General features: G+C 41.8%; 31 protein-coding genes (1 of these 31 cut by a window edge). 8 read left to right on the top strand and 23 right to left on the bottom strand.

What is annotated here, in order from left to right; all coding sequences use genetic code 11:
* Positions 1-21: 21 nt before the first annotated feature.
* Together UABAM_RS33250 and UABAM_RS33245 are read right to left on the bottom strand one after the other, a co-directional pair.
* Positions 22-372 carry an FG-GAP repeat domain-containing protein gene (locus UABAM_RS33250; protein WP_152021931.1) on the bottom strand — a complete coding sequence of 117 codons (351 nt, stop codon included), beginning with the start codon at positions 370-372 and terminating at the stop codon, positions 22-24.
* Positions 373-398: 26 nt separating this feature from the next.
* On the bottom strand, positions 399-998 hold the full coding sequence (locus tag UABAM_RS33245; protein WP_152021930.1) for a hypothetical protein: 600 nt from the start codon (positions 996-998) through the stop codon (positions 399-401).
* Between the two features lie 360 nt (positions 999-1,358).
* On the opposite strand from UABAM_RS33245, the gene UABAM_RS33240 reads away from it, so the two are divergent.
* Positions 1,359-3,563: a CRTAC1 family protein gene (locus UABAM_RS33240; protein ID WP_173013716.1), complete on the top strand. Its 2,205-nt coding sequence runs from the start codon at positions 1,359-1,361 to the stop codon at positions 3,561-3,563.
* A 60-nt stretch (positions 3,564-3,623) separates the two neighbouring features.
* Here the strand turns inward: UABAM_RS33240 and UABAM_RS33235 are convergent, their stop codons facing one another.
* The 8 genes from UABAM_RS33235 to UABAM_RS33200 form a co-directional block, all read right to left on the bottom strand.
* Positions 3,624-5,726, bottom strand: a complete 2,103-nt coding sequence (locus tag UABAM_RS33235; RefSeq protein WP_152021928.1) for a serine/threonine-protein kinase — start codon at positions 5,724-5,726, stop codon at positions 3,624-3,626.
* Between the two features lie 190 nt (positions 5,727-5,916).
* Entirely contained in the window at positions 5,917-7,437 is a 1,521-nt protein-coding gene (locus UABAM_RS33230; RefSeq protein WP_152021927.1) for a PfaD family polyunsaturated fatty acid/polyketide biosynthesis protein, read from the bottom strand.
* Positions 7,438-7,448: 11 nt separating this feature from the next.
* Complete coding sequence (locus UABAM_RS33225) at positions 7,449-8,438, bottom strand: NAD-dependent epimerase/dehydratase family protein (protein ID WP_152021926.1); 990 nt, start codon at positions 8,436-8,438, stop codon at positions 7,449-7,451.
* Complete coding sequence (locus UABAM_RS33220) at positions 8,435-10,060, bottom strand: fatty acid CoA ligase family protein (protein ID WP_173013715.1); 1,626 nt, start codon at positions 10,058-10,060, stop codon at positions 8,435-8,437. Before UABAM_RS33220 ends, UABAM_RS33225 begins: the two co-directional genes overlap by 4 nt.
* A gap of 1 nt (position 10,061) precedes the next feature.
* Positions 10,062-10,934: an alpha/beta fold hydrolase gene (locus tag UABAM_RS33215; protein WP_152021924.1), complete on the bottom strand. Its 873-nt coding sequence runs from the start codon at positions 10,932-10,934 to the stop codon at positions 10,062-10,064.
* On the bottom strand, positions 10,928-11,965 hold the full coding sequence (locus UABAM_RS33210; RefSeq protein ID WP_152021923.1) for a 3-oxoacyl-ACP synthase III: 1,038 nt from the start codon (positions 11,963-11,965) through the stop codon (positions 10,928-10,930). Before UABAM_RS33210 ends, UABAM_RS33215 begins: the two co-directional genes overlap by 7 nt.
* Positions 11,962-18,762 (bottom strand): beta-ketoacyl synthase N-terminal-like domain-containing protein, encoded by a 6,801-nt coding sequence (locus UABAM_RS33205; protein WP_152021922.1) that lies wholly within the window; start codon positions 18,760-18,762, stop codon positions 11,962-11,964. Before UABAM_RS33205 ends, UABAM_RS33210 begins: the two co-directional genes overlap by 4 nt.
* A gap of 12 nt (positions 18,763-18,774) precedes the next feature.
* Positions 18,775-26,154 carry a type I polyketide synthase gene (locus tag UABAM_RS33200; protein ID WP_152021921.1) on the bottom strand — a complete coding sequence of 2,460 codons (7,380 nt, stop codon included), beginning with the start codon at positions 26,152-26,154 and terminating at the stop codon, positions 18,775-18,777.
* 672 nt (positions 26,155-26,826) lie between these two features.
* Here UABAM_RS33200 and UABAM_RS33195 point away from each other — a divergent pair.
* Together UABAM_RS33195 and UABAM_RS33190 are read left to right on the top strand one after the other, a co-directional pair.
* Complete coding sequence (locus tag UABAM_RS33195; protein ID WP_152021920.1) at positions 26,827-27,519, top strand: TetR/AcrR family transcriptional regulator; 693 nt, start codon at positions 26,827-26,829, stop codon at positions 27,517-27,519.
* Between the two features lie 11 nt (positions 27,520-27,530).
* Complete coding sequence (locus UABAM_RS33190) at positions 27,531-28,823, top strand: flavin-containing monooxygenase (protein ID WP_152021919.1); 1,293 nt, start codon at positions 27,531-27,533, stop codon at positions 28,821-28,823.
* Between the two features lie 79 nt (positions 28,824-28,902).
* On the opposite strand, the gene UABAM_RS33185 is transcribed toward UABAM_RS33190, so the two are convergent.
* Positions 28,903-30,264 (bottom strand): hypothetical protein, encoded by a 1,362-nt coding sequence (locus UABAM_RS33185; RefSeq protein ID WP_152021918.1) that lies wholly within the window; start codon positions 30,262-30,264, stop codon positions 28,903-28,905.
* A gap of 169 nt (positions 30,265-30,433) precedes the next feature.
* On the opposite strand from UABAM_RS33185, the gene UABAM_RS33180 reads away from it, so the two are divergent.
* Positions 30,434-31,294 carry a helix-turn-helix domain-containing protein gene (locus tag UABAM_RS33180; RefSeq protein WP_152021917.1) on the top strand — a complete coding sequence of 287 codons (861 nt, stop codon included), beginning with the start codon at positions 30,434-30,436 and terminating at the stop codon, positions 31,292-31,294.
* Between the two features lie 125 nt (positions 31,295-31,419).
* Here the strand turns inward: UABAM_RS33180 and UABAM_RS33175 are convergent, their stop codons facing one another.
* The 5 genes from UABAM_RS33175 to UABAM_RS33155 all read right to left on the bottom strand — a co-directional run bounded on the left by UABAM_RS33175 (position 31,420) and on the right by UABAM_RS33155 (position 39,466).
* Positions 31,420-32,223, bottom strand: a complete 804-nt coding sequence (locus UABAM_RS33175) for a TIM barrel protein (RefSeq protein WP_152021916.1) — start codon at positions 32,221-32,223, stop codon at positions 31,420-31,422.
* A gap of 16 nt (positions 32,224-32,239) precedes the next feature.
* The gene (locus UABAM_RS33170; protein ID WP_152021915.1) at positions 32,240-33,616 is read right to left on the bottom strand and encodes an STAS domain-containing protein; all 1,377 of its coding nucleotides are present in this window, start codon (positions 33,614-33,616) and stop codon (positions 32,240-32,242) included.
* A 9-nt stretch (positions 33,617-33,625) separates the two neighbouring features.
* Positions 33,626-35,611: a DEAD/DEAH box helicase gene (locus tag UABAM_RS33165; protein WP_173013714.1), complete on the bottom strand. Its 1,986-nt coding sequence runs from the start codon at positions 35,609-35,611 to the stop codon at positions 33,626-33,628.
* A gap of 178 nt (positions 35,612-35,789) precedes the next feature.
* Positions 35,790-38,003, bottom strand: coding sequence for a hypothetical protein (locus UABAM_RS33160; protein ID WP_152021913.1), 2,214 nt, complete (start codon positions 38,001-38,003; stop codon positions 35,790-35,792).
* Positions 38,004-38,479: 476 nt separating this feature from the next.
* On the bottom strand, positions 38,480-39,466 hold the full coding sequence (locus UABAM_RS33155; protein ID WP_152021912.1) for a nuclear transport factor 2 family protein: 987 nt from the start codon (positions 39,464-39,466) through the stop codon (positions 38,480-38,482).
* Positions 39,467-39,579: 113 nt separating this feature from the next.
* Here UABAM_RS33155 and UABAM_RS33150 point away from each other — a divergent pair, with 113 nt between their 5' ends.
* Positions 39,580-40,032 (top strand): hypothetical protein, encoded by a 453-nt coding sequence (locus tag UABAM_RS33150; RefSeq protein WP_152021911.1) that lies wholly within the window; start codon positions 39,580-39,582, stop codon positions 40,030-40,032.
* A 311-nt stretch (positions 40,033-40,343) separates the two neighbouring features.
* On the opposite strand, the gene ggt is transcribed toward UABAM_RS33150, so the two are convergent.
* The 7 genes from ggt to UABAM_RS33115 all read right to left on the bottom strand — a co-directional run bounded on the left by ggt (position 40,344) and on the right by UABAM_RS33115 (position 52,830).
* Positions 40,344-42,029 carry a gamma-glutamyltransferase gene (gene ggt, locus UABAM_RS33145; RefSeq protein ID WP_152021910.1) on the bottom strand — a complete coding sequence of 562 codons (1,686 nt, stop codon included), beginning with the start codon at positions 42,027-42,029 and terminating at the stop codon, positions 40,344-40,346.
* Between the two features lie 150 nt (positions 42,030-42,179).
* Positions 42,180-42,566, bottom strand: coding sequence for a hypothetical protein (locus tag UABAM_RS33140; RefSeq protein WP_152021909.1), 387 nt, complete (start codon positions 42,564-42,566; stop codon positions 42,180-42,182).
* Positions 42,567-42,704: 138 nt separating this feature from the next.
* Positions 42,705-43,631: a pseudouridine-5'-phosphate glycosidase gene (locus UABAM_RS33135; protein WP_152021908.1), complete on the bottom strand. Its 927-nt coding sequence runs from the start codon at positions 43,629-43,631 to the stop codon at positions 42,705-42,707.
* A 2-nt stretch (positions 43,632-43,633) separates the two neighbouring features.
* The gene (locus UABAM_RS33130; protein ID WP_152021907.1) at positions 43,634-48,019 is read right to left on the bottom strand and encodes a serine/threonine-protein kinase; all 4,386 of its coding nucleotides are present in this window, start codon (positions 48,017-48,019) and stop codon (positions 43,634-43,636) included.
* A gap of 14 nt (positions 48,020-48,033) precedes the next feature.
* Positions 48,034-48,492: a hypothetical protein gene (locus tag UABAM_RS33125; protein WP_152021906.1), complete on the bottom strand. Its 459-nt coding sequence runs from the start codon at positions 48,490-48,492 to the stop codon at positions 48,034-48,036.
* 7 nt (positions 48,493-48,499) lie between these two features.
* On the bottom strand, positions 48,500-50,227 hold the full coding sequence (locus tag UABAM_RS33120) for a hypothetical protein (protein ID WP_152021905.1): 1,728 nt from the start codon (positions 50,225-50,227) through the stop codon (positions 48,500-48,502).
* A 149-nt stretch (positions 50,228-50,376) separates the two neighbouring features.
* Positions 50,377-52,830, bottom strand: coding sequence for a YncE family protein (locus UABAM_RS33115; protein WP_152021904.1), 2,454 nt, complete (start codon positions 52,828-52,830; stop codon positions 50,377-50,379).
* Positions 52,831-53,198: 368 nt separating this feature from the next.
* On the opposite strand from UABAM_RS33115, the gene UABAM_RS33110 reads away from it, so the two are divergent.
* The 3 genes from UABAM_RS33110 to UABAM_RS33100 all read left to right on the top strand — a co-directional run.
* Positions 53,199-54,638, top strand: a complete 1,440-nt coding sequence (locus tag UABAM_RS33110; protein ID WP_152021903.1) for a CehA/McbA family metallohydrolase — start codon at positions 53,199-53,201, stop codon at positions 54,636-54,638.
* 73 nt (positions 54,639-54,711) lie between these two features.
* Positions 54,712-55,932 (top strand): BaiN/RdsA family NAD(P)/FAD-dependent oxidoreductase, encoded by a 1,221-nt coding sequence (locus tag UABAM_RS33105; RefSeq protein ID WP_152021902.1) that lies wholly within the window; start codon positions 54,712-54,714, stop codon positions 55,930-55,932.
* Between the two features lie 13 nt (positions 55,933-55,945).
* Positions 55,946-57,671: the 5' portion of a protein kinase domain-containing protein gene (locus tag UABAM_RS33100; RefSeq protein ID WP_152021901.1), read on the top strand. The gene runs 3,500 nt beyond the window's last position; the window shows 1,726 of its 5,226 coding nt (coding positions 1-1,726); the start codon lies at positions 55,946-55,948; its stop codon lies off the right edge, out of view.

Raw genomic sequence — 57,671 nt, 5'->3', positions numbered from 1 at the left:
ACAAGTAGAACATTATTATTGTTATCCGGAAATATAGACATCCAACAATCCATCATTGTTGTAATCTACCACTGAGAAAGAAGTGATAAAAAAAGGAAATGCACAATCAATATTTGAATTACTTTCTACATATACCCCTTCTTTATTGACAAAATATGCTCCTCTTTTGCGAAATTTACCGACAAACACGTCTTGGTCACCATCATTGTCAAAATCAGCAAAAATACCAGCAGAGGTATCTTCAGTATCGAGACCTTTGAGTGGATGTTCTTCAAAAACTCCGCGATTGTTTTTCAAGAATATATTTCTATCCACAGACGGAAAAATGTACAAATCGTCCCAACCATCTCCATCGATGTCAACTACCCCCATTGAAGGTTTCCCAAGAGCTGGTAGTTTTACATTTTTGGATTTCTGTATTTTTTTAAGTACAAAGCAAATAAACTTTCTCTTTTGCTACCGTTAGCGAGATCAACCAAATCTGGTGTTGTCAATATTTGTTCCGTAACATCTTCAAATAACAGGTGATCTCTATGCTGCATAGTAATTTTTTTATTTTTCCATTCACTTATTTTTACTTTAGATACATCCAAGAAATTTTCTAAAGTTATTGAAAATTTAACTTGTAATGACAAAAATTTATTTTTACGACTTCGAGCCAAAGCATCGAATTTGAGATCCACAATAAACTTATCTGATAAAACCCCTTTTACGACAACAAGCTGTACATGTTCAAAATACTTAATTTTATCAAATAAAGTTTTCCAAATAGGTCTACCATCGCATTTTTCGGGCTTTTGTTTTATGCTAATCTTAAACTTTTGGATACTCAGGTTATCTTTATTTGCTTCCACAATTTTTTTTATGGGGTAAATAAGCATGTTTCGTTTAAAAAACTTTTTACTATAAAGACCCGGCAAACTCAAATTTTCAATATCTCTTGACAGAGATCGCCACACCAAGTTTAGATCGTCAATCAGAGCTTCCTGCTTTTCCACTTTGTGGATGGCACGCTTTATCATATTTTTTTGAAAATACTTATATCCAAAAAAACACAATAGGCAAAAAGTAAAAACATAAATAATTTTGTAGTATTTCATTCACAAATCTCTCAGCAAAGTAACTTTAATAAAGGGTTTTATGGTAGCATAAGGGTTTTGCCTTTGCAAGCCCGAACCTCTACGAGTTAAATCGTTTGCAAAAGTATTGCTAAAAATTTTGTTTTGATTAAATACGATCTCATCATTTACGTTGAACTCCTACGGTAAATTTGCTACGCTTAAAATTTAGACAATACATTTTATGGTAATCTACGATAAGGTATTGGTAATGGTATGCTTAATTTAAGGAGTCGTGTGATGAAACGAACGTTTTTCTGTATTCTGATTATGAGCGTTGTACTATGGTTATTTGTCATATACACAGAAAACCTTGCCCCTGGTACCAAAGCCATGGTAGACAAACTCGCTCAGCTACAAAATAAAAACACACGATTTTCCTTTAAACATTCTGCTATTTCTCCCTTACAACAAAAGATATCCACTAGCTCTGGTGTAAAGAAAACCTTATACAAAGTACACTTAGCACGTTTATACCTCGCCCTCGGAGAGATGAAAAAATCCAATATTTTGCTAGAAAAGATTCAGGCTCTGTTACCTCAAACTCCCAGTCTAAAAAAGAGACGTTTTATACAAAAATTGGATTATACCTTAATCGGTAACTATCTACGCTTGGGAGAATTTGACAACTGTTTATGTAACAATACCCAGCAATCCTGCATTTTCCCAATTCGAGGTGCAGGTATTCATCAACAAAAAAAGGGATCGACAAAAGCAATTGAACTTTTAGAAAAGATGCTCACCAAAAATGAAAACGACCTTGCGGCACTATGGTTGTTAAATCTTGCCCACATGACATTGGGACAATATCCTGACTCTGTCCCAAAAAAATGGCGAATCTCTCCTAATCTTTTTGCAGGTAGCTCTTTTCCTACGAAATTCACCAATGTGGCAAAACAAAAAAAAGTAGATGTGCTTTCCAAAGCGGGAGGAGTCATTCTCGATGATTTCGACAACGATGGTAATATTGACATCATCACTTCAGGATGGGGATTTGGTGAACAAATCCGCTTCTTTGTCAATGATGGCGCTGGTACTTTTGTTGAACGCACGAACCAAGCAAACTTAACGGGAATTACTGGTGGGCTTAATATTGTCCAAACAGATTACAACAACGATGGTTTTCTCGATATTTTTATTCCACGGGGAGCCTGGTACCAAGAAAATCATTATCCCAACTCATTGCTCAAAAATAATGGAGATGGTACCTTTGAGGATGTCACAGTAGAAGCAAATTTATTAGATTATTCCCCTACACAAACCGCCGCATGGGGAGATTACAACAATGATGGCTGGATCGATTTGTTTGTGGGTAACGAAGCACGGCCATCCAGGAAACGTTTTAAGGCCACGCATTACCAAAGTCGTTTGTACCAAAATAACGGTGATGGCACATTTTCCGATGTGTCAAAACACGTTGGGCTAGACATTGTTGCTTTTGTCAAAGGTGCTTCATGGGGTGATGTCAACAACGACGGATTACTAGATCTATATGTATCCTGCATGGACGAAGACAACTATTTGTTTATTAATCACCAGCAAAATAATCGCTTCTCTTTTACAAATATGGCGCAAGAAAAAAACGTTACCAAACCAAAGAGTGGTTTTGCAACGTGGTTGTGGGATTACAACAACGATGGCTGGCTAGACATCTTTGCAGCCTCGTTTAATGGTGGATTTCTACAAGCAAATACCATAAAACCAATCGTTCACGACATTGCCGCAAACTATTTGGGTAAAGAACATTCATTAGAGGATATCTGTGTCTATAAAAACAATGGCAATGGTAGTTTTAGCGAAGTCGCACAAAAATTGAAAATCAACAAAGCATTCTTAACCATGGGAGCAAATTTCGGAGATATTGATAACGATGGTTTTTTAGATGTGTACTGTGGAACAGGAAACCCACGTTATTACACTCTAGTACCGAACAAAATGATGCGTAACAAAAAAGGTAAACTTTTTGAAGACGTAACAACAACAAGCGGTTTCGGCCATTTACAAAAAGGGCATGGCATTGCCTTTGCTGATATTGATAACGACGGTGACCAAGACGTTTACGCACAGCTAGGCGGTGCTTACGAAGGCGACAAGTTTTATAATGCACTATTTGAAAACCCTGGCAATCATAATAACTGGATCACGCTACGTCTACATGGAGTAAAATCAAATCGTGCAGCAATTGGAGCACGCATTTGCATTGAAGCTGCTAATCAACAAGGAGAAAAAGCGCATTTTTATCGCGTTGTTGGTAGCGGAGGAAGTTTTGGCTCTTCTAGTTTGCAACAGGAAATCGGACTTGGCAAATTCACAAAAATAGAACGAATCACTATTGATTGGCCTATTCCTAAAGTACAACAGGTATTGAAAAATGTACAAGTTAATAAACGCTATTCACTCATTGAGGGAAAAGAATTAACTCCAGTGGACAGTACACCAAAATAAACGCAGTCATTCTCAAATACAGATGTATAAAAATAATCATTCCGTGATCACGCGGGATGATTATTTTTTCCTTTTCCTTTCATACAATCTCTGATACAAACTTGCCTTCGAACTATTACCCAGCGCTGTATAAGAACGACTTATGTATGCATAGACAAAATAGTTTTCGGGAGATAACTTGACAACTTGTTGGTAATCCTTGATTGCTTTTTTATATTGCTTATCGCCATCGTAACTCAAAGCGCGTCCTAAATACAACGAATATGATAAGGGTCGCAATGCGATTCCTTTAGAGTAGTCCTCTATCGAAGATTTATACTTCTCTAGGCGAAAATAAAGGTAACCTCTTCTTTTGTAAAGATCAACTGTCGGAGCAACTTGCAAAAGGTAGGCGTAATCCTCCAACAATACTTCGGTATTGTCTAATTTTTCCGCCGCTTCCATTCTAATTTCGCGTAAAATAGTACTATCTTTATCTAACTCGATAGCTTTCGTTATATAGGATAGCGCTTTACTATACTGCTTTAAGCTATTGTAAGTAGCGGCGCAGTTGCGATATCCTAGAACATCGTTTTCTCGTAACGCAATCGCTTTTAAGTAGGCCTCTAATGCTTGTGTATCTTTATCAAGCCTTGAAAGATAAAAACCACGATTTATCCAAAAATGAAAATTTTTCGGGAATACCTCTATCCCTTTTGTGCATATATCGACCGCTTCTTGATATTTTTTTTTCTCTTCAAATATAAAACCTAGTGCATAGTATGCCCCGACATTGCGTTTGTCGAGGTTGATCGCTTGGCGAAAATCATCGATTGCTTTTTCATATTGCGCCATTTTTCGATACGTGCTGCCTCGTTGGAACAAAACTTCACTAGTTTTTTTTATCGCGATGGATTTGGAAAAGTATGAGAGTGCGCTTTTATAATCTTGGCATTCAAAGTATGCCTTGCCTTTTCCAAGGTAGGCAATCGCATTTTGCGGGTCTTGCTGTAGTGCCAGTGAATAAAAACGTATCGCTTTATGATACTTCTTCGCCGACAACGCTGCTTGCCCCATCCGAAAATAATCCTTTGGTTCTGATTTTACGTAATGATCACTGACAAAATACGCCAAAATCAATATAACGACGATATATCCGATGCGAATGTAGGTTTGTGGCGTGTGAAAACGGCTGCGAATCTTAAGTAAAAGTGAGTTTATGTTTGATGACTTTTGCTGTTTTCCCGTGTGTCTTTTTTTGGCAACATCTAACCGACGCGAACGAGAGGTAACTTTACTGCGATTTACTCTATTCGTTTTAGGATTTTGTTTTGGTGCGCTAGTTTTGACTTCTCGACCTAGTAGTGCGGCGAAACAACGGTGCATTTCGCGTACACTAAGCCGCTTGTCAATATCGTGGAGTAGAGCCTTATCCAAAATTTCGGAAATGGAAGCGTGAAGTGCATGAGGGTTTTTGGTCTGTAACGCAAGAGGTGGTAGCTGCATGTTGTTTATTTTTTCCAGAGCTTCGTTAATATTTGTTGCATGATAGGGAGATTTCGGCAGCCACAAAAAAAACTGATAAAACATAACACCCAAAGAAAAAGTATCGCTCTTACTACTTGCCTCAGCGTTGAACTGTTCTGGGCTCATGTAGGCGAATGTACCAATCACGTATCCAGGTCGCGTCAGCATCGTCATGGACTTTTGCACATCCTTTGCAATGCCAAGATCGAGCACTTTTGGTATACCGCGATATTTGCATACAATGATATTGGCGGGCTTCAGGTCGCGATGAACCACACCTTTTTCGTTGAGTGTCGCAATAGCATCGCAAATTTGCATGGCGATTTCGAGCTGTTGTTCTACCGTCAAGCTATAGGGCTTTTCCTGAACCACAGACTCTAAAGAGTGACCATCCACATACTCCATCACAATGTAGTGAGTATTTTGGTATTCAAAAAAATCAATGGCCCGAACAATATTTGGATGTTGAATATTCTTTAAAAATTGATACTCCCTTTGCAAACGCTTTAGTTTGCGCTGTTCTCCTTCCGAAGGAAGGATAATGGTTTCCTTCACCGCAACGAGAGTGTTCGTATCTATGTCAAAAGCTCGGTATACGGTCCCCATTCCTCCGCGGCCAAGTTCTTGTTCAATTTTGTACTTGTTGTTAATCAGCATAAAGACTCACTTTTTTACAATTTACGATTTGTTATGTAAATCAATATAACTCATTCCATACTTAATCGCAAACAAATGTAAATATCCATGAAAATACGCTGCACAACGTAAAAGAAAATCACATGAAAATAAAAAGCCATTTATCCAAAAGGATAAATGGCTTTTGTAAAACTATTTTCCTTCGAATGAACTACAAACAAATATCCACATCCGCAGGAATGGCGTATGCGTCAACAGGAACTTCCACTCCTTGAGAACGCAATATATTAATACGATTCAAAATCACCGCTCCGCGCAGTAAATTTTTTGCCACAATCGCCACCTGTCTGTTGTCAATAGCATCTAGTGAAGTGCCTTTCACCCATTCGTTGAAACTCCCCATCGCTTGCCCACACCATATTTGGTAATCGATTTTGCGATCTTGCTCACCGGTCTTTGCCCAAATGCTGGAGCGTCCTAGGTACGAACGAAATACAAGAGCCATCTTGTGGTGCGGATTTTTTGCCGCTTTGTCGATTTGTACGGGATCGCGCTTGGTGAAAAACGTTTTGGTGTCTTCCCATACTTCAGAAAGTGGTTGGCGAAAAATCGTTTTTTCCAAAATCATACGTTCTTTGTCAGGGATTTCTTCGATGGAGTTGTATGTCTTGTACACAGAGTATAATTTCTCTGCGCGCATGGCAAACATCGTACCTTGTTTTAGAACTTGTAACTTCACTCCCATTTCAAACATATCTGCGGCGGGAGCCATTTTCACGTCATGCGATTCGGCCTTGCACAGCATTTCTTTGGCCATTTGTGAGGTATCTGCCTCCACACAGCACTGATTGACACTACCGGTCACCACGTAATCCGCTCCCATAGAGAATGCCGAAATCATCGACTGCGGTGTGGAGATTCCTCCGGCAGCACCTACGCGTATCGGGCGCTTATAGTCAAATTTGCGCATGTACTCATTGCGAATCTCACAAATCGTAGGCAATAAAGTAACCAAAGGACGCTGATCGGTGTGCCCTCCGGAATCGGCTTCGGCGGTAATATCTTCGGCCAAGGGAAGTTGTGCCGCGAGATCGGCTTCTTCACGTGTAAGTTTTCCCGCAGCCACCAAGTCTTGTAGAATCTTCTCCGGCGGAGGCGACATAAACGCTTTGGCCAATTCGCTACGTGAAATTTTCGCAAAAACATGGTTTTGTGGAATAATATCGTCTCCCTGACGTATCATGCCTTTCGCACGATAATACACAATATGTGGTGTAATTTTCAGATACGCCGACGCCGACACACGGGTAATTCCATGCGCAATATACAAATCTACCGTATCCTGCTCTAATTGCGTTTCAAAAGGGCTATGTAGTAGGTTAAATCCATAGCTCTCACCATTACTCAGCGCTTCCTGTATTTTTGCGATATTTTTCTTTATATTTGGCAGAGATAACCCACCGGCACCAAAAAAGCCCAGCATACCTTCTTTGGCCATCGCAATCACCATATCCGCAGAACCAATTCCGTTGGCCATCGCTCCGGCAATATACGGAAATTTAACATCATGTGTGGTTTGAAAACTCTGAGCGCCCAGATGTTGTGGATTTATGGCAGGTACAAACGTACCATTGTCAACGTTAGCAAATCCATCGTGAACAGTAAAATCTTGGTCTTTTGTTTCTACGGTAATTGCACGTTTATAGTCGTGCAAAGCCTCTATCATCTTCATGTGATCAGTTCCTAATTTTTGGCAAAATCTTGTTTGAGAAGTTGTAAACCTTCGGCAATAGAAATACGTGGATTGTATCCAAAATCGTTGCGCGCGGCGCTTATATCAAACCAGTGCGAAGTAGAGAGTTGCTTGGCGACAAATCGCGTCATGCGTGGCTCACTTTTGATGCGTAGAGCGCCGTAGATCATCTCCATTAACCACCCCGCGGCATAAGCCACTTTGGGGGATATGGTACGCGTTACCGGGGGAACATCCGCCGCTTCGAGAATCTTATTTATGAGTTCCCACACGCACATCGGTTCGCCATTGGAAATGAAGTATGCTTTGCCCGCCACAGGTGAATCGTATTCGAGTTTTTGTTCTGCGAGAATATGTGCGTCTGCGGCATTGTCTATGTACACAGAATCCACAAGACACTCCTCTGTGCCAATACGTCGCAATTGTCCGGCCTTTCCGCGCGCGACAATCCGTGGTACTAGATGATTATCCCCTGGTCCCCAAATCAAATGAGGACGTAAGGCAACGGTGGCCAAGTCTTCGCAGTTACTTTCTAAAACCAACTTCTCTGCCATGGCCTTTGTTTTTGGATAATGTGTTAGGTAATGTGTGGCGTAGGGAGCGCTTTCGTCAATCGCTTCAATGTTGTCTCCGCTATGCACAACACTGGGGGTACTTGTGTACACCAATTTTTTTACCCCAAATTCGCGGCAGGCGTTTACGATGTTAAGTGTTCCCACGAAGTTTGTGTTGTAGTATTCGAGGTAATCTCCCCATACACCTGGCTTTGCCGCTACATGGAATACCACATCACATCCTGAGACAGCAGAGTTGACCGCTTCGCTGTCGTCCAGGTTTCCAGCAATTTGCTCTACACCAAGCTCGTGTAGCTTTTCATGGTTACTACGTGAGAAGCTACTCACTTCGTCACCGCGTTCGACAAGCTGTTTTACAATTGCGTGGCCGAGAAAGCCGCCGCCGCCGGTTACGAGTATTTTCATCCTACCTCCCCTGCGGCCCACACCGCTAATTTTTCACGGAAAATTTTCGAATTGTGGCGAATGTCCACCGGAAAAGACGGATGATAGAGAAATGTTCCGATATCTTTGGTATGTTCTTTTTTACGCCCCAGTTCACGCAATTCTTCTGTTAATTGCGGTGAAGAACTTTGGCCTTTTTCCAGTTCCACACACAATACTGCGGTCATCTTGCCGTTTTGCTCTACACCAACAAGTGCGGTGCGGTATACCTTGGAATGGGTATTAAATACCGCTTCACACTGAATGGTAAATAGCGTTTTTTCTTCCATGACGACGCGATGAGCTTTGCGTCCACAAAACCAAATGCGTCCTTTTTCATCAAAGTATCCGAGGTCTCCCATGCGGTGGAAAAAACCATCGTCTGTTGTTATTTTCGACAATTCATTGGAGCCAGAGCGATTGAAATATCCGGTGGTTACCTGGGGACCTTTTACAATAATTTCCCCTATTTCTCCGCGCGACACTTGCAAATCCTCGCTCCACGTGGCGATCGGTTCATCGCTTATTTTGATGATATGCGCTTCTATTTCATCCACAGGTTTTCCCACGCAAACGCCCGCACCTTCGTCGGTCAACTGTTGTGTTTCACGCAATACTTCTTTGCTACCAATGGAACACACCGGTAGAGACTCTGTCGCCCCATAAGGCGTAAAGATTTGAGTGTCCTCGTTTAACATGCTCGAAAAGCGTTGCAGTACATGCCCAGGAACAGGCGCTCCGGCGGAAATAACGCGCTTTAACGACGGGAGTTTTACATTGTGTTTTTCTCCATAGCGCGCCACGGTATTGATAAGTGCCGGAGAGCCAAACATATTGGTAATGGAAAATTCCACAACAGGATCGATAATGTTGCGTGGTTCTACAGAAGCGGGACGCGTCGCATCCATTTGTGGTGACACAACCGCCATCCCCAGCGCTGGTCCAAAAAGGGCAAAAAGTGGAAATGTCGCCAAATCTACTTCTCCAGGGCGTATGTCATAAACGCGCTTTAAAATGTCGACTTGTGCACAAAAATTACCGTGGTGGTAAATGGCACCCTTGGGAACACCGGTACTACCACTGGTAAATAGTATTGCCGCCATATCCTCCGCGGCGGTTTCTTGTATTTGGTAGGGTAGATTTTTACGTCCCACCTCTTGCACTTGACTCAGAGTGTACCCACCCCAGAATAAGCGTTTTCCGACAGTGACATACAACTGCAAACTGTCCTTAGCCCAACCAAACAAAATACGCGCAATGTGTGCCTTGGGAATACCAATAAATGCCTTAGGTTGCGCCTCTTTTAAGCATATCGCAAGGTTCTTGATGCCAATTCCCGGGTCAATTAACACCGGCACAGCACCCACTTTAAATAGCGCAAATGTAAGGGAAAAAAATTCACGGCTGGGTTTTACCATAAGAGCGGTGCGCATTCCGCGGGTAATTCCTATTTTTTCTAGACCTGCTGCAATTTCATTTGAGGCATCGTCTAGTTCGCGAAAAGTATACGAAGTGTGCTTATTCTTACCAGTTACAATAATAACCGCTTTGCTATCTGGCTGCAAATTCGCCATTTTTGGCAAATGTTCCACAATGTTTGCCATGTTACTCTCCGTCACGAATAAATTTTTGAATGAGGGGAATAATTTCCTCTCCCGAGTCTTCCAATATGTAGTGCCCAGATTTCGGGAAACGATGGACCTGCGCTTGCGGAAAATATTTGATCCACTCTTCTAAAAAGTGATAGTCGAACACAAAATCTTTTTTCCCCCAACATATCAACATTGGAGTATCGGCAAAAAGTTTGAGTTTCTCTTGTACCTCGCTAATTAAGTCGTAGCCTGGATCTTTTTTCACGAGCGGAATATCCTGAACGAAACGCAGTACCGCAACGCGATTTTCCCAAGAGTCGTACGGAGAGACGTACATTTCGCGCACCTCTTTGGGCAAAGGTTTTTGCTTTACACACACCCGTGCAGCAATGCGCACAAAGGCATTGAAATGCCTTACTAGAAACGCCCCGAACCTTGTATTGCGGCAAATCCACAGCGGCCATGGAAACATTTTACTTTTTGGTAGGTGAAAAGCGGCGGTATTTAAAACCACAATGCGCTTGATCTTTTCAGGAAAGCGCGTTGCAAACAGCATACCAATCATCCCTCCCCAATCGTGCACAATCAACGTAATGTCTTTTTCGATTTGTAAATGTTCAATGAGCGTCGCCACATCTTGCGCACGTTGATCAAATGTGTAATTGTAGTCCTGAGGTTTATCCGACAATCCACAACCAATATGATCAGGAGCAATGGTGCGATAGTTGTCACGCAGTGCAAGAATCACATTGCGATAATAAAACGACCACGTAGGGTTACCGTGCAACATCAGTACAGGATCTCCCTGGCCTTCGTCCACATAGTGATAGCGACAACCATTTACCTCTAAGTAATTATTTTTAAACGGATATAGATTTTTCACCATTCCCATCCTAACATCATACAGTTCAGTCCACTTCCTATTCCCAGAAAACCCACTAAGTCGCCTTTTTGCAAGAACTCGCGTTCTTCAGCAACTGCCGCAGTAATGGGTAACGACACCGTTCCAATGTTACCCAAATACGGATAGGTACAAAAATCTTTCTCTTCGTCAATATCTAATGCTTTCAATATCGAACTCTGATGCTCCGAGCCAATTTGATGACAAATGACCTTATCGATGCTCTGGGGCTGCCAGTTTAACTCTTTGGTAAACGCTTGCCACGTTTTTTCCGCGAGTTTTATTCCATTTTTTAAAACGGCCACTGAGTCGGTAAACATCACCGGGGCGTAATGATCTTCGACCAACTCCATTCCCCACTTACACAATTGATGATGTTGTGGGGCTGCTTGGGCAACACCACCTAGTAAACGTCGGCAATTACTAGACCGCGCGCGATTTGTTAACAATACCGCAATAGATCCCGAGCCTCCGGTTAACGTTGCTAGAGAGTATTTAAACGCTTCGATATTGGTTTCGCGTAGCATACGCTCGATCATCACTTCATTGATTTCGCGCGCTGTTTCCGAAGAAACGACCATTCCCGCTTCAATTTGTCCCAACTCAATGCGATTGGCCACATCGATAATACCGTTCATTACCCCCAAGCAAGCATTGCTAATGTCATACACAAAAGCATTGTCAGCAAGCCCGAGCTGTGCGGCAATTTTACATGCCGTTGCTGGTTCAAAATTCTCGCGACACACACCGGTATAAACCAATACTTCGATATCTCGGGGAGAGAAACTCGTCGTTTCGAGAACTTTTTGCGCCGCAGCAACGGCGCCATCGGACAATGCGTAATCCTTTTCCCACCATCTTCTCTCACTGATGCCGGTCAAAGTTTCCAATTGTCCAAGGGGGATGCGCAACGCCTTATACATGGGCTGTAATTGCGCTTCCAATTCGGAAGAAGTCACCACCACGGGTGGTAACTCATAGCCTAAGCCTTCCATAAAAACATTTTGGTATCTCATGATAAATTTTTCTTTACCTTCAGAGAAAAGTCTTTCATTTCGTATATAATACGTCCATCCACGCCCAAGTAGCCATCGGCTTTTAACAGTTTGTTTTCATCATCAATAAAAGTGATGGTGGCTTGTATCGTAACAAGATCATCTTGAGGAATAATTTGCCCACGGTAAATCCATTGATGTTTTTCTCCGAGAGCAATGGTTTCAAAAATATCGTCTTCCGCCATTCCCCAACGGTCGTGCGCAAAAACTTTTAATAGTTGTAAAAAGGACTCAAGCCCAAGAGACCCAGGGCAAACAGGATCTTGATAAAAGTGCGCTGCGAAAAACCATTCTTCGGGATTCACTTTTTTTGTTCCCTGGATAAAACCCAATTGTTCCTTGCCGCCTTGTGGTAGAAGTATGTCGACATTGTCCACCATACTCATGCGATCTACGGGAAAGTGTCCTCCTTGTGGAAAAGCAGTCGGGTCTGCGTCTATATCTGGTGCAGTATACCAATTCGATTCCTGAATTCCCACTTGGTCGGCGAGCGCTTTTTTCGAGAAAAAGCCAAAGTACGTTTTGCCTTCGTAGACCTTTTCTCCTTCGCAACGCACGTCCAAACTGTAATGTTGGATGATCATTCCTCCCGAACGCGAGGCACTGGTCATTTTCACCTTCGTTGTCAATGTTTTCCCAGGTAGCGCATCGCAATACTGAATGGCCTCACCGCCCAAATTGCGGAACGACAGATCAGTATCACTTGTCAATGCAGAACCGACATAAGCGGCCAACCACCCGCAAGGCTGCAAGGCGATTTCCAAAAGTACGGCAAATGGCATTCCCTGCTCGCTGTTGCTGGCGAAATACCACTCGTGAACGGGGACATCATATTCCGCAGTAGCGGTGCCTCCCGCCTTCATTTCCCATGGTGCTCCGGTCACATCGATAATGCGGTCCAAAAATTGATACGGCGGGCGCGGTAAGCGCGCAATAACGCGTTCTTTATCAAAAATACGATACGGTTCGCCAAAAGCTTCTGACGGAAGACCGTTGGAGAAGGCGTAGATTTTATCATAGTCGTATAGCGCGCGTTGTGGCTCTTCCTCGACGACTCCGCCCCACAAATCTTCCATATCTTCACGCGTCAATCCGCTAAGTTGTAACGACATGTTACTAATCTTTACCACTGGTCGCCCATCAGAAAACAGCAATGCATCGGCAATGACGTATGGATGTGGACGATAACCGCGCTCTTTTATTTCGACTTGGTACGCCGCATTTTTTGTCGAAGCAATTACCTGACCACGGCATTTCAGTTGACTGGAAACCCCTGGTATTGGTTCGTAAACGAGTTCTTCAAAATTGGCCACCCATCCCATGCGCCACAATAAAATACGCAAGGTGTGTAGGCAACATTCGTACATTAACGTACCAGGCATTACCTGATCGTCGACAAAGTGGCATGTCAAAAACCAATCATCGGGGTAGATATCGGCCTCAGATTTTATGATCCCAAGACCAAAACGACCTCCTTTGGGGTCGAGATGCACCACGCGATCTATGAGCCGCATTTTGCCGCTAGGAAGGTACGGTGGCCTATCCAGTGCCAGTTGCGCAAAATCTTCACCAAAACACCCTACAAGATCTCCGGTGCGCAAACATTCAATCTGCGCATCGTTGTAAGTTTCCACCTTCATCGGGACTAGATCTTGCCAGTCAGCAGGTTGCTTTCCCGGTTGTGTTTGCAAATCCAATTTGGTGTGGACAATTCCTTGCCCGCGACTCAACGCTTCGTCCGTGAAAAAGCCCGCGCATCCTTTGCGCATCGTCAACAGTTTTTCACCGTTTACGGTACTTTCAAATTGAAAACGAAATAAATACGTGCTGCCCTGGCGGAAAAATTCCAAGATTTGAATGTCATATTCAATGGTTTCTCCAGGTCCTGGTAGGTGGCGATGAAATGTCACTTCCGCGTCAAGAAGGCGATATACCGCCAGTCCCTTTGTCTGCAAATCAATTCCTAGGTACCCCGAAAGCATTAGGTCCGCCTGCCCAGATTCCACAGCGATACAAACGGGAATGCGATTGTTGTCGAGATACCATGCCCCTTCTTGGATGTCGTGTTCTGTCACAATACGACCTGTCGTCATCGAACATGGTTCGCCCTCTAGTTGTGTAATGCGATCCACTAACATTAGCGGAGCATCGGGAAGTCTCACGCGAGTAGGATAGGAATCTGCGGCGGCAAACTGTTCGCCAAACACTTTCGCGATAGAACCAATGGCATACTCCATACACATATCTCGGGCAAACACGCATTCTTTATCGGCAACAATTTTGTCTGGCACCACTCCAGAGTCTGACACCAAATTTGTCACTGTGGCGTCTGGTACTGAATTTATCATTGTGGAGTCTGACACCAAATTTGAGTCTGACACCAAATTTGTGTTCACTGCGGATGGAGATTGCAATAGTTGCATTTGTTGCGAAATCATTTGCGCAATGTCATCTAGCATATTTTGCGAAAGCTTGAGGTAAGCTTCATGCGCTTTTATATGTTGTTCTTCGTTCAGAAACGCTTGTTCGAGAGCTAGAGTTCCCGAACTTTGCATTTGTGGTGTCACAACGTTTCTTTGTGGCGAAACTTTATGAGATGTGTGCACCTTTTTATCTCCTTGTGAAACAATATGTACTCTAGGAGTCGTATTGTGTACTTTTTGTGGCGTAGTCGTACGCTTGGCAGCGCGTTGTCTTTGAGGTTTTTTTTCTTTGGGCACGACAGGCCATTTCTCGCGACCTGTTTTCACCGAAAAACTTTTCGTGTTGTCTTTCACGGTAACTTCATAATCGTATAGCTTTTGCAAATCTAATGGCACGCGATGCGTTATTAGTTTTGCAAGCAATGTCAAAACCGTTGTCACTTCATTTGCACCGGCAAAACAAGCGGATGCTGCACAGTGTGGTTTTTCGTGTAAAATACTGTGAATCATTCGCGTACACGAATTTCCAGGCCCCACTTCAACAAAAATACGCACACCATCAGCGTAGGCTTTTTCGATGAGTTTGGGAAAGTCAAACCCATGTGTTGCTTGTTGCAAAATAGATTGTGCGGTTTTTTGCGGAGCTAAAGTATAAGATTCGCCCCACGCCGCGCTGTAAAAACGTACATCAGACGGTGGTGTGACATCAAAAACGTGTAGGTCCTTATACGCCTCGGCCACCGGTTCTACGACGGGGCAATGCACCGTTGTAATTCCAGAAAGTGGAAAAAAGTTGCACTTTAGGGCCTTCACCACTTCGGCAACTTGATGACGGTCTCCACCAATAACACATTCATTATGAGTGTTGACAATGAACAAATATGCCCGTTCATGGTTTTCTAAACTTTCGCGCACTCGTTCGTGAGGGCAATTGACAATTCCCACTACCCAATCAATATCTTCGGTGGTATTCCATGCGGTCTTCACTGCTTCGCAGCTTCCGGCGAGATCTGAGGTAAAAAGCGTCGAGTCGTTAATGCGTTGCAACATAGTGTCGCGACCTTGCCATGCACGCAGTGAAAACAACCCTATGGATTCACCTAAGGAATAACCGATTACCGCCTGAGGATTCAGAGAGAAGCTGCGTAGCAAGTCACTGGCGAGTATTCCCATCGTCACCTGACCAAAAATCAGAGATTGGTGATCCTCGTTGGGAAGTTCGTCTTTGTACCAAAAGGTTTCGGGAATAAATTGGCGGCGTAAAGATTCACTGTGTTTATCTTGGGCTCTCAACACTTCGGGCCACATCGCAGAAATAGTTCTTCCCGCTCCACAATAATGATTTCCCGAACCCGGAAATACAAAGGCAACTTCACCTTGTAGTGGCGTATTCGTGTAAAAAATTTGGCGTTTTTCATTACCATGTCCCGAGACAATCGCTTGTTGTGCTTCGGGTATTTTACTTTGCAACTCTTCTTTATTGCGCGCAATGATTGTCAAAGCCAACTCAGCGTTTTTGTCATACGACTTTTGCCACCACGCCTTGCTCAATTCATCAAAATCGCTGTTGTTCTGTAGAAAGACTCCCAGGCTATCCAACTCATTTTTTAGTTCTTGTGTGGTATTGCCATTCACACACCATAATTTTTCATGCACAATGTCCACAGGATAAGGTGTCACTTTTTGTTGTGCATACTCTTCCAGTACAACATGCATTGCGTTGCCATCGGTACTCATGCAACTAACCCCCGCGTAACGCGGGCCTTGCGCACGGTCGTGCAACCAGTATTGTGAATGTTTAGGGATGAGAGGTTGTGCTGTGTGCTCATTGCGAATTTCGGAAAAACCACGTAAAGCAGGTGTGATTTGTTCGCGCAAACACAAAATAGTCTTCATCAAGGACGCCATACCACAAGCAGCTCCGGTGTGGCCAATATCTGCCTTCACGCTGCCTATGGCCAGTGATTTTTCATCAAAAACTTCCGCAATTGACTCCATCTCGACACGATCTTCGCGAAGTTCTCCGCTTCCGTGAGCTTCGAGATACTCTACCATTTTTGGCTCCACACCAGCTTCTGCGTATGCGCGCTCCATCGCCAATTTATAGGCTTCTTTATTCGTACCTTTGTACATATCCGTTGTTGTAGCGCTTCCCACCCCGCGAATCACAGCATGGATATGGTCATTGTCGCGAACGGCGTCTTTTAAGCGCTTGATGACGATGGCACCTGCGCCTTCGCCGATCACACTTCCCGTGGCGTTTTTATCAAAGGCGGTATTGTTACCTGGTTTCGCAATGCTATGTTCGGCAGCGAGTACCGCACGAATATCTCCGGCCAAATCTACGGCTCCCACAATTGCCGCATCGATATCGTTGTTTTGTAGAGAGCGCATCGCCACTTCAAGAGCGGAAAGCCCCGAAGTCTCTTCGCTAGATATGGTAAAACTCGATTTGGCAACGTTGAGTTCACGCGCGATACGGCTGGCAACAATCCCTCCTAATGCCCCCATGGTACGGTTAGCACTCAAGGGTTCGCTTGCGGAGTCCGCAATAGCATCGTGGTTTGTCTTTGTCCATTTTTGCGCTTTGTGCAGAGCTTGCCAACGAAAGTGAAAATTCGTAGTGTTCAAATCCAGGGCGATGCCCATGAAAACACCGGCGTTGTGTCGCTCCGTTAATTTCGCATCTTCCACAGCTTGCGTGGCGACTTGTAGCATGAGCAATTGCTGCGGTAGCATTTCCTGCAATTCTTTCGGCGGGATGCGATAGCGACCAAAAGGAATCGCCAACTCGTCGATGAAGTATCCGTGGTGCGGTCGAGATTTTTCCATTCCCCACCATTTCTTTGGCAATGTTGTGTGCGCATCGACATCTCCGCCTAGCACTCTACGTTGAAACTGCGAAACAGAATCCCATTTTCCGAAGTGAGCGCCCATTCCTACAATGGCGATGGGTTCATTCGTAATCTGCGGCTCCGCAATCTCCATTTTATTTGTTTCCTGCCACTCTTCGAGAAGAATATGCGCGTTGATCCCGCCAAAACCAAACGCGTTGATCGCTGCACGACGCGGCGTATCCGCGGAACGTTTCTCCCAAGTTTCGCTGTCACAAAGTACGCGAAATGGACTATTTTCAAGATCAATGTCTTGCTTTGCCTGGGAAAAATTCGCCGTAGGTGGCAATGTTTTGTGCTTAAATGATAGAAGTATTTTGGCGAGCCCCGCAGCTCCCGCGGCGGTAAGTAAATGGCCGACGTTGGATTTTACCGAGCCAATCACACATTGCTGTTTCTGCCACGCCTCGTCTTCCCACAGGGTTGACAGACTTTCAAACTCGCGTGTGTCCCCGAGAGGTGTCCCGGTTGCGTGGCACTCAATCAAATCCACATCACTTGGTTTCCAACCAGCTTCACGGTAAGCGGTGGTCAGTGCCTGCAACTGTCCTGCAGAATCTGGGGAGAGTAAGTTTCCCCCTACATCATTCGATAATCCTGCCCCTACGATGTTACCATAAATATGGTCTTTATCGCGCAGAGCATCTTCGAGGCGTTTTAGTACAAATATACCACACCCCTCACCGACAACTAAACCGTCACCTTTTTCATCAAATGGTGAACATTTACCGCGGGCGGATAAGGCATGAAGTTGCGCAAATCCCATTTGCGTATAAAGGCAATCTGGTCGCGACAGTCCACCACTGAGTACCGCATCTACACGATGATTCAGTAACTCATCCGCAGCTAATTTGAGCGCGTAAAGAGACGAGGCACATGCGGCATCTAGGGTATAACTACCAGCGCCTAGCCCCAAGGCCTTCGCCAGAAGGCCTCCAGGTAAACCGGCCACGTAGCGATTTGTGTGGGAAGTGGGCAACGGCTCCTCAACTACTTTGCCAAAGGCGTTTTGTTGCCAAGCGCGCCCTAAGATTTGCGTTGCCAACTGTGATGATTTTTCGGTGGGCAACACAATGTTGCCCAGTATTACTTTTACACGACGGCGGTCAATGTTGTCCATTTGCGCGTCTTCAAAAGCCTGCTTGCCCGCATGTAGCAATAATTTAAACAACATATCCAACTCATCGATCGACTCCAATTGTAGCCCATCGAGATCAGGAATAAAATTTTCGATAAAACAACCTTTTTTGGAATAAACTTTGTCGGCAACTCCTTTGTTTTTATCGAAAATTTCATCTGTAGAAAATAGCCATCTTCCTGCTGGTGGCTCTTGGGCCACGTCTTTTGCAGAAATGATGGTCTCCCAAAAACTTGAAAAGTCAAGTCCCCCAGGGAAAACGCCACCCATACCGACAATTGCTATCGGTTGAGAAAATTTCATATCTCAGCCTTTCTATATCAATTGATTGCTGCGAAAACTATTTTGCAGAGTGGTATCCATAGTACATTCGTAACCTTTCACATAGGCAATGAGTTCATTGTGATCATCGACAAATTCCATATCGGCAATCGCTTGTAACTTATTGTCTTTGGTAATCTGAATGACTACTTTGGTGTCGCTTTGTGGATATGATTTTTGTACCTGACGATATTCGGCAATATAACACGGCAAAGAACCTAAGCCATATTTTTCAAAAGTCCATACAATCATCATTTGGAAACTCACATCGAGAACAAGTGGATCTGTCAGCCAGTTGCTGCGAAGAGGATTATGTAACCATTCCGCGGGACGCGGAGCTGGTTTTGCCGTTCCCACAATTTTTTGCTCCAAGTACCCATCTATTTTACGAATACCTTGAAAATGAGTTCCATGAAACAAAATATCGCGATAAATATTTTCGCTATCGCGCTTGTAGTGCGGTAAATTATCAAAACTCAAAGCCGCAGAACGCTTGGGTAATTTTGTTGCCAGCAAAAATTCGGCAGAAGCATGAACGATTTCGCGACCGCCCATTTCCCCGCGAAGTTCGACGGGAACAACAAAATGTCCTTGGTGTTTTTTGGCTTTTCCTGCGAGAATACTCACATTGTACGTGGTGGCTTTTTCTAATAAAATGCCTTTTAGAACGCGTAAGTTGTTGAATCCAACAAATGATAATCCGGGATTTTGGTGTAGTGCTCCATGCCCCAACCACTCGATCATCATTGCCATGGGAACAACGGCGCGGTTATTAATAACGTGTGACTTCAAAAACGGATAGTCTTCAATCGTTAGTTTACGTGAGAAACTGACTTTGAGATCCGATTTGGATGTTTGCATTTTATTGTTATCGTGCGGAGATGTTGCTTTACTAACGTCTGCAAACTCACCGAGTATCGTGATTTCGACCGGTTTATTGGAGTTTGTACACAATTCTTCCACCATATAATCGGCACCTTCGCGCAAAGGAATCAAACCAACACCTTCTTTGGCAAAGATTTTTCGTAGCGCGGGAGTTACCATCCCGCCTTCCCAAGGTCCCCAGTTTATCGATAGTACGCGCAGTGATGGGTACAAACACGCCTGTTGTTGTGCAATTTTATTCAACACTTCATTGGCAACGGCATAGTCTAATTGTCCTGTTCGTCCAAAACGCGCTGTTGTAGAAGAAAAGAGAATCATCCACTTTAATGACGCGAAGTCAACACACTCCATAATATTTTGCAAACCGCTCACTTTGGTCTCGTAAACTTTGGTAAACTGCTCAAGCGTTTTGTTTTCAATGAGATCATCGGCAATAACTCCTGCACCATGGACAAGCCCTTTAATATCACCGAACTTTTCCTTGACTTCGGCAAGACATTTGTCAATAGAGTTTTTATCGCGAATATCTACAGAATAGTATTGGGCCTTGGCACCTGTCTTCTCAATACGTTTTATATTTGCAGCAATTTCTATCTGTGATTTTAACGCGGCATATCGTTGTTGTAATTCCTTGGGAGTTAATTTCTTTGTGCTCTCACGCAAAATCTTCTTTTTCACTTCCCCTTCGCTTAGATGAGTAGCAAACCATTGTGGTATGGGTTGTTGTTGTGTACGACCCAACATCACAATTGTCGGGCGAAATTTTTCGCCTAGAGAAACGGCCGCTTCGGCTGTCACTCCACGCGCACCACCACTAATCACCACAACATCACCTTGCTGAAGATGGGTGTGTTCGTTGCGTGTTTCGGCCAAAGAAGCTTGTTGCAGTTGCAATGCATACTTCTTGGTTGCGATTCCCACTTCGAGAGGACCTTCACGGAACATTTCCTCAACAATCTTATCGATAGTAGAATCAAGATCTGGAGTACCGGGTGCGACATCCAATGCCTTGCAATGAACATTTGGCCACTCATGGGAGGCTGTTTTCAAAAGCCCCGCCAGACCACCGGAAATAGGGTTTCCCTTATCGGCGTCAATTAAACCAAATGCCCCGTCGATACGCGATATCGTGGTAAAAATTGCCGCAGACTTGTCTCGCAATTGTTGGGCCTTCTGTAAAAATGCAAAGCTTTTCGCTAAAAATTCGTCGGTTCCTTTTACAGGGGCAACGATTACTAGCGCATCCAAATCATTGGGGCAATCCTCATCCAGTGACTTCTCTACGGTTTCATAGCCAAGTGCCTGTAACTTTTGACAAATAGACGCGGCCAGCTTGTTGTCATCTTTGGTGACAACAATTTTAGCACCTTTCGCAAGTGAAATCTCTTTGCGATTTTGTTCATTGAGAGCTGTCAGAGTTAAAATACTTCTTTCAATGCGATTTTTGTTGTTATGTGTAACAACTGGTGTTTGTGGTACAGGACTGGTGGAAACATCATTGTTACCGGAACACAAAAAATCGGCGACATCACCGAGTTTCTTTAAATTTCCTAAATCCTGTGACTGAATTTCCGGTGCATTTGGCAACTGTTCCTGGAGTGCAGAAAATATCTCCACGCGCTTAATGGAGTCTATTCCCAAATCACTGTCAAGTTCCATACCCATCTCCAGCATCTCCGCAGGATAACCTGTCTTATCGGCGATCACTTCGAGAAGGACTTTTTCGACCTCTTTGTTACTCGTACCTGCTGGGATTGAAGAGGTACTCGGTGCATGATCAACAGATAAAAAACCCACCACATCTCCCAGAGTTTTCAAGTTTCCTAAGTCTTGTGACTGGATTTCTGGTGCATGCGGCAACTGCTCTTGCAATGCGGAAAATATCTCCACGCGTTTGATGGAATCTATTCCCAAATCACTGTCCAGTTCCATGCTCATTTCAAGCATATCTGTAGGGTAACCGGTTTTTTCGGCAATCACCTCTAACAGTGTCTTTTCCACTTCCTCGTTGTTAACACTTGTCGTTGAGGCAACGACTTGTTCGTCACTTACGGACAAAAAGCCCACCACATCCCCGAGGGTTTTGAGACTTCCCAAGTCTTGTGACTGGATTTCCGGCGCGTTTGGCAACTGCTCTTGCAATGCGGAAAATATTTCCACGCGTTTGATCGAGTCTATCCCCAAATCACTGTCCAGTTCCATGCTCATTTCGAGCATCTCTGTGGGATAACCTGTCTTTTCTGCGATCACCTCTAACAGCGTCTTTTCCACTTTGTCGTTATTGGCACTTGTCGGTGCGACGGCTACTTGTTCGCCACTTACTGACAAAAAGCTCACCACGTCGCCTAAAGTCTTTAGACTTCCCAAGTCTTGTGACTGGATTTCCGGCGCGTTTGGCAACTGCTCTTGCAATGCGGAAAATATTTCCACGCGTTTGATCGAGTCTATCCCCAAATCACTGTCCAGTTCCATGCTCATTTCGAGCATCTCTGTGGGATAACCTGTCTTTTCTGCGATCACCTCTAACAGCGTCTTTTCCACTTTGTCGTTATTGGCACTTGTCGGTGCGACGGCTACTTGTTCGCCACTTACTGACAAAAAGCTCACCACGTCGCCTAAAGTCTTTAGACTTCCCAAGTCTTGTGACTGGATTTCCGGCGCGTTTGGCAACTGCTCTTGCAGTGCGGAAAATATTTCCACGCGTTTTATCGAATCTATTCCCAAATCACTGTCAAGTTCCATACTCATTTCAAGCATCTCTGTCGGGTAACCTGTCTTTTCTGCGATCACCTCTAACAGTGTCTTTTCCACTTTGTCGTTGTTGGCACTTTTCGGTGCAGCAACGACTTTTTCGTCACTCCCCGCGGATAAAAAGCTCACCACATCGCCCAAAGTCTTCAAACTACCCAAATCCTGTGATTGGATTTCTGGCGCATTTGGCAACTGTTCTTGCAGTGCGGAAAATATTTCCACGCGTTTTATCGAATCTATTCCCAAATCACTGTCAAGTTCCATACTCATTTCAAGCATCTCTGTCGGGTAACCTGTCTTTTCTGCGATCACCTCTAACAGTGTCTTTTCCACTTGTTTGTCTTGCGAACTGCGCTTTTGTACGGAAGTATGTGCTTTACGCGTGGTTTTGGCAGCGGTAGAACTCGCTATTTTCGTTTGTGGTTTAGACTGTACAACGCGCGACTCATGGCTCGTGGCTCGCGACTCGTGGCTCGTGGCTCCCGACTCGTGGCTCGTGGCTCGCGACTCGTGGCTCGTGGCTCCCGACTCGTGGTTCGCGGTTCCCGAATCGTAGTTCGTAATCACATTGCCCACAAACATATTGCTTTGCTGTGCAATTAACTGCTGAATAGAAGCGCGACTCTTATCCTGGTTCTCGAGATACATGCGATGTAGCTCAGAGTTTTGCTGCTGTATTTTTTGTAAAGCGACAATATTCTGTTGTATTTGCTCTACCACTCCTGGTAAAGGAGCATTCACGCGACGCTCTTGCAGAGGTGTCGCCACTGTGGAACGATGACTATTCACAACTTTTTTCCTTGTCTTTGCAGAAGGCACCGGACTTTCCTTTTGCACAGTCGGTTTTGGTCTTGCAACGCCTTGCTTCGGTATCGCAGGAGCTTGTTGTTTCACTTGTTTCTTAGGTAGTTTGACCGCTCTCTCTGGCTTAGGTTTTACATAATTTGCCCCACAAATAGGTATGGCAAAGCCAGATTTCTTTTTTGTGGCCACCGGTCGTAAATGAGCGTTTTCATCCCATTTACTGAGTGCAACGTCATGCCCCAGCGCTGCGAGATGGGCGATCCCCGAACCAAGTCCCTCAAGTTCTTTGTTTTTATTCGCATTTAGTGAAAAAACGTTGTAATCGCGTTCACCAAGAATCGATTTGATCAATCCTGTAAGACTCGCTCCTGGCCCCACTTCAAGAAAAGTGCGTACACCTTGCGTGTACATAGCATTGATTTCATCAATGAACTCGACCGACTTTACGATTTGCTGTGCCAATACTTCGCGCATTTCTGACTCAGAGTCAGGATATTCCTGCCCAGTGCTGTTGGCAAAAACCGGTAATGAACTTTTGTTCATTTGCATTGTGTTCAATTTTTCTAAGAACGGTTTCTGTGCGTTTTTCATCAACGGACTGTGAAAAGCATTGGAAACAGCGAGTTTTTTGTTGCGAATTTTCTTCTCTTTGAAGATTTTTGCTGCGCGTTCAATTTCTGAAGTGATACCAGAAAGTACAAACTGCTGTGGTGCATTCTTATTGGCAATCGCAAGTTGCAAATTGTTTTCCTCGATAGTTTGTGCTACTTCGTCAAGGTTAGATTGTACTGCCAGCATTGAGCTGCTCTGTTCACTACTTGCGGCCATCAACTTGCCACGTAGAAGTGACAGTTGGCAAAAGTCTTGTTCACTGAGCACATTCCCTGCACAAAGTGCCACCAATTCACCATAACTATGTCCCGCAACAATATCAGGATCAATACCAAAATATTGCAGTATCTTCAGTAAACCGAGACTGACCGCACCTATCGCGGGTTGGGCTATTTTTGTATTTTTTAACTCTTGTTCGTCCTGTAAAATTTCATTTTCAGCAAATTTAGATAATGGATAAATAAAATCGCTTATTTTTTGCGCTTCATTTTCATAAAACGCCTGAAAATTTTCATCCATCGTGGCGATGGCTTGTGCCATTTGCGGAAATTGTGCCGCTAAATTTTGGAACATACCGACATACTGTGAACCTTGCCCACAAAAAACAGCACCAAGTTTTTCAGCTGCACCACTTCCATAAAAAATTCCCGTGGGGGTTTGCCAATTCGTCTTCTGTGGATACTTGGCAAACATTTGCGTTGCGGCATCCTTAAGTGCTCTTATATTACTTGTGGAGTTCATGACGAATGTCAAACGACAATGATCTTTTACACGAAACTTCTCGCGTTGTTGACCAGCAAATACTCTCATCTGTGGCCAATCAGCTTCGAGTGGTATATTTTGAAGCTGCGCGATAATATCCTGTGGTGTATTGCCGGAAAAAGCCAATATTTGCGTTTCACCATCCCAACAAACGCGTTGCCCTTTGTACTCTTCTAAAATACAGTGAAAATTACTTCCACCAAATCCAAAAGAACTCACTCCCGCACGACGTGGATGTTCATTTTTTGGTAACCACGGACGCGTTTTTGTATTGAGATACAGAGGTGAGTTACCCGTTTGTAGTTGTGGAATGGGTTTTGTTATTTTCATTGTTGGCGGTAGGGTTTTATTGTAAAGTGCCAGAGCAGACTTAATAACGCCCGCCGCTCCTGCGGCAGCTTTGGTATGTCCAATTTGGGACTTTACCGATCCCAACGCGCACCATGTCCCCTTTTTCTTTGTTTCTTCAAATACTTTGATCAGGGCATTCGCTTCTATGCTATCTCCCACCTTAGTGCCTGTTCCATGGGCCTCGACAAGCTCGATTGTATCGGGAGAAACCCCTGCTATTTTGTGTGATTGTTTAATCGCTTTTGCTTGACCGCGGTCACTGGGAGCGTAAATCGCTTGGCCTTTTCCATCGCTTGACGAACCAATACTTTTGACAACGGCATATATTTTATCACCATCGCGCTCCGCATCTTCTAAACGCTTAACCACCATGATCCCCAAACCTTCACTTAAAATAGTGCCGTCACCATTTGCATCAAATGGTTTGGCATGCCCTTGGGGGGATAGCGCCGAAGTTTTACTAAAACACATATACATAAATATGCTGTTAAAAGTATCAATACCTCCGGTGATGACCATATCTGATGCACCAGAAGTTAGCTCCATACTTGCCATATGTAAGGCACTCAATGAACTAGCGCACGCAGCGTCCACCACACAATTGGAACCTCCAAAATCAAAATGATTGGCAATACGACCCGCGACAACATTTCCCAATAATCCCGGAAATGAATTTTCTTGCCAGCCGACATAGGAGTCTCCAATTTCTTGTACTATTTCTTCCGCGATATCGTTATCAATACCGTATTTTTTTAACGCCTTGCGCCAAATAGGGTGCCCAAGTCTTGCCCCTAAAGGAACAACTAATTCTAATGCTCCCGTAACTCCGAGAATAACACTAACGCGATTGCGGTCAAACTCCTTCATATTTTTCCCATAACCCGCATCTTGCAACGCCTGTTCAACAACAAGCATGCTCAGGAGTTGTGAAGTATCTGTTGCTTCTACGGAATTGGGAAGAACACCAAAATCCAGCGGTGGAAAATCGACATCAGAGATAAAGCCACCTTTGGCTGCGTAAGTATGGTCGGGCTTTTTAGGATCTTTATCGAAATAATCATCGATGGACCAATGAGTCTTTGGAATATCCGTAATAGCATCAACGCGATTTTTTATGTTGTTCCAATAAGCATCAATATTATCCGCTTTTGGAAACATACAACCCATGCCCACAATGGCTAAAGGTTGTACATAATCTGTAGATTTCACTATATTTCCTTAATGTAAAAATAACCAGGTTGTTATCCCTTATTGAAACATGTATCGGAATTTACGGTATCGTTGTAGTGGTAGGGGAGCTTGGCATACAATCATTTTTCATAGACAAAATTGTAGAACACAACACTACATAAGATGTGTGACTGCTTGCACTTAAAATCCACAAGCAAAATGTTAGATATGTCTGTAATTTTCGTAATAAAGGATAGAGAGCATAAGTGTGGCAAAATGCGAATAGGGCAAAAACACAACATGCACTTTGTCGCACTTTATTTAAATCAAAAGTATAGTTTTTTGATTTTGAAAAGCAATAATACTTTTGCAAATAACCTGTAGAAAATACTACACTTTTTTACTAAGTCCATACCTAATAGAGAATTAGGTACTTTTTTTTTTTGAAAAGATTTGCAAAAAATTTCTGCAAGCTATTACATAACGCAGCTTGTCATGCCTTATTTTACTATGACGCAGCCGGTCATCACCTCTAGACCACTATTATATATATGACACAGCAAGTCATAATGCTACAAGCTTTAAAAAATAGAATGGAAATAAAATTACACAATCAAAAAAAATTTTTTACTCCCTATTGACATTCGTCTCTTAGTTGTTATGATATTAAAAATGAGTGAATGAGTCACTCACTAAAAATAGGATTTTCATATGCCACGAAAACACGATATCAATAAAGCAGTACAGATTATAGAAACCGCGACAAATATTTTTATTCGCAACGGATATAAACGCAGCAAGATGGAAGATGTCACAAAGAGCCTTGGACTTTCGACAGGATCCATATATCGATACTTCAAAAGTAAAGAGGCGTTATTTGATTTAATCCTACGCGTTAATATCGAAGACATCGACCTTGGAGAGATCAAATGGCCCCTTGCATCCACGCAAGACACATTGAATTTCTTGCAAAAATCTACACTGCTAGAACGTCGTTTTCCTACGCTTACTCAGTCCCTACAACAAGACTGTACAAGTGAACATAGACAACAATTTGCACAAATTATCGGTGAAATATACGATGTTCTTGCCAAATATCGCATCGGCATAAAACTTATAGAGAGCTCCGCTCTTGATTGGCCAGAATTGGCAGAATTGTGGTTTAAAAAACGCCGGCAACAAATGTTTACTCTTCTGACCTCTTATATCGAAAAAAGTATTTCCCAAGGTCATATACCACAAGTAGTTGACATTAATGCCAGTGTTCGATTTGTCGTGAATACCATTACTTTTTTTGCGATTCATCGTCATTTTGACATTATCCCCACCGAATTCGATGAAACAACATCGCGGCAAATGGCTGTTTATATGATAACCAGAGCATTTTGTAAGTGTTCACAATAAAGGAGAGAACTATGACACGCGAAAAATACGCAATTATTGGTGCCGGCCCAGCAGGTTTGTCAGGGGCACGTAATTTACAAAAGAAAAATATACCGTTTGATGGTTTTGAACTACACAGCGATGTAGGTGGGCTATGGGACATTGATAACCCCAATAGCACTATGTACAAATCAGCACACCTCATCTCGTCGAAAAAAATGACGGAGTTTGCTGAATACCCGATGAAAGAACACGTAGCAGACTATCCGCATCATTCGGAAATGAAGCAATATTTTCGCGATTTTGCTAAGCATTTTTCTCTCTATGATCATTACAAATTCCAAACAAAAGTCACCAAGTTAGAACCTGTTGAAGACGGTTGGTCTGTCACTTATCAACAACAAGATCAACCCGAACAAACATCGGTTTATAAAGGTGTTATTCTAGCAAATGGAATTTTCTCCAAACCAAATATGCCAAAGTACCAAGGTGAATTTTCTGGACGCATCATGCACTCTTCTGAATTCAAAGATCCCAGCGTATTCCATGGTAAACGCGTTCTCATTGTTGGAGCCGGTAATACCGGATGTGATGTTGCCGTTGACGCAGTCCACCACGCCACCAAAGTAGACATGAGTGTCAGACGCGGATATCACTTTGTTCCCAAATATGTATTCGGAAAACCCGCCGATTCCGTAGGTGGAAAAATAAAACTACCGCGTCTTTTCAAACAAAAGCTCGACGGAGTGCTACTCAAGTTTTTTACAGGAGATCCCGAAAAATTTGGTTTTCCCAAACCCGACCACAAGTTGTATGAAGTCCACCCTATCGTCAACTCTATGGTACTTTACCATTTAGGTCATGGTGATTTGAGTGTCAAAGGAGATATCGAAAAATTTGCTGGCAACACCGTGCACTTCAAAGACGGAACACAACAAGACTACGACATTGTTCTTTTTGCCACAGGTTACAAACTCAACTATCCATTTATCGATAAAGAGCACTTAAATTGGCAAGGACATACTCCCAATTTGTATCTAAATGTATTTCATCCTAAATACGACAATTTATTTGTTTTGGGTATGATAGAAGCCACAGGTATTGGTTGGGAAGGAAGAAACAAACAAGCGGAACTCGTTGCTTGTTTTATCAAAGCCATAGAAGAGCAAAAGAGTTGTGTGAAAAAAATACAGAAGAAAAAAGAAAACGGACTTACCGATATGCGTGGTGGTTACAATTACATGGAACTAGAGCGCATGGCGTATTATGTACACAAAGATACCTATTTAAAAGGTATTAATAAACATATTGCGCAACTACAATAACTCGATCCCGTTCCCGATCCCGTTCCCGTTCCCGAAAACCAACAAAAAAAGTACAATTTCGGAACGGTATCGGGCTATCCTAACAAGCATTTACCAGTTCATAATACAACACAACATCATCGTCACGGTGTGGTGCCTGCCAACGATGCCAGTGAGTATTTTTTCTCACAATTACAGATTTGTGATCCAATAGCCAATTGACAAATCGCTCGATGTCGTCAACTTCTTTAACACAAAAGCAAAACTTTCTCTCCTTTGCGTTCCCGTCTAAAATACACAAGCAAAATTTATCCCTAAATCTTATTTCATTTACCGCAACAACATCGGTAACCGCTGCTTTAAAATAACCATAACGATACTTGCCCCACTTGTAAAAAAGCGCTATGTCATTTTTATTGATCACTACCACCACTTTTCGCGTCAACATATCAACGAACACTTCATAAAAACTTCGTGCTTTATATCGCGCGGTCATTAATTTTACGACGATAGGTACAATAAAAAGCACGGTAAATGACACCCAAATTGATGCCTCAAAAACAATCAATAATGTGGCAAAAATAGGAGCACAACAGCCGCAACACAGCACGGAAAAACTAAATAATGCCAAGTATAGCAGTGGCAAAAATGCCGTAGTAAATTGAGATACGTAAAACAAAAAAATGATAACGATCCCTGAAAAAATAAGCAGTGAACCTTCTTTCGAGAAAACCATTTCTTCCACATTTGGGTCATTCGCATATTCTTTAGGTTCTTCCTTTCCCGAATCGTCTTCCTCCACAAAAACCGCATCGGCATTATGCTGCCAACAATTTTCATCCGTTTGTGTAAGATCTACCCCGTGATACAAAAGAAAAATAATAATGGCAGAACCAAGTTTTTTACATTCTTTACGCGACAAATTGTTATCGTTTATAAAAAACGAATGGCTACGCTCTTCTTTCTTCGTATGTATCCCCAAAAACCAATCATTCACATCTTCACACACACGACTACTTGCCTGTCCCATGTACCACGAAACTCTACCTACTTCATTCAACTTCGCTTGAAAATCAACGATATAATATCGCCATAATTTGTAACCAAATTGAATCGAAACTCCGTCATCATCTATTTTCAATACCCGCGTTGTTGTCAAACCTTTGATATATATCAAAATGTAATCGTAAATACCACTTTCGCGAATCGCCATCAAATGGGCAAATAGAAAAAGAAACATCCATATCGTAGATGCAACAACTGCGCGAAACGCTAGCAAATTTGATATGGCCAGCACGCTAGCAGATAAACAAAATACACCAATAAAAATAAATGACTTACTCAGAGGTACTTTGATCTCTAACTCGTGATCGCTAACAACACGATACGTTTTATCTTTACGACTATTTTCTCGAAGTATGGCAAATAACTTTTCATATTTTTGTGGTCGCGTACTCATCATCGCTTCTCCTTTCACAAACACAAATCACCTACCCCAAGACTAGCCTCAAAAATCTTTTTTGTACAATGATGAATAATTATTCATTTTATGAATAAAAAAGTATTACCTATAATACGAAGAGAAACGTACGAAATTTTTTTTATTTTCATTTGTTGGTTAGAGGAATGTCATGGGCAACAAAGCTTTTAGTTTGTTTTTGCAGAGAATTCGTGAAAATACAGCGCGCAAAGAGGGAAAAAGTAAAATCACCACCACCGAGATGGCAAAAAGAGTGGGCTTTTCACAAGCGCACTGGTATCGCGCAGAGAAACAAGGTTATATTCTAAGTGAAGACAAAATCAAAAGAATCATCGTAAATCTTGACCTTGACCCCATCACCGCAAAGATACTCTTAGCACATGGTGGTTATTCCAATCGCGATATCTCTCTACTTGAAAACGCGCATCATAGTCTGGCGGTAACACAAAAAGTGATGGGCGATATGTTTTACGAACGTCGCAATATTGGCATTATCAAAAGCATGGTCATTTCCTGGCTAGATCCCGAAATCGAAATGCCAGAATATACGCAGTATTTATGCCGCAAATGGCGCAACGATCCCCACAAGTTTTCCGAAGAAGAAATCGACAAATTCATTGTCGCGCGTCAACAACGCAAACAACAATACATAGATGCGCGAATTACCTCACAATTCATTGTTCTAGACACAATTCTAGAAAAAAGTATCATGATACCCCGCGAATTGCTCAAACCGCAAATTGAACATATGCTAGATTTCATTGATACCCACAACTTCATCGAGTTGCGTCTTTTGCAACCAGGACCACAATGCCCCATGCCTCCGACAAATTTTCGTCTATATGCCAATAAATATTTATGGCTGGGTTATATGTACTATGGAGAGGTGATATGTGGGGAGATGCAAGCGCAAATGCTGCGACATTTCGACGCTGTTTTTTGCGATTATTGGAACAAAGCTCTCAATAAAGAAAAGACTATCGAACGCTTACAGAGCTTTTTGAGAAAATAGCCTAGCTGCCAAAATACAACAACAAAACTACTTTTTAAGATATATCTATACATATGCGCTTTCAAGGGGATGACATGCTTGCAAATTTTAACTAGCGATTAAGCTAAAGCATATCAAATAATTTACTAAAAGCGTATCATATCCAAAGCGGTTTGTATGCCAAAGGCGCCAAATTGTTCGGAGATGCGTAGTACTTTGAGGGCATTTTTCGGTAGGTGGGATTTTATGTGGTGAAATTTTACCTCACCTGTCCCTGGTGGGCAGAGAGCCTCGACTCCGACAACGTCTTCGAGATGAACTCCCCAGGTGCGATCTCCCAAACTTTGCAGCCAATTGTCTTGTGCTTCGTGTTTCATTTTTTCGAGCAAGTGGCTGTGTGCGGTGTTATGCCAATATTTTAAGTTAGGTGCGTTGACGTCTTCTAGAATCCACTGCACTTCTTCTACAGAAGTGGGAATTTCGTAAAATGTTCGTCCTGTGGGAATGCAAAAATTTATATCGGGAAACTTTTTACATAGCGTGTACAAAGAACGACATAAATTTTGCAAATACATCGTTCTTTTCGGGCATTCGAACTCTTCGCCGTTATTTAAGGCGCGATTGTGTTTCTCGAAGCCGTTTACTACCGGTACATAGCCCGGCCATACAATCACATTCTTGCATTTATAATGAACCGCTTTACTCGCCACGTTGGCCACATTCGCCAAATAATTTTGGCGATCGTTTTCCGCGTTAGAGCACAGAGAATACCCTGCACAACTTTTCACAAGTTCAGGCTGCATGTTCAGTGAGACAATGTTCATTAAATCTTTTAAAACAATGTGATCTTCGACCATGAATTCAAAGTCTTTAAAAAGTCCCTCGCGGTATAAGTGTTGTGTGTATTCTGCGGCAGAAGAGGTGCATCCGGCGCTTGAAATTGCAATCATCGTAGGTCCTCAACAATCACCCAGACAAGGAAGAGTCCAGCTCTTCGATTAAAATAGCATTTTCGATTGCCAATGCTCCGTAGTTTGTTATTGTCGATAGCATCAGTAGCTTTTCGCGAACATATTGTTTATTGGGAATGCCAATCAAGTAAATGATGCCCAATAACTGTTTCCCCGATAGTAGAGGAATCGAAATGTGCATGCGTTTACTTGTTTCATGAACCGCAGTCATTAGCGAACGTTTTTCTTCGGTATCTTGAATAATGCGTCTGGAAATCATTGTTTTTTGAAACGAATCTTCTTCGTTACTTACGGCGCATTTTGTTTCCAATTTACCGGTTTTGCGATCATATAGCAAAACAACTCCGTAGCCATAATCCTCAAAATTATAAATCGTCTCCATTAACCTTTTTAACGATTCCTTTAAGTTTTTGGTTTTGGAAAAACTACTCGATAGTTCTAGCACAAACTCCAGGGTTTTTTCGACGCGGCGAACACGCCCCAGGGCTTGCTCTAGTATTTGCGACAACGTACCGGATACTTCCAATGCAACCTCCTGAGAGCACAGTAAGTCATCCTTGATTTCCACTTGTTCCTGTAGTGCCATTTCTTCTGCGGTGGTGTCATCGACAACAGTGCCTTCGCCTGTAAGTCCGTATTGTTCATTTTTGCCTAAAGATTCCATCAGCTGTGTCCCGAAACCCGTATACACGTCATCGGTAATTTTTTCCGTGGGGTTATCTAGGTCGAAATCATCTTCTCGGGGACTGTCGTCTTTGCTTATCTTAATGACATTTTCTTGGGAATAATGGTATTTATTAAATATATCAATGACCGTGGCATCTTCCGGTAGGCGCTCATGACCTATTTCCAGACAAATATCTATATTGCGTAGGTGGATAAACTGCTTTTGCAAAAACTCAATCATCGATGCAATGGTCATCGTTTGGTTGTACTGTAAATTTATTTTCTTGTCGCGAATTGTATCATGTAGTGTGATTTGTCTTTTTAAGGCGCGGCCTGTCGCCGAAAACAAAAAATCTTGTCGATTTATATTTAAAATAGAGCAGACCTCTTCTTCACTGTTATGAAATTCGCATAAGTGTTCTAAACCAACAAAGTTAATAAGTATCTTCACAGAAGAAGGACAGTTCACCAAAAATACTTTACCACCATTTTTCTTGATTTCAGATGAGATTTCCGCAAGCAACGAAGCCCCGCTACTATCGACGCGTTTGATATTCTTGCATAGTAGGATAATATTTTTCACTTTTGCATTCAAGCGCACCATAAACTTAGAGCGAGCATCGGAAACGTAGCGTTCGGTAAGCTCATCTGAAATTTCAATGATGTCGGTATTGTCAACAGAGCCTTTTATGATAACTTTTGCCATATTTTTCTCTTATCGTTGTTGAGTCAAATCGCTAAATACTTGTAATTGGCGCAAAGCATTTACTTCATCGCGATTCACCGCTAAAATACAGTTGTCAACTAAACCAACAAATGAATCGTAGCCAACACATATCTTTTTCAATTGTCTTAGTATTTGAATTGCTAAACGAAAATTGCGAATAATATCCCCGGCATCTACACGAAATTGACTTTGAATGGAGGAAAATGACTTACCGGACGACCACGCAAGTGCCGCAGAAGAAAGTCGAAAATCAGGCATTTTTATGCAATCGCGTATACCATACATATTTTCTAATTTGCAAATGCTAAGAATACGTTTCTCTATGCGTTTAGATAATTTTCGTACTTCTTTGGGAATTTTATTGTAGCGTCCACCTTTTCTTCCTTCGAATGTCAAAGCAACGACAATACAAAACAGAACTCTTTCATTGGCTCCTTCGAGAAAACCATCAAAGAAAAGCTCGGTGAGCTCCACCTCGTGACCACAAACTTGAGAGGCAAAACGCCCTTTTGATGTGAGGCCGTCTTTTTGTACATAACCAAGTCCTTGTAGGAAGGCAAGTTTTTGCTTTAACAAATTTCGCTGACTCTTTAGTAGCATACGTTTTTTCTTTTTTTCGTGTTGTTTTAGCGCACGCGCTTTCTGAAATACGGCAAAGCTTTTGTCAGAAGCAGTGAGAATGTCTTCTCCCAAATGCCCATAAAGACTAAGAATTGTCGAATACGAAAGATTAAATCGACTTTGGATAGGAGAAAGTTGTTCGCTAACCACTCTATTCAATTCGTTTACGGATATAGGATCTTGCGTTAAGTCAATGTAGACGTGACCGACTTCATCCATACCACGTCGTCCTGCGCGTCCAGACATTTGCTGATATTCTAGAGGCTTCAGTGGACGTACCGAAGTACCATCGAATTTTTTAATTTTGGAAAATATGACACTCTTCGCGGGCATATTCACTCCCAAGGCAAACGTTTCTGTCGCGAAAAGTAGTTTTAAATATCCCTCGGTGAAAAGTAGCTCGATAATTTCTTTGAGTGCAGGAAGCATACCCGCATGGTGATAGCCAATTCCTTTGAGAAGTAGAGAGTATAATTCTCGGGAAGAAAAATTGGTAATGCCATACATTTCCGCAAGTTCTTCAATACGTTTTTTGGCGTGAATTTGCTCTTCTTTGGAGAGTAATGACAGGCGGTTCTTACATTTTACCGCTGTTATTTGAGCCTCTTTGCGTGAAAAAACGAAGTACAAACATGGAATGTGATTCCTTGCCAAGACCTCTGATAAGATAGATTGTGCGGCTTCATTTTTACTCAAGGGTGTAAAGTCTTTTGAGTAGTTTTTGGCTTTCTTGGGAATTTTTTTGCGCGCCTCTTTTATGTTAAGCACTTGTTGATCAAATAAGTGGCAGTACTCTCGCAAAGGTACAGGTCTTTTTGTTTCGCGAACAACCTTTGTCGGTTTTTTTCTTACAGATTGAATCCAGTCGACAAATTCATCAACATTGGGGATTGTAGCGGACAAAGCTAAAATTTGGATATGTTCGGGGGCAAATATGATGCTTTCTTCCCAAACAGTTCCTCGATCTTCGTCTTGTAAATAATGAACTTCGTCAAAAATTAAATAATTGACATTATTATACCTTTGCGGGTCTTCCAAAAGGGCATTGCGAAAAATTTCTGTTGTCATAATCAAAATAGGTGCCGATGTATTCAAAGACAGGTCTCCTGTCATGATCCCAACTTGATTTGGGTAACGCAATTTAAAATCGCGAAATTTTTGATTCGACAACGCCTTGATAGGAGCCGTGTATATAACAGATTTATCTTTTTCTAGAGATTTTTCAATAGCATACTCCGCAATAACTGTTTTCCCTGCACCTGTTGGTGCGGAAACAATTACCGAAGTATTTGAATCGATTAATGATATTGCCTCTTGTTGGAATTTATCTAGTACTAAACCTTTGTATTTCATTCTAAAAACCATATTATGAGTTATGTGCATTGTAAAAGCATAGATGATTAACCATCTTATGGTTTTTTTCTGTCTTTGTCAAAAAATAAACATCCTGCAAATTATTTTAGGTAGTAATTTTTATACGTAAACAAAACTATTCGTCATATAAGCTAAAGTATTCATGTTCAAATGAAAACTATGGCATTTGCAATGCATCGTAAAACTTCGTTCCGTCACAAATCACATTTTCCAAATCAATATTCTTTGTTTTCGTTACAGGAGAAAGTATTAAGTGCTCTTGTCGCGCAAGGTTTTTAATAACAGATTTTATGTATTCGCGATCTACAGAAAACTCTTCGCATAAGTAATCCATCAAAAAACCAAGCTTCAATAGACCACGATGCTGAAAATAGGTGAGTTGATAATAATTTTTAATCGATACGAGTATTTGTTGTGGCAGTTCTTCATCGATATCTAAATCGTCTAATTCATCGTTATCTTCAGAGTCTTCGCTGATACTATCAAACGCGTTTTCTTCCTCGGTATCTTCTACTTCGTCGTCTTCAGGCTCTTCGGTAGCGTATTCATCGTCTTCTACTTCGTCCTCATCCTTTTCTACCGCGTATTCATCGTCTTCAAACTCTTCGGTAGCGTCTAGCTCTTCTACCGCGTTTTCATCGTCTTCAAACTCTTCGGCAGTGTCTAACTCATCTTCTACTTCGTCTTCATCGTTTTCAAACTCCTCGGCAGCGTCTAACTTTTCTACATCGTCTTCAAGCTCTTCGGAGGCGTCTTCATGGGTATTCCCCTCTGTTCCCAACGTTTTAAGTTGTTCATCTTCAACTTCTTCCGTATCTTCTTCCAAATCCTCTTCGACTTCTTCATCGTCTAGCTCTTCAGAATCCTCTTCATCTTTCCCTATCGCAAATTCATTCTGAGATTCATCAATATCATAGTCCCCCTCGTCATTGAAATCAATTTGAGGATCGGAAACATCGCGAGAATTCACCTCATCAAATTGTGGGTCAAATTCATCATCGTCATCGACTTGCGTATCAGATTCATCGACTTGCGTATCACTAGATTCTTTACGCTTATTTAATTCTTTGATATTTTTTTCCCAGGGGGGACTTGGATTTTCATCGTTTTTCTTGACAACGCTTTCTTCGGCATCCCACACAACATTGTTGTATATTTCACCATGAGTCACAGGAGTAAAATTATTTGGTGTTTTGGTGTGGCTGTTCTCTTTGAGTATCTCGTATACACTATTGATATTTTGCTTCAAGTCACTCAGATCTTTTTGGAGATGATCTTGACTTTCGCGAACCATCTCTTCACTTTTGACCAATTTCTCTTGTAACAAATCAAAGTGTTTTTTTTGTTTCTCTAGCCATTTATATTTGAGATTTTGTTTTTCGGTTTCAAATTGCTCTCGCAAAACACTGAGCTTTTCTTCCACATCTCGTTTCCACTTACTGGCAATGGAACTTTCTTCCACCAATGTTTCAATTTTATTTAATTGTTGGAACGACAATTCTATATTGGAGCATAGGCCTTCGAAGTTATCATGCAAGTCCTCTTTTATAATTGCAAGATTCTCGATAACCTCATCTTTTGCTGTGAAAATTTCGCATGTTTTCACAACCTTATTTTCCAAAAATTTAAAACTTTGACGCAGGTCATCAATAACTTCTTGCGGAGGTCGTAGAGCAAACAAAAACTTTTGCCCTTTCTCGGTTAAGATATATTTATCCGCGGCAATCTTCGTGACAAGACCATTGTCTAAACTCCACTTAAATTCTTGGGCGAAATCATTTTTCACCATAGAAGATATATTCTTTTTTCCCTGAAGCGTTTCAATTTTTTGCAAAAAGTTTTGTTGGCGTTCAAGTTTGACACTCTCTTTTTTACGCAACAAAGTTTCCCAGCGTTCGGTGTCGGACTGCAAAAACTCCAATGCTTTTTTACTCAAAGAAAACGTATTGCCTTTATTTTTTTGCAAGTAGTGATCGGAAATCATATCCTCAAGAAGTTCTTTGTGCTCACTTGTTAAACGCGCATAGCCAAAAATAAACTTACCATCAACGCGCTCTTCATAGTGCATGAATACTTTTTCAAGCAGTGGGTGAATATTTTTTTCAAATTCGTGAATCTGCAAAATTTTTCGTTGCTGTAGCGCCTGCCATCTATAAGGGTTGTTCTGTAGAAGAGCAAGACCATTCTTGCCCAATAAATACCACTTTTTGTTACTCTCTATTTGCTCGCAAAGATAATTCTTTGCCACCAGCTCTTCTAAAGCTTTTTTTTCTTTTTGACTATATCTTTCCACAGAAAAAAAACTTTTTCCCAGAACTTTTTTGCGCTTGTCGAGAAACAGCTTTTCAAGATTTTCGATATACTCTTCCATAGCCTTCTCCTCTCATAAAGACACAATATACGAAAAACTTACGGTTTTTTTAGTATACATATACATATCGCGGAATGCAAATAGTTTTTTGGGATTTATTTGCGTGGGTGGTTTTTTTAGGGTTGGTGGGGTTTGGTTTTGTGTGTTGTGGGTTTGGTTTTGGTGTGTTGTGGGGTTTGGTTTTGGTGTGTCGTGGGGTTTGGTTTTGTTATTGTTGTGGCACTTCCATGTTGGTGCCCTCACCATCGAATTATAGGTTTCAGCTCCGCTGAAAACCTCAATTCTCATGCCTCTCCCACAGGGAGAGGCGTAACACGTTTGTTTTCGCTTTTTTTGAGTTGTGGTGTGCGGCCTTTTTTTGATGTCGCCTACATTTAGTCGCGTCTATCTTTTCGTGTTGTGTCGTTTTTTACCGTACATACGGTATTTGATCGCAAAACCGTATGTACGATAATATTTTCACTATGTCAATGTGTCTACTTAAAACTATTGATGGACATTTTGAAGGCGAAAAGAATTTCTTCGTCTAGTGCAAGGTACCACTTGCCATTGTCTGAGCGCAGTGTATCGACTTCTACGCGGCTGGCAAACATCGCAGTTTGTCCCAGTATATTATACAAAATATAGACCTTACCGTCTTTTCCTTCAATTCTTCCTAAAAACTGTAAACTTCCACCTTGATATTGCTGCTGAAACTGCGCGACAACTCTGGTGAAGATCTCTTCCATAAACAACTCAGGTGAGGCGCTTTCCAAATCTTTCATACTCTTGATTGTTTTCAAGAAAGTACTGATAAAGCGATTTTGTCCTTCGGCAGAGATAGACTTCAATTCTGTGACCATATTGTTGTAAAAATCACCGAGGTCTTTCTGGTGAAATAGCTTCACGCACGCCGCCACATCTCCTTTTTGCATCGCGGAAAAAGAACTCATCACTAGCTGTTCCGGGCTATTTGCTTCTACCTTTGGCGCCTCTACTTGTTTAGGAGCCTCGTCTTCGACGTTCTTGGTCAACAAAATGCGCCATTTGCCTTCATGTTTTTGCAAACTAAGAGGAGACAATTTGTAGTAGTCCATGCCGTTTAACTTCATGGAGGTTTCGTATACAACGTACGCCGTATCTTCCTTTAGCGTTACTCCCAAAGTTTTAAACTCAATATCTGGACCTAACTGCGCTAAAACGTTTTTTAGAGTACGAATAAACACCTCTTTAGCACTCGTTTTTTTGAATTCCTCAAGATCTTTAAAACCAAAAGACTGTAACATGTAACCTTGTTGTGCCGCAGGTACTTTTAGCAAAACTTTCTTGTAGTTTTCAATCGCGTCAGGGTGAATCAACTCGACTGCTTTCTCTGCTTCTTTGTTCTTTTGTGTCTTAAAATACGCTTCCACAACATCTACCGCAGATTCTTCGGCAAAAAGTGGTGCGATAAGCATAAGTAGTACAATACATACATTTTTCATACAAAAATTACCTAAAATAAGTTATGTTATTCATAGTTTACAATTGCTGTTTACACTGTAATAGATACGCCCCGCAAAATATAGCAAAAAATTTACAAGAGAACGAAAACAAAATGAATAGAAACAAAAAACCACTATACCGTAAAGTAAATACAAAGGCTAAAGGAGTTCATCACCATTTTGGCGGCGATTATAGCACGAATAGACACTCCAAAAACAACGTTGTGGGAATGAGCAAGGGCAAACGCCGTGGATTGGACTATACGCCTCTGTTTAAGTTCTTATTGTCAAAAGTCGGACAACCTTGGGACAAGGTGCATAGTGAAGCTGTATCTCGTTTAGACAGAGAGGAACCTATATATTATATCGTCTCTCTAGATAAAAGTAGCGCTAAGGATGTGGTTTTGGTGGGAGAGAGTTCTTACTTCAGTGGGTTATTTGTCGACGAGCAAGGGATTCTGCAACTCACCGCTCCGCATATTGGTCCAGGTGATCTTGAGCCAAGTTGTGCTTGTTGCACTCATAGCTTAAATGGTAAAGTTTTCACAAAAAAGTATCGTGGATAGTTAGAACATTGGTTCTGAGTTTTTCATTTAAGTGTTGCATCAAACTTTCGTGACCTTGACCGTAATCGTGATCGTAAATAAACTATAATAAAGACTTACGCCACGTGTCATCCCTGACTTAATCACATATGTAGCTAAACGAGAAAACTTTCTTAAGTAGAGAGTATCCATCTGTATTTGAGGGCACGGGCGGACACTGGGTCCGCCCCTACAATTCACTGTGTTATAGAAATATTGATGTTATGCGTTGTACAACTTCGATGAATCGTAAACCTATCACTGTAGATTTTGATCATCTATCCATGAAAAATTTAGTAGCCCGCAGCGTGTCCATCTTTTCGCGACTCGGAAGCGCCGTAGTACACTTTGTTTACACTGTCGTACATAATCGCTTGGTAACCGCCAAATAGTCCTTTGCTGTAGCTTACCTTATGACCCATTTTGCGCAATTCCTCCAGGACTTTTTCGTCAATCCCCACCTCGACGATAACACTACCACCATCTTGCATTTTTTCTCCTGTTGGTTGCGATGAGTCCATGTGACGAATACGTGGTGCATCACCGGCTTCTTGTAAATTCATGCCAAAGTCGAGCATATTCACAATGATTTGTACATGTCCCTGGGGCTGCATCGCGCCACCCATGACTCCAAAACTCATGAATGGTTTCCCCTCTTTGGTGATAAACGCAGGAATAATGGTGTGAAAAGGTCGTTTGCCAGGTTCGTAGGTATTGTTGTGATTTTTTTCTAGAGTAAACAGTTCTCCGCGATTTTGCAGCATAAAGCCCAGATCTTTCGGGACAACTCCTGAACCCATTCCACGATAATTGCTTTGAATTAACGATACCATATTGCCCTCTTTATCGGCAACGGTGAGGTAAATCGTGTCTCCTTCTTCTAAATTTCCAGGGCTGTAACTTGTCGCCACGCGTTCTGTGTCGATGAGCTGTCGGCGCTTTTTGCCATATTCCTTCGATATTAACTTTGTGATGGGAATGTTATTGAAATCCAAATCCGCGTAAAACTTTGCGCGATCTTCGTACACCAATTTTTTGGCTTCGACAAAGTGATGAATGTACTCACGGCTACCAAATCCCATTGTGGTGAGATCATAGTTCTCCAATATGTTGAGCATTTGCAACACAGCAATCCCTTGTCCGTTGGGCGGCAATTCCCATACGTCGTAACCTCGATAATTTGTCGACACAGGCTCTACCCAAGTCGAAGTATGCGTTTTTAAATCTTCTAAAGATAAAAATCCATTTTGTCGTTGTACTTCTGCGACAATTTTGTGCGCAATTTCTCCATTGTAAAAGCTATCGCGTCCTTCTTTTCCAAGGATGCGTAGTGTATTCGCTAACTGTGGGTTTCGAAAAACCTCGCCTTTTTTCGGAGCTTTGCCTTCCGGCATATAAACTGCGGCAAAATTGGGATATTCCGCAAAGTGTTTTGCGCTAATATTCCAATAGTAGGCGATGAGTTCTGTAAGCGGAAACCCCTCACTCGCATAATGGATCGCTGGTTGTAAAATATCTTTCATGGGAATCTTCCCAAACTTACCATGAATCGCAAACCATCCATCCACACAACCAGGTACGGACAACGGTAACGCACCATAGGAAGGTATTTTGTTCATTCCATTGTCCGTAAAATACGAAGAGCTGAGGCTTTTAGGAGAGCGTCCACTCGCATTTAATCCATGGAGTTTATTGCTTTTACTGTCCCAGATAATGGCGAACAAGTCACCGCCTATTCCGTTACCGGTAGGCTCCATCAAACCTAAAACAGCATTGGCAGCAATCGCAGCATCCATAGCATTGCCGCCCTTTTTCAAAATGTCCAACGCCACTTGTGTGGCTAAGGGGTGGCTCGTTGCCGCCATACCATTCTGCGCGATTACCTCTGATCGCGTTGAGAATTTTCCATGTAATCTATTTTGTGCGTATACGGCAATACCCATAATACATAAACAATAAACGATTGTATTTTTTATCATGTGTTTTACTCTTTCGATTCAGAAGGATTAACAGAATTTTTTTGACAGGACTTACGAGTTTTTAGGTTTTTTTGACAGGGTTTACGGGATAAAAATGGTGAAAAGTTTGGGGAGGTAATAGGAGGGAAATTCCCCTCCTATGTAGGGGAATTACTTTTGCGCTTGTTCTTGTGCGTTTAACTCTTTGTCGTACATGTCGATCAATTCTTCTGGCGTTATTTTATCAGATTCTTTGACATCTTTTGGTTCTGATGCTCCGGCAATATTGCCCGAAATCAAAAGAATAGGTCCAAAAACAACACCTAGTGGTAGAGTTAATACCGATAAAACAGGGTTCCCAAAACCTGTTTCGGCATACATAATATTATTTGCAGAAGGGCTGTAATATGGATGATCTGGACGATTGTCATCTCCGTAAGGATGTGGAATCTGAGTTTCTTCATGCCATACATTGTATCCCAATACATATGCTGATGTAGAACAACTTGTGACAACAAGGCACATTAGGAGGATGGTGATTTTAGCAATAGCGTTCATTGTTTTTTGTTTCCTTTCCGAGTCAGAAATACAACGCTGTATATCTTTTTTGTAGTGTGTCATAATTGTATTGGATGTTCAATATTCCAAAAATATAATTGCAACACACTTTTAGCAGCTTCTAAATATTTTATCTTGCTATACATTTTTTGCAAAATGATTTTTTACAACCGCGTATTCTTTTGCGATTTGTGCAGCGAGTTTTGCATTATTTATCACCAGAGAAATATTGGCTTCGAGACTTTTCCCCTTGGTTTTTTTTACAATTTCTTGTAAAAAAAATGGCGTTATTTTTTTACCTGTAATTTTTTGTTGCACAACTTGTTGTGAGATTTCTTTTATGTATCCATCAATCGTTTCATAAGGTATTTGTTGCTCTTGAGCTATGGGGTTTGCGATTACCAAACCTTCTTGTTGCTGTAACTCGTTCCATTTACAGTGCATGACACTTGCAATTTCTTCGCAACTATCTACACGCAAGATATCATAATGACTATCTCGACTGTAAAAAAGAGGCCATGTATCGCACTGATAGCCCAAGGCCAATATGCTTAACGTTTCTAACTGCTCTATCGTTTTTTCTACATCAAGTATCGACTTCATACCAGCACAAACAATCGCCACACTATTATTTTTCATTTCCAGCAAATCCGCAGAAATATCAAATGTGGTATTTACTCCGCGGTGAACACCGCCAATTCCTCCTGTGGCAAAAACAGCAATATTGGCCATACGCGCACATCTTGCGGTACTAGCCACTGTCGTGGCACCATTTTTTTTTGTCGCCATTAAATACGCGAGGTCTTTGCTACTTGCCTTGATGATCTCATCAGAGGTAGCTAATAAATTTAGTTCTTCGGCCGTCAGACCCACTTTTATCTTGCCCTCGACAACAGCAATGGTTGCCGGAGTCACTCCACAACTACGAACCGTAGATTCTACCTGCTGTGCCACAGATAAATTTTGTGGATATGGCATGCCAAAAGCAATAATTGTCGACTCCAATGCCACAATGGGCGTATCGTTGCGCAAGGCATCGCGTACTTCTTTTGAATATTCTATCATGGTTATTTACTTTTAATTTCAGAGATAATTTGTAGATATTTTTTTGCCAAGTCCTTTTTTTTACTGCCAAATAACGCCTGTTTAAAATATAACTCCGCTTGTGAAAAATTGCGCAACTTGTAGTGACTCAAGGCGAGATAGTAAAATGCATCTCTGTTTTCGGGATCCAACTGTGTTACGGTGGAGAAATCCACAACAGCATTTTGATATTCTTCCAATTTGAGATAAATTTTACCGCGATTCTCTAAGGAATCGGTATTGCTGCGATCAAGAGCGATTGCTTTTGATATTTGTTGCAGAGCCGCCTTATATTTTTTCATGGAATACAAAGTAATCGCGTAGTTGGCCCGTGCCAATGCGTGAGAAGGATTCATTTTTAGAGCCAACTGATAATTGGCAATCGCCTTATCTAGTTTTCCTAATTGCGAATAACAATATCCTAAATATTGATAGCTATCCGCCTCTAAACTAATGTGCTCTTTTGCCCGAGAAAAACTCCCCACCGCTTGTTTATACAGCATTAGCTTTACTTCACAACAACCCTTTTTCTCAAAATATTTGTATTTTTGAGGAGATAAAATGACCAAACTGCGATAGTCCTTTAGTGCGCGGCCATACAATCTTAAATTTTGGTAACTTTGGGCCCGTAATGACAAGGCGGTCGTATTTTGAGAAAAATACTTAAGATAACGCGAAAGATCAATCACTGCCTTGCGGTACATTTTATCCCGGTAATAAATATTGCCTCGTAAATAGTAAGCTTCTTCATTTTTTGTTCGATGTTTTATTGCCAAAGATAGAGCTGACAAGGCCCGTTCTTTATTTCCCGTGAAATAATAGCCATAACCAAGGTAATACAGCGATTCTAAATAACCCGGTTTCAATTTTTGAATAGCTTGCAAATGGCCAACACTTTTACGATACTCCTCTAAGGAAATATAACATCGCGCAGCACCATACAAATACTCGATATTTTCGGGATAAATGTCGAGTAGCTTTTCATACAAATGGACTAACTTGTCATATTCTTTTCTTTGTAGATACACATTCTCTAAATATGTATACGCTTCGCGATTTTTTGTTTGCTGTTTAAAAACACTCTCGTAACTTTTTATTGCCTCATTTATTTTACCCAAACTATGTTGCAACTGCGCTTGATGTAAAGTAATCTTTACATCTTTAGGGTGTTTTCTCAACCAAGTTTCGATATCGTTCAGCGCTCGTTTATCTTTGAGTGCAATATACGACTTCATCCGCAAATACAATATTTTCTCTTTTGCAAAAGAACGCTCGTGCAACTTTTTACAATCCACCAACACTTTCTTATACTTACCTAACTTGTAGTTCAAATTAGCACGTTGCCAGTAATTATCTATGTTTTGCGGTTGCAATTCAATAATGAGCTCCAGGGAAGATATTGCTTGTACAAATTCTTTGCGCTTTTTTTGCAGCTCATATACGCCTTTTAGCGCTGGAAGATATTTGGTATCTAACTGAATCGCTCGTTGATATTCTTGTTGTGCCCGTTGGTAATTATTTAGTTCACCGAACATTTTCCCACGTTGTAAGTGTATCGCTTTTTGCGGAATAAGAAATGCGTCTTCCATGTCTACATCATAAATATTTAAAGCGCTCAACTTTTGCCGCGTTAAAGCGTTTGTGTACAGCTCAATACTGCGTTTTTTATTGCGTTTCTCCGTGAGTAAACCAAGATAGAAAAGCGCATCTTGCGTCGCTAGATTTTTATATGAAAGACGGAAATACTTTTTTGCCGCCACCAAGTCTTTTAGTTGATAGTAAATAAATCCCTTGTAGTAGTACAACCAACCTAAAGTAACCGCATCTTCTTTTTCAGCACCATTTTCGAGAGAAATATCCAGTGACTCCAAGGCACGTTGTGGTTGCTGTTTCAACCAAATAAAAGAGAGTAGATAGTTGGCCTTCCAGAAATCAGGTGATTTTTGCAATATATAGTTTAAATCCTTGCGTGCTTTTTCTATTTCTTGCAATTGAAAATAAATGCGCGCTCGAAGATAAAAAAAATCAATATTCTCCGTATTTTGCCCGTCCTGTAAAACGGCAAGTGCCTTGGGAAATTTATTTTGCAAATAATAACACATTGCTGTCCCAATACGCGCAAGCTGCGTTTCTTTACGCGAAGCCAAGCGCTCAAAGTTCACGAGTGCTTGTTTATACTTACGAAGACGAATATAGCACTGACCTTGGAGGTTGATTAATTCATCGGTTATTTCTTCGCTATCTAACAAATCGATTTCCGAAATAACTTTTTGGTATTTTTTATCATTAAATTCCGCAAGTAATTCTTCGAATATCTCATTTTGTAAATAATCGTCCTGTGGATCCTCAATGGTAATATGCACATCCGGAAGTTGGTCTTTTTGCTGTTCCGGTTTCTCAATATTTTCAGCAACATCTTTGGCACGATATTGTTTATTATCTTCTACTTTATCTTTCTTTTGTGCGACACTTTGTTTTTCCACATTTGTAGCGAAAAATTGCCCCCATGGTAACAAGGCAATAATCATTCCAAATACAATAGCTGTGAGTAGTGGACGCCTCCAACTGTTCGCAGAAGAACGAGAGGTGTTTTTCCCTTTTCTCGCAAGTTCCAAATCGCGGATCAATTGTTGCGGGTTTTGATAACGTTTTTCGCGATCCGGTTCAAGCATTTTCACAAGAACTTTGCGTATCACGGGTGACAAAGACTTTTCTTTCCTCACATATGCGCTTCCCTGCGATACAATTTTATGGTATATCACCCCCGGAGACGTCGCATTATTAAAACGTGACTTTCCCGTGAGGGCATAAAATAGCGTGGCTCCCAAAGAATAGATATCTGACCGAACATCAATCACTTCATCCATTTGTAGTTGTTCAGGAGACATGTATGCTGGCGTCCCCACCGCAGCTCCTGGGAAAGTGATCTCACTGTCTGACTTAGTATCTTTAATCAAACCTAGGTCAGCGAGCTTTGCCGTTTGTCCGCGGTCGAGCAAAATATTACTCGGTTTTATGTCGCGGTGTACCAAATGGTTGTGCTCTAAGTATTTCAATGCTTCGGCGATGAATATCCCAATACGTAGCGCTTCTTTTTCACTTATATGGTCTCGCTCTTTTATAATATCTTGCAAGGTAACACCACCCGGAATGTACTCCATAACAATGTAGCACAAATTTTTATGAAATCCAAAGTCAATGGCCGCCACAATATTGGGGTGGCGCAATTTCGCCATTGTTTTTGCTTCAAGTTCTAAACGCTTTATGTACATATCGTCAATGGTCAAATTTGGGCGCACAACTTTAATCGCCACATCTCGATTCAAACTTTTCTGCCGCGCTTTGTACACAGTTCCCATGGCACCGCGTCCGAGTTCTTCTAAAATTTCGTAACCGGGAAAACGTTCTTCTAGAGATTGTGAACTATCAAGTTTCACTGTTTCTGCCCCGTACTTTGGTGTACTTGGTCTGTGACTAGTCGATTCATTTTCGACGGATAGGGCGACATTAGTTAAGCGTTTGGTCTCCAGCATATTGTTTTCTTTTTTACTAAGAGCAGTAATCTCATCCACGGACACTTCGGAGAGATAATTGTACTTAACTAAATCCACAGTGAGACTGCAAAATGCAAGAGGGTCCATGGACAGAAGCGGCAGAACTTCACGTAAAGTCATGTGTTTATCGAAAAACAATAAGTTTTTTTCTAGACGTTGCGAAATACTATTTAAAAAGATACTATTTTCATCTCCCGACAAATCATTTTTATACAAAATATAATGGTCTTGTACATATTTATATAGGTCTTCTTCTAAACCAGGATTGATGCGCAGAATAACATCCAAATTTTGCAATTGTTCACAAACGATACTCCACCGTTGTAGATACATCGGAATTTGCGATATAATTTTTGCAATGGAAGTTGAAAATTTGAAGGAGTGAAGGTAGGGATTTCCATACATACTCGACTGCTCTATTTGTCGTTCCAAAACTTTGAAATTTATTTCTTTCCACGTAAAAACTTCTGCAATTTCCTCAAAAATAGAACCGTTAATCGCCACTTGTAAATTCTGCGGTGACAAACTACGGTTCTCGATGAGAATGTCACAATAGTGCTGACGTAACTCCACTTGTTCGAGAAAAGCGTTGTATAAATTTTTACAGGAAATAAAACCTTCTTGTAACAGAGAGAAGCCAATGTTCCCCATCTGGCGATTGCGGTTAGAGGTAAACCACGAAGTGAACTCTCCATTTTCAAAGTTAAATTGTTTTATAACGTATGCATTTTTTATTTCCAGAGAACCTTTTGCAACACTACACAACCCTTGTAGTGTATCCATTAGTTTTTCGATAGTTGCCGTATTTGTCTCCATGACATTTCCCTCAACTATTCACGTATCACGTCAAATTGTGCTACGATTTTGAGATTTTTGGGGATATTTTTTGTTGTTACATAACCAATTCCCCCAGGCTCTTTTTGCAAAATAGCCAATAAATCTTTCGCCCTAGCGACCACAAATGGCCGCGCAGGCCCCGCCATAAATTTTTGGTAATTCCAATAGCGCGAAACTTCTGCAGAGGTCATCTGCAAAACTTGCTCATAAAAAGCCTTTTGCAAAGGAGGATAGTCATAACGCTTCACCATCACTAGATGGTCCCAACGGCCTTTCTTCCCCAAATAGAATTTCTTTAATTGTTTTATGGTCACACTTTCACATGGATTTGTTTCGTGGACCACAAAATACAAAGTTCTTTTTTGTGCCTCGGCATATTGTTTTTGTTGATACTGTGTAGTTTCACATGCAACAAAAAATACCACCACAATACAAATACGCAGTATCATCATAATCTCCCTAGAAACTAACGTTAAATGAAGAAAAGAAAGCACCAAAATCACGATCTTTGACATCCGCAAATTGAATGATAATATATTCGGCCTTGAGAACCACCGCAGGATTTACTTTCCAATTCACCCCAAAAGTATATTCGCTGAAACTTCCGAGTTCTTTTGCAACATCGTTATTCGCCTGGACAATACCCAATCGTGCAAACGGCGTTAGTAATCCCACCAAATTATAACGTGAGATGTCAAATTCATAGGCAAACTGCATGTAACCACCGTATTCCTCAAAAGAGCCACTCTTGACTGGTAAACCAGTAACGGGGCCCACAGCTGTCTTGAGTGGTTTGACAAAGTTCACGATAAACTCGCTTTGGAAAAAGAAATTATGAAAACGAAAACGAAAATCAAAACCAATTGCACGGTCGCGATACTCATCGAGAGGTTCGCCAATAGCACTTACTCCGTCCAGTTCTAAGTCGACAATCACTTGCTGATTCCCTTCGGCAATAAAAACTTGCGCGATGAGATTTTGGATGTCTGCTCCATTGAATTCTTGACCTTGCACTTTGCCGGTGTAGCCAGAAATTCCAAATGTCAATTCACGAAAAACGCCGGTATAAGGAAATTGAATTTCGACTCTTCCGCCGTACGCTTTGTTGTTTTGATTGTCCTGGGTAGGCAACGCTGCCTCTTCAATTTGCACTTTGCCATTGCCAATCCACGCATAATACTTTACATCGAAAAAATCAAAATCAATTAAACCATTGGCTTGTACACCGGTCGTGCGCTCGGGAAAAATTTGTCGCCGTAGTAGAATAGGTGTAAACGTCGACAGTAAAATCGGTGCACCGTGCTCTAAATTCCAGATACCGTAAGGTATGAAAAACGTTCCCCCGCGCAATTTTAACCAATCGCGATATTCCCACTCGGCCCACGCACGTTCAATAATCACTTCTCCAGAACGATTTACTTGTCCTAATTCAAAAACTTCGGTGAATGGCTGATATAGAAAACGCAGTTCGGTAAAAAAGCGAAAGCTCTCATGAAACCGCGCATCCAAATAAAGGTTTATATGCGAATTATTAAAGGTCCCTTCACTGGGAAATAGAGACTCAACAGTAGAACTATTGGTCTGAAAATCACTATACTCTAGAGAAAAGAAACCACTAAGCGTCAAAACATTGTCTGTTAAACGTCGTGATTGTTGCGCAAGATACCCACCTTGTACATCTTTTCCTGAGTTCCGCAAATAAAATTCGGTTTCGTCTTCTTCGCCAAAATCATCCTCAATTTCGAGCGTGGTCGATTCCGATATGTTGTCAGGATCCTCCTCATCATCATCCACAACCTCATCTTCCAACAATATATCTTCTTCTGTAAACAAATCAGTGAAGGGGTCCTCTAGCGTTGTTTCTTCCTCTTCAACAAAAGGATTCGTAAACTCGTCGGCAAAAGGGTCTGGTTTGGTGACTTTGCTTTTTTTGAGTTGTTCGACTTCCCGCTGTAACCGCTGAAGGTTCTGATGATTTTTCGTATGTTGTTCGTCGCGATTTTTTAACTGCTCAATTTCTTGTTTGAGTGTCTGTACTTCCTTTTGTGACTTTTGATCTTTTTCAATGAGTGCTTTCACTGCTTGTTTTAAAAATTCAACTTCTTCTTTTAGTTTTTCCACATCTTGCCCGTCATCGGCAAAAACGCAAAAACTAATAAGAAATAACACAGCAAACACTTTTTTCATTTAGTACTCCAAGCATACCAAAATCTCACTTCGCATAGTAATACGAGTGAGATTTTGTATTTGATCTATCAAGATTAGGAAATTTGCTTCCGACTCAGAAACATGTATCTGACTGCATTCTTAGGCGAAAATCACCGCCATTCTACAGTTTATTTTTCACGAACAATCACAAATGGAGGCTCATCCTCGTCTATCGTCTTCAAAAATTCAACCAAGTCATTTATTTGATTGGCATCTAATCCGAAATCGGGATGTTCCAGTCCATCTTCCGCGACAGTTAAAAATACTTCCTGAAGTGTATCGGCACGCCCATGATGTCCGAATGGCCCTGTATGACGCACTCCCAATAACGACGGAGGGTTAAATGATACATCTTGGCCCAAGGAGACTTCTCCGCCTCCGTTAGACGACACCTCAATGGGATTGTTGACGTCAAAAGTGTCAAAATTTTGTTGTATAATGAGAATTATGTCACCGCCAACATTAACTTCCAAAGTGCTACGATCAGCGCCAACAACGGTAACATCATCATCTAGTTGATTACCATTTATATCAAACAGTGGTTGGTCCCATAAAATCTGGGAAGATGTCCACTTTGCTCCCCCATGACAACTCGCACAGTTATCTCCAAAAAGAAGTCGTCCCCTTGCCGCAGCACCAAGATCAACATCCGTCGACCTGGAAAAAGTACGTATACCTTTTTTTACGAAAAGTGTCATGGAACTCAGAGCGTCGGATACTCCGGCAATTCCGTTGATTACTGTATTTTCGATAGGGCCATGGTTAAATACTTCATCGGCATCTTCGACTAGATCCGCGGTCTGGTTACTGTCTACCGCACGTAGGGCATCGGGAGTAAAGCCAAATCCTCCCTGAACGTTACGCGCATTATTGTTGAAATCCACCACACTCCCACGAATGGCATTCCAATTCATCGCGCGACGGTCGTTATCAGGATCAGCAAAAGAAAAACTGCCGTCAAGAGGTATTGTTTGTCGTGGCCCCGTCGCAAATATCCATGTCACACCATCGCTCAGTCCGTCGGGATGGCACGTTCCACAAGAACTCCAGTTACTATTAGCAGCAATATTGCGAAAACGGTGCGTGTCGATATCGCGTACATTATCATCAAGTAGACCATCGGCAGCAAGACCCATTCCGGTATAGAAAGCTAATTTGCCGATAAGAATTTGATGTTCTGTTGTATTTACGGGCGGTAGGTTCGCATTTTCTACTGTAGCCAGTACGGTATTATCATCTAGGTTAATTACGGTCGTAGTTGCTGCCACTTCAGAGTTAACATATGCTCTGGTACCGGTACTGTTCATCACGATACCATTAGGCATATTTCCCACAGGGATGCGAATCTCGGGATCTTGAAAATTAAAATTGACAGTGTCACCGACAAAAAAACCACGTGTCACAAATGCACCAGAGCGACTGACAAAAAGAACTTTTTCGGCATTAATCGCCATCGCCACTGTGTCTCCAGAAAAAGCGCGCTGCAAACGAAATACATTTCCCTCGTCAAAAGGAGGAATTGCCGGTTCTTCTGCCTGAACTTGATCGTTTATATTAAAATGTTCGTTAGCGACTTCGGCATTGCTTCCCAACTCCATCACCGCCACAAGAGCTTGGGTATTCACATCAAATTGCGATGGTGGCTCTGGACTTGCAGCGATAGTTGGTATGTAAACGCGTGTGGTCCCCGTACGTAACACGATTTGATGCAGTTGGTTGAAGAATGCACCTTGTTGGTCGTTGTTTCCACCATCAAACACCGTGCCGTCAAAATTAGTGCGGTCTGCTGTAAAGCCGGTATTTTCTACAGGAGAAAATTGAGTAACCACAGTAATTGTATCACTTCCCGATTCAATAACCGCCACAAGACCTTCCTTGCCGTCGTCAAATCCTTCGCGAGCGTCCAACGCAAGATCTTGGCGTCCACGGGCAAAAAAATCGGCAACCAAAACCGTCTCGTCGTCATCATCTTCGTCGCCATCATTGGAAACGCTGATCGCAAATGGATTGGCCAGCACAAACGGATCTTCAGCATTGCCATCAAATTCTAATCGGATGGTATTAATAACCGTATTTGTCGCGGTGTCAATCACGGAAACACTACCGTCTCCATAGTTGGCAACGTATAATTTATCACCATTAGGTGTTAAGGCTGTCCCTCGCGGCTCCGAACCAACGACAATTTCGGCGATTTCTTGGGGAGGAACGAGTGTTAAATCGATAACAGAAACAGTACCATCTTTACCATTGCTGACAAAAGCAGTTGTGCGGTCGACATTGACCGATACACTACGTGGATCTTTACCTACTGTTACTTCATCGTCTACCACATTGACGTCTCCGGCCACGTTGATGATGGACAAAGAGCCATCTAAATCGGATAAACGATCAAAACGAGTGTTGGCTTCGTCACTATCTATTTGGTTAATCGCGAATACAAATTGGTCATCTGCGGAAATTTGGATGGTACCACTTTGTGAAGCAATTCCTGCTTCCACACCTTCTCCGCCGCCACCACCGCCTCCTCCACATCCAATGAGGAGAATCAAAAACAGTTGGCAAAACCATACGCTTAATTTCATGCGAAACTCCTGTACTACATAGGCCTAATTAATTAATTTTATAAGTGCTGTTTGCGTTTTTGTGTATGCTGTTATTCTAGTAGTGAACTAAAAGCCACGATTCATTCCCTGTTATACACAAAAACTTGGAAACTATGGTGGGAACGTTGTTTATGATAATATTCCATCATCGTCATTTTCGCAAGATTTTTATTTTAAAGTACGGCTCGTGACACCCTCTAAAAACCAACATAAAACACAGAAAGTAAGCGTCACATCAAATCCTACCGAAGAATAGCAAGAAACTATTGCGTTTTGTGGGTATTTATTGTTATTATATAAAGTTAGCAAAATTTAACACAACTATAACCAAGATTTGGAGGCAGAGTATGTTTAAAAGCGCTTTATGTTTAATGCTAGTGCTTTCGGTTACTCTTTTTGCTGATGAGGCAAATGTAAGTGTCAAACAAGAAATGCAACAAATCATTCAATCTCTCGATAATGGTTCTCGCGCACAAACACTCAGTAACGACCAATATGTTGTTGCTCTTTTCCAACAAATACTGGGCAAAAACCCTACCATGTACGAAGTGCGAAGTATCGAGCTTTTGATGAAGGGAGATCACTGCGATGACAAATGTTTCGTAAGAATCTCTCGTAGCCAATTATTGGCGTTGTTGCTTAGTAAAAAAGAAGGTTCGCTGTCGTACGCATCTCTAGAAAAAAACATGCGCCTAATACGCGGTTTGAACCTTGATGTTGCACCACTATGGCAACCACGTGCAGAAGAGCAAGAATTAGAAGCCGCAGAGCAACGCAAGAGTTTCCCTGTACAAATTCACAATGAAGAATACAATGTTTATTTTGGAAACCTACACGGACACACTTCTTTCTCTGACGGCGAAGGTACGCCTGACGAAGCGTATACCATGGCACGTGATGAAGCCAAATTGGATTTCTTCAGTATTTCCGATCACTCAGAAATACTCACTTTATGGCCTTGGGACAACAAGTGGCAAAAAATCAAAGACACCGCCGCAAAATACAATGAAGATGGCAAATTTGTGGCACTTCACGGTTTTGAATGGTCTTCTCCGATTCTCGGACACATTACCGTTACCCATGCCAATGATATTACTAGCTGTGTCGAAGAAATTCGCGTAAAAGACATGTGCAAATGGATCTCCAAACATCCAGAGCTCATCGCGCGTTTCAACCACCCTGGTCGCGATCACCTTGGACTAGAATTCGATCATTTCAAACTTCGTTCTTACGCTGTAGAGCAAATGGTTGGTCTTGAAATGTTTAGTAAGTCCAAAGGTATCACCAAATACTTCTTCAACAAAGGCTATTCTGGCGAAACCAACTATATGGATGAAGCCAACAAAAAGGGATGGCGTTTGGGTGTTCTTGGTGGACAAGACAACCACGACAAAGACTGGGGAATGCGCAACGATTTTCTAGTCGCGGTATGGGCGAAAGAACTTACCAGAGAAGGTATTCTTGATGCTTACCGTGCACGCAGAACATATGCAACAGAAGATCGCAATCTCATACTTAATTTCCGCATGAACAACGCCCAAATGGGTTCTACCTTACGTAGTGGTGTAAAGGATCTTGAAATTTCTCTTTCTGATCAGGATCGCGAAAACTTCAAACGCGTAGATGTTTATCGCATGGGTGAAATTATCAAAACCTATGAAGTAAAAAATAGTGCTCCGAAACTCAAGCTACAAGTAGAAGCACAACCTACTGAGTATTACTATGTACTAGCTACTCAAGAAGACGGAGACTTAGCTCTATCATCTCCGATTTGGATCACAGAGTAACTTTTCCATCTGTGCATATAGACACTACAAAAGCCATTTCTCCTAGAAGTGGCTTTTTTTATTGGTAACTCATATGACAAAATATACGACAATTATTATAGGCGCAGGTGCTGCCGGTATGATGACCGCAATCGCCGCAGCAAGTCATGGGGCAAAGCACATACTTGTAGTAAACGCAACGCCGCGATTGGGTTTAAAAATATTGATGTCTGGCGGAGGACGTTGTAACATCACAAATGCCAAACTACAATACCCAAAGTTTTACGGCGCCTCGCAAAATGCCATCAAAAAAATAATAAAACAATTCCCTCCGCAAAAAGTTATCGACTTTTTTGAAGAAGAGGGCCTAAAAACCAAAATAGAAGAACCGTGGTATAAATACTTCCCCGTTGATAACAAAGCGAAAAGTGTTTTAGATACTCTACTCAACAAATTAAAAAAACTCCACGTGCAAATAGAATATCCTGTTGTTGTGGATGAATTTTCATTTCGCGAAGGCGTGTGGAATGTTACGGCACAAGACAAACAGTACTGTTGCGATTATCTAGTCATAGCAAGCGGTGGATTTTCTTATCCCCACACCGGAAGCGATGGTAAACTATGGCAAAACCTTCAGCAAATGGGAATCAAAATGCAAAAACCCATTCCCGCATTGACACCGGTAAAAACCCAAAATATCTTATTCCATAAGCTCAAGGGGTTGTCATTGCCATGTCAAATCATGGTAAAAAGACAGCAGAAAACAGTACAACAAGAGCATAATTCGGTACTTTTCACTCACTTTGGACTCAGCGGACCGGGAATTTTAAATATTAGTCATTGGTTTACACAACAGAATACCGATACCACCCTTGTCTTAAATTTCTTACCCGAGTACCAACGCGATGTCTTTGAAAAGGAATTAATGCAACAACCACACAATACCAAAATTGTAAACTTTCTACATAAATTTTTCCAACGCCGTTTAGGCGAAACATTAGTGGCGATGAGTTGCTCCTTAGAACAAACCGTGGGACAACTTACAAAAAAACAGCGCAAAAGTTTACTCAACAATATATTTGCACAAAATTTTCAAGTCACCGATACTCTTGGATACAAAAAAGCCGAAGTAACCAGTGGTGGCGTAGAGTTTAGCGAATTAGATTTAAAAACCATGGAATTAAAAAATTTCCCGCAATTGTATGTTGTAGGAGAAATAGTCAATGTTCACGGAGACATTGGCGGCTACAATTTTCAATGGGCATGGAGCAGTGGATGGGTTTGTGGTAAAGCAATAGCAAGCAAGTCTTTTTAGTAGAGGTACTCTTATGGATAAGAAAAAGCGTTTGGAAAAATTGCGTACCATGCGCGACCAGTATATTGCCGATCATAACTGGTATATGGCCTTAGAAATGATCAATGATATGATTGCCGTAGAAAAGAAAGCGTCTTTCTACACACGCCGCGCAATGATATGGATCAAATTACAAGAAAGCCGCAAAGCCATAGAAGACTTAAAGCTTGCTCTAGTAATAAATCCCAAAGATAAACTTGCAAAACAGACGTTAAAAAAAATAAGTTTCAACAAAGCATTCCACGAGAGCGATGCCATAGACCATACAGTTGTCGATACACAAAACCCAAACCTCACTCCAGATGTTCACCTTTCGATCAATAAAACGGTTGCGGATATCACAGAAGATATAGCTCCATCTGCGGTCAACATCGGAAATCGCTACAAAATTATCGAAAAACTTGGGCAAGGTGGCATGGGAAAGGTTTATAAAACTTACGATACACATCTAGAGCGTATTGTGGCTCTTAAAACACTCATCGCACAAGACAATGTCAAACAAAATGAACGTTTTTTGCGCGAAGCCAAAGCCATCGCGCAGTTACACCATCCCAACATCATTGCCATTCACGACATTGCCTCGCAAAACGAACAAAATTTTTTTACCATGGACTTCATTGAAGGGACCACTTTAAAAATATTCGCCGAAAAACACAACATCGGAATTCCACAAAAGGTAAAACTCATTGTAAAAATAGCCAAAGCACTATCCTATGCCCACAAAAATGCAATTATTCACCGTGACATAAAACCAAGTAACATCATGGTGAACATCAGTCATGAACCCATTGTCATGGACTTCGGACTAGCAAAGATCACCAACAGCGACGATGGGTTGTCGCGCACCGGAGATGCCATCGGTACCCCCGCCTATATGCCTGTAGAACAAATTCAAGGAGAAAAAGTTGATGCGCGCGCCGACGTCTATTCACTGGGAGCAACATTATACGAAATTTTGATGGGACGCGCCCCTTTCCAAGGCGAGTCGTACTACAATATTCTCCACCAAGTGTTGCACAGTGAACCCGTACCAATGCGCGATTTAAATCCCGACATACCAGCGGACTTGGAAGCCATCTGTATGAAGTGCCTAGAAAAAAATCGCCACAAACGCTACCAAGACATGCTATCCTTTATCGAAGACCTACAAAATTTTTTAATGAATCGGCCCGTCAACGCGCGGCCCATTACACGGTGGACACAATTGCAAAAGTTTGTCTATCGCCACCGAATCGTGGTGACGGTGAGTTCTCTAATTCTTTGCATAATCATCGGCTTAGGTATTTTTTCCTTTGTTTCGTGGAAAAATGCCGAAAAACAAGAATGGCAACGTCGTCAAGAATCACAAGCAGCACGCAAACAACTTGCGGAGATTGCTCTAGCAAAAGCGCAAGAGGCTTTTCAACGTAAAGAGTGGCAAAATTGTGGAGTTCTCGCCGCAGAAGGTCTACACTTTATTCAGGATTTCTCCGATCCCCAAATAGAATCTCTCAAGAAAAAACTAAGTAGTTATGCGACACTTGCCGTCAAGCAAAGCGGACTTATATGGGAAAAACGTCATCCAGCGACTCTAGCAAACGCACTTTACACTTCTGATGCCAGCAAGATCATATCCTATGGCCCAAACCTTACCTTGTGGGACACACAAAGCGGAAAAATTTTGCGATTGATTCATCAAAGACCCGTAGAATATGCCGACC

Origin of the sequence: Candidatus Uabimicrobium amorphum (genome assembly GCF_009002475.1) — a bacterium.
Lineage (GTDB): Bacteria > Planctomycetota > Uabimicrobiia > Uabimicrobiales > Uabimicrobiaceae > Uabimicrobium > Uabimicrobium amorphum.
Note: the sequence above shows the minus strand (reverse complement) of the source record. Positions and strands in the feature narration are given on the sequence as shown.

Excerpts from the sequence above, each read along its gene's own strand:
- UABAM_RS33160 (WP_152021913.1), bottom strand. The coding sequence starts at position 38,003 with ATGGAAGAGTATATCGAAAATCTTGAAAAGCTGTTTCTCGACAAGCGC.
- UABAM_RS33170 (WP_152021915.1), bottom strand. The coding sequence starts at position 33,616 with ATGGCAAAAGTTATCATAAAAGGCTCTGTTGACAATACCGACATCATT.
- UABAM_RS33155 (WP_152021912.1), bottom strand. The coding sequence starts at position 39,466 with ATGAAAAATGTATGTATTGTACTACTTATGCTTATCGCACCACTTTTT.
- UABAM_RS33195 (WP_152021920.1), top strand. The coding sequence starts at position 26,827 with ATGCCACGAAAACACGATATCAATAAAGCAGTACAGATTATAGAAACC.
- UABAM_RS33225 (WP_152021926.1), bottom strand. The coding sequence starts at position 8,438 with ATGAAAATACTCGTAACCGGCGGCGGCGGCTTTCTCGGCCACGCAATT.
- UABAM_RS33190 (WP_152021919.1), top strand. The coding sequence starts at position 27,531 with ATGACACGCGAAAAATACGCAATTATTGGTGCCGGCCCAGCAGGTTTG.
- UABAM_RS33240 (WP_173013716.1), top strand. The coding sequence starts at position 1,359 with ATGAAACGAACGTTTTTCTGTATTCTGATTATGAGCGTTGTACTATGG.
- UABAM_RS33220 (WP_173013715.1), bottom strand. The coding sequence starts at position 10,060 with ATGGCAAACATTGTGGAACATTTGCCAAAAATGGCGAATTTGCAGCCA.
- UABAM_RS33205 (WP_152021922.1), bottom strand. The coding sequence starts at position 18,762 with ATGAAATTTTCTCAACCGATAGCAATTGTCGGTATGGGTGGCGTTTTC.
- UABAM_RS33135 (WP_152021908.1), bottom strand. The coding sequence starts at position 43,631 with ATGATAGAATATTCAAAAGAAGTACGCGATGCCTTGCGCAACGATACG.
- UABAM_RS33120 (WP_152021905.1), bottom strand. The coding sequence starts at position 50,227 with ATGAAAAAAGTGTTTGCTGTGTTATTTCTTATTAGTTTTTGCGTTTTT.
- UABAM_RS33130 (WP_152021907.1), bottom strand. The coding sequence starts at position 48,019 with ATGGAGACAAATACGGCAACTATCGAAAAACTAATGGATACACTACAA.
- UABAM_RS33250 (WP_152021931.1), bottom strand. The coding sequence starts at position 372 with ATGGGGGTAGTTGACATCGATGGAGATGGTTGGGACGATTTGTACATT.
- UABAM_RS33180 (WP_152021917.1), top strand. The coding sequence starts at position 30,434 with ATGGGCAACAAAGCTTTTAGTTTGTTTTTGCAGAGAATTCGTGAAAAT.
- UABAM_RS33210 (WP_152021923.1), bottom strand. The coding sequence starts at position 11,965 with ATGAGATACCAAAATGTTTTTATGGAAGGCTTAGGCTATGAGTTACCA.
- UABAM_RS33165 (WP_173013714.1), bottom strand. The coding sequence starts at position 35,611 with ATGAAATACAAAGGTTTAGTACTAGATAAATTCCAACAAGAGGCAATA.
- UABAM_RS33215 (WP_152021924.1), bottom strand. The coding sequence starts at position 10,934 with ATGGTGAAAAATCTATATCCGTTTAAAAATAATTACTTAGAGGTAAAT.
- UABAM_RS33175 (WP_152021916.1), bottom strand. The coding sequence starts at position 32,223 with ATGATTGCAATTTCAAGCGCCGGATGCACCTCTTCTGCCGCAGAATAC.
- UABAM_RS33235 (WP_152021928.1), bottom strand. The coding sequence starts at position 5,726 with ATGCTGATTAACAACAAGTACAAAATTGAACAAGAACTTGGCCGCGGA.
- UABAM_RS33110 (WP_152021903.1), top strand. The coding sequence starts at position 53,199 with ATGTTTAAAAGCGCTTTATGTTTAATGCTAGTGCTTTCGGTTACTCTT.
- UABAM_RS33185 (WP_152021918.1), bottom strand. The coding sequence starts at position 30,264 with ATGATGAGTACGCGACCACAAAAATATGAAAAGTTATTTGCCATACTT.
- UABAM_RS33115 (WP_152021904.1), bottom strand. The coding sequence starts at position 52,830 with ATGAAATTAAGCGTATGGTTTTGCCAACTGTTTTTGATTCTCCTCATT.
- ggt (WP_152021910.1), bottom strand. The coding sequence starts at position 42,029 with ATGATAAAAAATACAATCGTTTATTGTTTATGTATTATGGGTATTGCC.
- UABAM_RS33230 (WP_152021927.1), bottom strand. The coding sequence starts at position 7,437 with ATGAAGATGATAGAGGCTTTGCACGACTATAAACGTGCAATTACCGTA.
- UABAM_RS33125 (WP_152021906.1), bottom strand. The coding sequence starts at position 48,492 with ATGATGATACTGCGTATTTGTATTGTGGTGGTATTTTTTGTTGCATGT.
- UABAM_RS33105 (WP_152021902.1), top strand. The coding sequence starts at position 54,712 with ATGACAAAATATACGACAATTATTATAGGCGCAGGTGCTGCCGGTATG.
- UABAM_RS33150 (WP_152021911.1), top strand. The coding sequence starts at position 39,580 with ATGAATAGAAACAAAAAACCACTATACCGTAAAGTAAATACAAAGGCT.
- UABAM_RS33140 (WP_152021909.1), bottom strand. The coding sequence starts at position 42,566 with ATGAACGCTATTGCTAAAATCACCATCCTCCTAATGTGCCTTGTTGTC.